Annotated in this window: 40 protein-coding genes and 1 tRNA gene; 32 read left to right on the top strand and 9 right to left on the bottom strand. The window is 50.1% G+C overall.

The features are described 5' to 3' along the window. Positions 1 to 88: 88 nt before the first annotated feature. Positions 89 to 1,873: a sensor histidine kinase gene (locus DWZ56_RS18510; RefSeq protein ID WP_118558095.1), complete on the bottom strand. Its 1,785-nt coding sequence runs from the start codon at positions 1,871 to 1,873 to the stop codon at positions 89 to 91. After that, positions 1,848 to 2,549: a response regulator transcription factor gene (locus DWZ56_RS18515; protein WP_118558096.1), complete on the bottom strand. Its 702-nt coding sequence runs from the start codon at positions 2,547 to 2,549 to the stop codon at positions 1,848 to 1,850. Before DWZ56_RS18515 ends, DWZ56_RS18510 begins: the two co-directional genes overlap by 26 nt. Positions 2,550 to 2,946: 397 nt before the next feature. Between DWZ56_RS18515 and DWZ56_RS18520 the strand changes: the two genes are divergently transcribed. Genes DWZ56_RS18520 through DWZ56_RS18530 form a run of 3 tightly spaced genes read left to right on the top strand, consistent with a single transcriptional unit; the run spans position 2,947 to position 4,767 of the window. Continuing rightward, positions 2,947 to 3,309: a GntR family transcriptional regulator gene (locus tag DWZ56_RS18520; protein ID WP_118558097.1), complete on the top strand. Its 363-nt coding sequence runs from the start codon at positions 2,947 to 2,949 to the stop codon at positions 3,307 to 3,309. A gap of 4 nt (positions 3,310 to 3,313) precedes the next feature. Beyond that, a complete protein-coding gene (locus tag DWZ56_RS18525) occupies positions 3,314 to 4,009 on the top strand; it encodes an ABC transporter ATP-binding protein (protein ID WP_118558098.1) in 696 nt (231 codons plus the stop codon). Beyond that, complete coding sequence (locus tag DWZ56_RS18530; protein ID WP_118558099.1) at positions 4,003 to 4,767, top strand: hypothetical protein; 765 nt, start codon at positions 4,003 to 4,005, stop codon at positions 4,765 to 4,767. The genes DWZ56_RS18525 and DWZ56_RS18530 overlap by 7 nt, the downstream gene beginning before the upstream one ends. 63 nt (positions 4,768 to 4,830) lie before the next feature. Here the strand turns inward: DWZ56_RS18530 and aroA are convergent, their stop codons facing one another. The 3 genes from aroA to aroF are packed head-to-tail and all read right to left on the bottom strand — an operon-like array spanning position 4,831 to position 8,262. After that, positions 4,831 to 6,108, bottom strand: a complete 1,278-nt coding sequence (aroA, locus tag DWZ56_RS18535; protein ID WP_118558100.1) for a 3-phosphoshikimate 1-carboxyvinyltransferase — start codon at positions 6,106 to 6,108, stop codon at positions 4,831 to 4,833. Positions 6,109 to 6,133: 25 nt separating this feature from the next. Further along, entirely contained in the window at positions 6,134 to 7,231 is a 1,098-nt protein-coding gene (locus DWZ56_RS18540; RefSeq protein ID WP_118558101.1) for a prephenate dehydrogenase, read from the bottom strand. Positions 7,232 to 7,248: 17 nt separating this feature from the next. Continuing rightward, the gene (gene aroF, locus DWZ56_RS18545) at positions 7,249 to 8,262 is read right to left on the bottom strand and encodes a 3-deoxy-7-phosphoheptulonate synthase (RefSeq protein ID WP_118558102.1); all 1,014 of its coding nucleotides are present in this window, start codon (positions 8,260 to 8,262) and stop codon (positions 7,249 to 7,251) included. A gap of 321 nt (positions 8,263 to 8,583) precedes the next feature. Between aroF and DWZ56_RS18550 the strand changes: the two genes are divergently transcribed. The 15 genes from DWZ56_RS18550 to DWZ56_RS18620 all read left to right on the top strand — a co-directional run bounded on the left by DWZ56_RS18550 (position 8,584) and on the right by DWZ56_RS18620 (position 26,764). Beyond that, complete coding sequence (locus tag DWZ56_RS18550; protein WP_118558103.1) at positions 8,584 to 10,668, top strand: elongation factor G; 2,085 nt, start codon at positions 8,584 to 8,586, stop codon at positions 10,666 to 10,668. Between the two features lie 111 nt (positions 10,669 to 10,779). Continuing rightward, entirely contained in the window at positions 10,780 to 11,163 is a 384-nt protein-coding gene (locus DWZ56_RS18555; RefSeq protein ID WP_118558104.1) for a hypothetical protein, read from the top strand. 30 nt (positions 11,164 to 11,193) lie between these two features. Next, complete coding sequence (locus DWZ56_RS18560) at positions 11,194 to 11,892, top strand: response regulator transcription factor (protein WP_442911451.1); 699 nt, start codon at positions 11,194 to 11,196, stop codon at positions 11,890 to 11,892. A gap of 4 nt (positions 11,893 to 11,896) precedes the next feature. Next, a complete protein-coding gene (locus tag DWZ56_RS18565) occupies positions 11,897 to 12,889 on the top strand; it encodes a sensor histidine kinase (RefSeq protein WP_118558106.1) in 993 nt (330 codons plus the stop codon). A gap of 106 nt (positions 12,890 to 12,995) precedes the next feature. Beyond that, the gene (locus DWZ56_RS18570) at positions 12,996 to 13,712 is read left to right on the top strand and encodes an ABC transporter ATP-binding protein (protein ID WP_118558107.1); all 717 of its coding nucleotides are present in this window, start codon (positions 12,996 to 12,998) and stop codon (positions 13,710 to 13,712) included. Between the two features lie 5 nt (positions 13,713 to 13,717). Next, on the top strand, positions 13,718 to 16,468 hold the full coding sequence (locus tag DWZ56_RS18575) for an FtsX-like permease family protein (RefSeq protein ID WP_147369452.1): 2,751 nt from the start codon (positions 13,718 to 13,720) through the stop codon (positions 16,466 to 16,468). A gap of 385 nt (positions 16,469 to 16,853) precedes the next feature. Next, positions 16,854 to 17,570, top strand: coding sequence for a GNAT family N-acetyltransferase (locus tag DWZ56_RS18580; protein ID WP_118558109.1), 717 nt, complete (start codon positions 16,854 to 16,856; stop codon positions 17,568 to 17,570). 58 nt (positions 17,571 to 17,628) lie between these two features. Then, a complete protein-coding gene (locus DWZ56_RS18585) occupies positions 17,629 to 18,540 on the top strand; it encodes a DUF1848 domain-containing protein (protein ID WP_118558110.1) in 912 nt (303 codons plus the stop codon). 127 nt (positions 18,541 to 18,667) lie between these two features. Then, positions 18,668 to 20,458, top strand: a complete 1,791-nt coding sequence (locus DWZ56_RS18590) for a serine hydrolase domain-containing protein (protein ID WP_158584656.1) — start codon at positions 18,668 to 18,670, stop codon at positions 20,456 to 20,458. 4 nt (positions 20,459 to 20,462) lie between these two features. Continuing rightward, positions 20,463 to 20,795, top strand: coding sequence for an anti-sigma factor family protein (locus DWZ56_RS18595; protein ID WP_118558112.1), 333 nt, complete (start codon positions 20,463 to 20,465; stop codon positions 20,793 to 20,795). A gap of 90 nt (positions 20,796 to 20,885) precedes the next feature. After that, positions 20,886 to 23,561: a DNA polymerase I gene (gene polA / locus DWZ56_RS18600; RefSeq protein WP_118558113.1), complete on the top strand. Its 2,676-nt coding sequence runs from the start codon at positions 20,886 to 20,888 to the stop codon at positions 23,559 to 23,561. A 19-nt stretch (positions 23,562 to 23,580) separates the two neighbouring features. Continuing rightward, on the top strand, positions 23,581 to 24,165 hold the full coding sequence (gene coaE / locus DWZ56_RS18605) for a dephospho-CoA kinase (protein ID WP_118558114.1): 585 nt from the start codon (positions 23,581 to 23,583) through the stop codon (positions 24,163 to 24,165). A gap of 103 nt (positions 24,166 to 24,268) precedes the next feature. Then, entirely contained in the window at positions 24,269 to 25,066 is a 798-nt protein-coding gene (locus DWZ56_RS18610) for an MBL fold metallo-hydrolase (RefSeq protein WP_118558115.1), read from the top strand. A 34-nt stretch (positions 25,067 to 25,100) separates the two neighbouring features. Next, positions 25,101 to 25,373 carry an ACT domain-containing protein gene (locus DWZ56_RS18615; RefSeq protein WP_118558116.1) on the top strand — a complete coding sequence of 91 codons (273 nt, stop codon included), beginning with the start codon at positions 25,101 to 25,103 and terminating at the stop codon, positions 25,371 to 25,373. A 26-nt stretch (positions 25,374 to 25,399) separates the two neighbouring features. Then, positions 25,400 to 26,764, top strand: a complete 1,365-nt coding sequence (locus DWZ56_RS18620; RefSeq protein ID WP_118558117.1) for a PFL family protein — start codon at positions 25,400 to 25,402, stop codon at positions 26,762 to 26,764. A gap of 31 nt (positions 26,765 to 26,795) precedes the next feature. On the opposite strand, the gene DWZ56_RS18625 is transcribed toward DWZ56_RS18620, so the two are convergent. Further along, positions 26,796 to 28,067 (bottom strand): nucleotidyltransferase, encoded by a 1,272-nt coding sequence (locus tag DWZ56_RS18625; RefSeq protein WP_158584657.1) that lies wholly within the window; start codon positions 28,065 to 28,067, stop codon positions 26,796 to 26,798. 618 nt (positions 28,068 to 28,685) lie between these two features. Between DWZ56_RS18625 and pta the strand changes: the two genes are divergently transcribed. From pta to DWZ56_RS18695, 14 genes are all read left to right on the top strand, one after another. Next, positions 28,686 to 29,681 (top strand): phosphate acetyltransferase, encoded by a 996-nt coding sequence (gene pta, locus DWZ56_RS18630; RefSeq protein WP_118558119.1) that lies wholly within the window; start codon positions 28,686 to 28,688, stop codon positions 29,679 to 29,681. Between the two features lie 96 nt (positions 29,682 to 29,777). After that, positions 29,778 to 30,305, top strand: coding sequence for a YceD family protein (locus tag DWZ56_RS18635; RefSeq protein ID WP_118558120.1), 528 nt, complete (start codon positions 29,778 to 29,780; stop codon positions 30,303 to 30,305). Positions 30,306 to 30,334: 29 nt separating this feature from the next. Continuing rightward, the gene (gene rpmF / locus DWZ56_RS18640; protein ID WP_118558121.1) at positions 30,335 to 30,517 is read left to right on the top strand and encodes a 50S ribosomal protein L32; all 183 of its coding nucleotides are present in this window, start codon (positions 30,335 to 30,337) and stop codon (positions 30,515 to 30,517) included. Between the two features lie 210 nt (positions 30,518 to 30,727). Further along, positions 30,728 to 31,264, top strand: a complete 537-nt coding sequence (locus DWZ56_RS18645; RefSeq protein WP_118558206.1) for a V4R domain-containing protein — start codon at positions 30,728 to 30,730, stop codon at positions 31,262 to 31,264. 12 nt (positions 31,265 to 31,276) lie between these two features. Next, positions 31,277 to 31,681, top strand: a complete 405-nt coding sequence (locus DWZ56_RS18650) for a hypothetical protein (RefSeq protein WP_118558122.1) — start codon at positions 31,277 to 31,279, stop codon at positions 31,679 to 31,681. 179 nt (positions 31,682 to 31,860) lie between these two features. Next, positions 31,861 to 32,880, top strand: a complete 1,020-nt coding sequence (plsX, locus tag DWZ56_RS18655) for a phosphate acyltransferase PlsX (RefSeq protein WP_118558123.1) — start codon at positions 31,861 to 31,863, stop codon at positions 32,878 to 32,880. Positions 32,881 to 32,894: 14 nt separating this feature from the next. Continuing rightward, entirely contained in the window at positions 32,895 to 33,119 is a 225-nt protein-coding gene (acpP, locus tag DWZ56_RS18660; protein ID WP_118558124.1) for an acyl carrier protein, read from the top strand. A gap of 200 nt (positions 33,120 to 33,319) precedes the next feature. Next, positions 33,320 to 34,018, top strand: a complete 699-nt coding sequence (gene rnc, locus DWZ56_RS18665; protein WP_118558125.1) for a ribonuclease III — start codon at positions 33,320 to 33,322, stop codon at positions 34,016 to 34,018. Position 34,019: 1 nt separating this feature from the next. Beyond that, entirely contained in the window at positions 34,020 to 37,586 is a 3,567-nt protein-coding gene (gene smc / locus DWZ56_RS18670) for a chromosome segregation protein SMC (RefSeq protein ID WP_118558126.1), read from the top strand. A gap of 19 nt (positions 37,587 to 37,605) precedes the next feature. Continuing rightward, a complete protein-coding gene (ftsY, locus tag DWZ56_RS18675) occupies positions 37,606 to 38,553 on the top strand; it encodes a signal recognition particle-docking protein FtsY (protein WP_118558127.1) in 948 nt (315 codons plus the stop codon). Between the two features lie 41 nt (positions 38,554 to 38,594). Further along, positions 38,595 to 39,824: a threonine ammonia-lyase gene (gene ilvA / locus DWZ56_RS18680; protein ID WP_118558207.1), complete on the top strand. Its 1,230-nt coding sequence runs from the start codon at positions 38,595 to 38,597 to the stop codon at positions 39,822 to 39,824. Between the two features lie 23 nt (positions 39,825 to 39,847). Further along, a complete protein-coding gene (locus tag DWZ56_RS18685; protein ID WP_118558128.1) occupies positions 39,848 to 40,813 on the top strand; it encodes a type I phosphomannose isomerase catalytic subunit in 966 nt (321 codons plus the stop codon). Beyond that, a complete protein-coding gene (locus DWZ56_RS18690; protein ID WP_118558129.1) occupies positions 40,804 to 42,537 on the top strand; it encodes an Rqc2 family fibronectin-binding protein in 1,734 nt (577 codons plus the stop codon). The genes DWZ56_RS18685 and DWZ56_RS18690 overlap by 10 nt, the downstream gene beginning before the upstream one ends. 234 nt (positions 42,538 to 42,771) lie before the next feature. Beyond that, positions 42,772 to 43,614, top strand: coding sequence for a DegV family protein (locus DWZ56_RS18695; protein WP_118558130.1), 843 nt, complete (start codon positions 42,772 to 42,774; stop codon positions 43,612 to 43,614). Between the two features lie 49 nt (positions 43,615 to 43,663). Here the strand turns inward: DWZ56_RS18695 and DWZ56_RS18700 are convergent, their stop codons facing one another. From DWZ56_RS18700 to DWZ56_RS18710, 3 genes are all read right to left on the bottom strand, one after another. Further along, positions 43,664 to 44,461 carry an ABC transporter permease gene (locus DWZ56_RS18700; RefSeq protein WP_118558131.1) on the bottom strand — a complete coding sequence of 266 codons (798 nt, stop codon included), beginning with the start codon at positions 44,459 to 44,461 and terminating at the stop codon, positions 43,664 to 43,666. Beyond that, entirely contained in the window at positions 44,406 to 45,200 is a 795-nt protein-coding gene (locus tag DWZ56_RS18705) for an ABC transporter ATP-binding protein (protein ID WP_118558208.1), read from the bottom strand. Before DWZ56_RS18705 ends, DWZ56_RS18700 begins: the two co-directional genes overlap by 56 nt. 216 nt (positions 45,201 to 45,416) lie before the next feature. Beyond that, positions 45,417 to 45,489, bottom strand: a tRNA-Thr gene (locus tag DWZ56_RS18710). Between the last annotated feature and the right edge of the window lie 270 nt (positions 45,490 to 45,759).

The following is a 45,759-nucleotide window of genomic DNA, read 5'->3' on the forward strand; positions in this document are numbered from 1 at the left end:
AAAGTGCGTAAGTTTGGTTACCGGTAACTTACACACTTTATTTTACACTCCCCGCTTTAAGTAACACGCGGGAGTTTTTGTATCGGTATCAGCCTTTTTCAATTCCGGTATCTGCGGCCTTTTGTGTATCCGCATTCTGTACCGGCTTGGATTTATGCTCGGGAAACTTGAGGATAGCTTTAAACAGGTCTCCGTCTATGATTACTTTAAAGCTGCCGCCGCAGTTTTCCGTAAAGCTTTTTGCGATAGCGAGCCCCAGGCCGTTTCCTTCGGTGGAGCGGTTTTCATCGCCTCTGGTAAAACGCTCAGTGATCACATCGGCCGAGAAGTTCATCTCATAACCGGCAGTATTTTTCAGCATTACATATACAATATGGTTTTCAATATAGAGATCCAAAAAGATCCGGGTGCCGCGCATGGAATACTTAAGCGCGTTTTCGATCAGATTCTGGATGACACGGTACATCTTTTTGCCGTCCGCATAAACCATCGCCGATTCTTCTGTCAGATTGACCTTAACCGGCATGCCGGAGGCCTGGATCTTATCATCCATATCCACCAGGGTCTGTTCCAGCAGCTTGCACATATCCAGCTCTTCCATTTCCAGAACTACATTGCCGCTGGTGGATTTGGCGAGATCAAATAAGTCCAGAACCATATCCCTAAGCCGGGATGCCTTCATCTTCAGGATATCCACATAGTCGGCGGCCTCGCCGGTCAGCGATTCATCCTTGCTAAGCAGATCAATATAGCTGATGATGGAGGTGAGCGGTGTCTTTAAGTCATGAGAAACATTGGTGATCAGATCCACCTTCATTTTTTCGCTCTTCATCTGTTTTTCCAAACTGATATTCAGACTGTTTCCGATATTCATCAGTTCCTGGCTGGCCGTATAGAAAGGAGAGGTCTCCGGTATCACGATCTGTGCGTTGATATTCACCGTTGAAATCTCGTGTATGCCCTCTAACAGGGTGTTAAGATCGATCCATACCTTGATCTCCCGGTAGGCCCAGGCGATCGCCATAATTTCCACCGCCATGGGGATGAAAAAGAAGGTAACGGCTCCGAAAAAGGACAGGCTGTAATAACTGGAGGATGCAATGGAAAAGGTGATCAGCGTGACCAGAAATACAGCCAGATATAGGCCAAGCACAACAAATTTTTTCTGCGCCAGCTTCTTTCCGAAAGGTGTTTCTTTCTGATAGACCACGGCCGCGCGTTTATAATCCTCCACCAGGCCGGGCCCCAGGCGTCTCCAGAGCCGGACAAAGAATCCGCCGAGAATATCCACAAAGAAATGGCGCAGGGCGCGGTAGATGCCGCCAATAACTCCGTGAGAGAATAATCTCCACAGCCATACAAAAGGGGCGAAGCTGATCCAGCGCCAGCGAAGCTGTCTGGACTTTAAATGCCGTATGCTGATCATATAAAAATAAAGAAAGAAACAGAAGATCGGCATCCAGATCAGCACATTCAGAAATGCCGGCAGCTCCGGGAAATCCCTGTTCATCAGGAAAGAGAAGTTATTGTAGTAAGGCTCTGCGATGATCATGAGGCAAAATGTGCCGGCGATGATGGCAAAGCACAGGATGATATCCGTATACCACCGGTCAAAGAGTTCAATTTTCATAATTCCCGGATGTTCCGCAGATTTCGCGGCGTTCGTGAGCACAATCACGCCCGCTCCGGCTAAGATCAAAAAGAGATAGGACAGCGTAATCATGATCATAGAAGCGCTGTCGGATGTTCCGCTTACATTATAAGCAAAGCCGCAGTAGTTTAAGCCGACATAGACGGACGCACTGATGCTGCTAAGCGGCAGAACAAATTTAGGGTCGAATAAAAACTTAGAGTTTTTCGATTTTGTATCCAATTCCCCACACCACCTTTAAATATTTGGGCATTTTCGGATTTATTTCTATTTTTTCACGTATCCGGCGGATATGCACCATAACCGTATTTTCCACCGCATATGCATCTTCATTCCAGACTCTGCTGTAGATTTCCTCAGAGGAGAATACGCGGCCGGGATTTCTCATCAACAGCTCCATGATTTTGTATTCTGTAGCAGTGAGCTTGACATTTTTTCCGTCCACAATAATTTCCTTGGAGTCTAAATCCAGAGTCAGCCCTCCGACAGTAATGGAGTTGGACTGAACATTGGCCGCAGCCGCTCCCAGTGTCAGATAGCGCCGCAGCTGCGATTTTACCCTCGCGATCAGCTCTGCCGTATTGAAGGGTTTGGCGATGTAATCGTCGGCTCCCATCGAGAGCCCTAAAACCATGTCGCTTTCTTCTGTTTTGGCGGACAGAATGATGATCGGTATATTTTTGCTTTCACGTATTTTCATCATGGTGGAAAGCCCGTTTAGCTTGGGCATCATGACGTCTAAAAGGATCAGGTGGATCTGGTTGCCCACCAGCAGATCCAGTGCCTCCAGTCCGTCATATGCCTTTAACACCTTGTAGCCTTCCATTTCCAGTAACTTCGCAATTGCGCGCACAATTTCCTTGTCATCGTCAACGACTAATATGGTTTGCTGTTCCATGAGTTCTCTCCATCTCTTTTATAGTTTTGGGCTCCCGGGCGACTCTTCACTATATCAGGCTTAGAATGGATTTGAATCAACCATGTGACAGTTTTGTCACGGTCTGCTGCCAGTATACAGAAAGAATCCTACGAGATATTTGATTAAAGTCTTTCGAAAATCTTACAAACTTGTAAGGCGGCGCATGATTTCCTGTGGAAACTGTCTGCTTTGCAGACGGAAATCAGCGCAGGTATAATGTCTGCCGACATTATACCATAGATACTGCGGTTGTGACAATTGATGCGGATATTTTCCTGTTGACAATGTAAAGAGATTGATGTATTATTGTACTAGATCATTAATACAATAGAACAATAATACAGGACGGAAGAGAACCGGAGAAAGGAGAGTGTATATGCCCTGGGAATTGAATAATGACAGACCCATCTATCTGCAGCTGATGGAACAGATCAAGCTGCGGATTATCACAGGCGAATACGGGCCGGGGGATAAACTGCCGGCGGTGCGGGAGCTGGCAATGGAAGCCGCTGTCAATCCCAACACGATGCAGAAAGCGCTCGCAGAGCTGGAACGGGAAGGGCTGGTCGCGGCACAGCGGACCAGCGGCAGACTGATCACGGATGATATCGAACGGATCCGTAAAATGAAACGGGAGATGGCGTCAGGCGAGCTGGAAACCTTTTTCCGCAGAATGTCGCGGTTAGGCTTCACAAAGGACGATATCATTGATATGATAGAGAAACAGGGAAAGGAGTGACACAATGTCCATACTTGAATGTCAAAATGTAACAAAGCTGTACGGCAGCAAGCCCGCGCTGAAAAATTTCAGCCTGACTTTGGAACGGGGGAGGATCGTAGGGCTTTTAGGACCGAACGGAAGCGGCAAGACTACGCTGATCAAGCTGATAGCCGGTCTGTTAACGCCCAATCAGGGAACTGTCACCTTATCGGGGATGCCCGTGGGGGTGGAGACGAAAAGCATCGTATCCTATCTGCCGGAGGTTACTTATCTGAATCCTTCCATGAAGATTAAGGATACAGTGAAGTTTTTCACGGAGTTCTATGAGGATTTCGATCAGGAGCGGGCCTACTCCATGCTGGAGCATTTAAGGATCAATCCTGCCGATACCATGAAGGTGCTTTCCAAGGGGACTAAGGAAAAGGTTCAGCTGATACTGGTGATGAGCCGCAGAGCACAGCTGTATGTGCTGGATGAGCCCATCGGCGGGGTGGATCCTGCCGCACGGGATTATATACTGAATACGATTATTTCGAATTACGATGAAAATGCGACAATTCTGATATCCACGCATCTCATCTATGATATTGAAAAAGTCCTGGATGAAGTGGTGTTTATCAAATATGGGGAACTGATGCTGCATTCCACGGTGGATAAGATCCGCAACCAGATGGGAAAATCGGTGGACGGTCTGTTCAGGGAGGTGTTCAGATGCTAAAGAAACTGTTGAAGTATGACATGAAAGCAAATCTTTTTCCTCTGGGGCTGACCTACATTATACTGCTGGGCTATGGGGTATTCAACCGCCTGCTGGCGGTCCTGGTCAAGTCGGATTACAGGGCGGCGTTTTCATTTGTGTTCAGCTCGGTGGGCTTCTTTTTCGCTGTTCTGGCCGCAGTGGTCATCACCATAATATTTATCATTCTGCGCTTTTATCGGAATATGATGGGCAATGAAGGGTATTTAAGCCATACCCTGCCGGTTACACCGTTTCAGCATATGATGTCAAAAACCATAAGCGGAGTGCTGTGGCTGTTTATCATGTCGGCGGTGATTTATCTGTCCGTCTGGATCTGGGGCGGCAGCATACCTTCGAAAATTGGCTTTTATTTTGACTTCACAGGTCTTATAAGAAGCATTATTGCAGGCATGGAACCGGTTCGTGCTGTGACAGAGGCGGTAAACCTGCTGGTATCCCCCCTATTGCTGGTGGTAACTTTTTACTTCAGTATCTGTCTGGGACATCTGGTTCCTAAGATGCGCGTGTTCGGAGCGATTTTGTTCTATATTGCCATCGCCCTGGTGAAGGCTGCACTCACCACAACGCTGGGCATTATGCTGATCATGATGAAGCTTGATTACAGTACGATGACCGATGTTACGCTGATAATGAATCTGGTTGTCAATGTCGGATGTCTGATCGGCTTCTTCTGGGGTTCCTGCCTGATTATGAAACACAGACTGAATCTGGAATAGTGATGGAAAAAAAGGTGCCGCAAATCCTGTTGAATGAACGGGATTTAAGGCACCTTTTTCGTTTTATATAGATAATCTTTCCAGATCGCTGAAAAATCCGGGATAGGAGATGGATACGCAGGAGCTGTCCTTAAGTTCTGTCGTCCCATCGGCGCACAGAGCGGCCACGGCAAAGCTCATGGCGATGCGGTGGTCCAGATGGGTGTTAATCCGCGCGCCGTGCAGAGGCTTTCCTCCGCGGATAATCAGGCCGTCTTCTGTTTCTTCCACGTCAGCGCCCATGGCGGTCAGATTTTCTGCCACAGCGGCGATGCGGTTGGATTCCTTGATTTTGAGCTCTTCGGCATCCCGGATGACGGTTGTACCGTCCGCGAAGCAGGCGATGACTGCAATGACCGGAAGTTCATCGATGAGGGTGGGGATCAGCTCTCCTCCAATGACCGTGCCGTGTAACGGGCTGGAACGCACCAGCAGATCGGCAGACGGTTCCGCTCCGGCATCCTTTCGCGGATACACCGTGATATCTGCGCCCATGGTGCGGCATACATTTAAGATACCGTCACGTGTGGGATTGATTCCTACATTTCGGATCATAATTTCAGAGTGCGGCACCAAAAGCCCGGCAGCGATAAAATAGGCGGCCGAAGAGATGTCCCCCGGAATTGTCAGCGCCCTGCCGTAAAGCTCGTCTGCGGGTTTTATGATGGCAGTGGTATCCTCCGTCTGCACTGAGGCGCCGAATTCACGGAGCATGAGCTCCGTGTGGTTGCGGGAGTGCGCAGGTTCCGTCACACGGGTTTCTCCGTCGGCATACAGGCCGGCCAGCAGAATGGCGGACTTAACCTGTGCAGAAGGTACCGGGGTATGGTAATGAATGCCGTGCAGCGATCCCCCTTCAATTTTCAGAGGCGCGCAGCCATTATTGTTCAGGCTCGTGATCCGGGCCCCCATCAAAGAGAGCGGGGTGATGATGCGCCCCATAGGCCGCTTCCGTATGGAGGCGTCACCGGTTAAGGTGCTGGTGAATGGCTGGGCGCTTAGGATGCCGGAGATCAGGCGGGTGGTGGTGCCGCTGTTGCCGCAGTCCAAGAGGCCGGAAGGCGCCATGAGCCTGCGCATGCCCCGGCTGTGAATGACCACCTCACTTTTATTCTGCTTAATATCGACTCCCATGCTGCGAAAGCAGCTGATGGTGGAGAGGCAGTCCGCTCCCTCAAGGAAGCCATGTATATGTGTAGTGCCTTTGGCAATAGAGCCGAACATGACACTGCGGTGAGATATGGATTTGTCTCCCGGCACCGTTAACTCGCCGGATAGCCTGTTTACTTTCTGAAGCTTCATGTAAGGTCCCCTTCCTGATCCGATTTCAGCGTTTATGAACGGTGTACTGGTACTGGGTCAGCAGCCCGGCCGCTTCCTGGGCGGCCGGTTCCTCATAAAACTCAATCTTTAGCACACCTTCTTCAAATTCACGGTTGTGTATGATGCCGATGTTGCGGATGCTGATCTGATGGGTGGCCAGTATGGTAGCGATCGTTGCGATGGCGCCGGCCTGGTCAATGATGTCGCAGTAAACGGAATATTCCTTTTTTAACGGCCCCATGGATGTATCCGGTATGGAATTGCGGTAGTCCCTGGAGGTCTCAAAAAGACGGTAGACGGCTGTTTCATCCCTGTTTTCCACTTCTTCGAGAATCTGCTCCATGGATTTGATGTAATCCTTTAAAATGCGCGCAATATTGCCGCTGTTTGTCATACAGATCTGCTGCCACATGACGGGGGAGGAGGAGGCGATTCTGGTGATATCTTTAAAACCGCCTGCGGCTACCTGCCGCATGGTGCCCTGCGGATTGTCGCTGTCTCTGATCAGATTGACGAGCCCGGATGCGATCAGATGCGGCAGATGGCTGATTGCCGCCACAATATAGTCATGCTCCTCACAGTCAAGGACCAGAGGCAGAGCGCCCAGTTCCTCCACGAGGCTGCGCAGGGCTTTGAGCTTATCGGGAGCAGTCTTTTTTGTCGGAGTCAGCACATACCAGGCATTTTCTACCAGATGGTCCGTGGAATTTGTAAATCCCGTTTTCTCCGAACCGGCCATCGGATGGCCGCCTATGAAATTCTCTTCCATATGTAAATCGGCTACGGCCCGGTGGATATCGCCCTTTGTGCTGCCCACATCGGTGATCAGGCAGTCATTTCCGCAGATTTCCTTCAGCTCTTTTAAGTATTCGATATTATAGGAAACCGGCGCACACAAAAAGATGAGATCGCATCCGGAAAACGCCTCGTTCAGACAGGGCACCGCTTCGTCGATCACACCGGCGCATAAAGCTTCCTCCAGGGTGGCGCTGGTGTGGGAGGTGGCGATCATGCGGTATTCAGGATGGATCTTTCGCAGCCCCCTGGCGATGGATCCGCCGATCAGGCCCAATCCGATAAATCCTATGGCAGTTATCTTCATACAAGCCTCCCTGTTCTTTAAAATGTTCTGCCGGCGAGAGCCGCGTAGGGGCGCAGCTCGTCGGTGAGCTTTTCAAAACCGTCAAAAGTGAGGGACTGCGGTCCGTCGGAGAGCGCGTGCTCAGGGCAGGGGTGCACTTCGATCATGAGACCGTCGGCCCCGGCGGCTACCGCGCATTTGGCCAGGGGCATGACATAATCCCGAACTCCGGTGGCGTGGCTGGGATCCACGATGATTGGAAGGTGGCTCTTGGCTTTGATGACCGGAACCGCACTGATATCCAGCGTGTTTCTGGTGGCTTTTTCGAAGGTGCGGATACCTCTCTCGCAGAGCACGATGTTTTCATTGCCTTCGGACATGACGTACTCCGCGGCATTGAGCCATTCTTCAATCGTGGCGGCCAGACCGCGCTTTAAGAGCACCGGTACGCCCGACTTGCCCGCCTCTTTTAACAGCTCAAAGTTCTGCATATTCCTGGCGCCGATCTGGAGCATATCCACATATTGGGAGGCCGCTTCGATGGCGCGGGCGCTGGTCACTTCACAGATCACGTTTAATCCGGTTTCTTCTTTTGCATGTTTCATGAATTTCAGCCCTTCCTCTTCCAGACCCTGGAAAGAATAGGGGCTGGTCCGCGGCTTATATGCCCCTCCGCGCAGGAATGTGGCGCCGGCCGCCTTCACCGCCCTGGCTGTGGTTAGAAGCTGCTCCTCATTTTCAATCGCGCAGGGACCGGCCATGATCGTCAGTGTGCCGGGGCCTATGACGGTGCTGCCCACACGGATCAGGCTGTCTGAAGGATGAAATTTTTTGTTGCTGAGTTTGTAAGATTCGGTAACCTGTACCACTTTATCCACTTCAGGGGCGATTTCTATATTGGAAGAGGACAGACGGCTCTTATCGCCGACGACCCCGATGATAGTTACTTCGTCGCCTTCAGAGAGATGAGCGCGAAGGCCTTTCTCTTCAATCATGTGGATTACATTTTGTATGGAAGATGTCTTGGCCTGTGGTTTCATTATAATGATCATGGGAGGGTTCTCCTTTTTTATTGGCCGCATGGCTGCGGCAGTGTTCTATCAGCTTATTTTAAAGCCTGGTGCCTGGTTTGTCAATGCTTTATTGCGTTAAACTTTGACGCTTTAACGCAATGAGTTGCCGCTTGCGCCTGCCATAAATTTCTTACAGAATAGTATACCGCGGGCGCCTGTGCAGGAGAAAAATGGGAGAAGACAAAGGGCTGGGGCACCTCTGAACATATGCTCGAGCAATATGTATATTTACCTTGCGTAATTGGAATAAATTTAGTACAATATACATAACTGAAATTATCATGCTAGGAGGAATGGTTTATGAACGTTTATGAAACGAATCAGGTTCGCAATATTGTGTTACTGGGACATGGCGGAGCAGGAAAGACTACGTTGGTTGAGAGCATGGCCTTTGTAAGCGGAGTCATCAGCCGCATGGGAAAGGTACCGGATGGCAACACCATCAGCGATTTCGATAAAGAAGAAATCAAACGGCATTTTTCTATTGGAACCAGCATTGTTCCGATTGAATGGGAAGGCGTTAAGGTGAACTTCCTGGATACACCCGGCTATTTTGACTTTGTCGGTGAGGTGGAGGAGGCTGCGAGTGCTGCCGATGCCGCTATTATTGTGATTAACGGAAAGGCCGGCATTGAAGTTGGCACCGAAAAAGCCTGGGAACTCTGCGAAAAATTGAATCTGCCCAGAATGTTCTTTGTAACCGGCATGGATGATGATAATGCGAGCTTTCGTACCGTAACACTTGCGCTGAATGAGAGATTCGGACGTAAAGTGGCACCATTCCACGTTCCTATGAGAGAAAATGAAAAGTTTGTAGGTTTCGTTAATGTAGTGAAGATGAAGGGCCGCCGGTTTGTTGGCAGCACCAGCCAGTACGAGGAATGCGATATCCCGGATTATCTGGAGCACCATCTGGCGGTCAGCCGCGAATCTTTGATGGAAGCTGTGGCGGAGACCAGCGAAGAATTCATGGAGAGATATTTCGACGGGGATGAGTTTACATATGAAGAGGTATCCAATGCTCTGCGCACGCATGTCATGGACGGAAGCATCGTTCCCGTGCTCATGGGTTCCGGCATTAACGCACAGGGTGCCAAGATGCTGCTGGATGCAATCCTTAAGTATTTCCCTTCACCGGAAGGGCGTACCGTGCTTGGCAAGGATATGAGCAACGGCGAGATCGTTCCTGTGGTGTATGACAGCAGCAAGTATATGAGTGCCAAGGTGTTTAAAACGCTGGTGGATCCGTTTATCGGTAAATATTCCTTCGTAAAGGTATGCACAGGTTCCCTGAAGGCCGACAGCATGATCTACAATGTCAATAAAGAAAGGGAAGAGAAGCTTTCCCGCGTGTATGTGCTGCGCGGCAAGGAAGCGATCGAAGTGCCGGAACTGAAGGCCGGAGACATCGGCGCGGTTGCCAAGATAAGCAGCCTGTCCACCGGTGATACCATCGCGCTTAAGGGCGCGCAGGTAATCTATGATAAACCAGAGGTATCAGTTCCCTATACATACATGTGCTATAAGGCAGTTAATAAAGGCGATGAAGATAAGATCGCGTCCGCTCTCGCGAAGATCATGGATGAAGACCTTACAGTCCGCTCTGTCAATGACAGCGAGAACCGCCAGACACTTTTATACGGTATCGGCGAGCAGCAGCTGGAAGTGGTGGTGAGCAAGCTGGCGGAAAGATACAAGGTAAACGTAGTGTTAAGCAAGCCGAAATTCGCATTCCGTGAAACCATCCGCAAGAAAGCTACGGTAACGGGCACTCATAAAAAACAGTCCGGAGGCCATGGACAGTATGGCGTGGTTGTGATGGAATTTGAGCCGTCCGGAGATCTGGAGAAGCCCTATGTGTTTGAAGAACGCGTTGTGGGCGGAGCTGTTCCGAAAAATTATTTCCCGGCTGTGGATAAGGGAATGCAGGAATCCGTGGTGAAGGGGCCGTTGGCAGGATATCCGGTTGTGGGTGTGAAGGGCACGCTGATCGACGGCAAATACCATCCGGTGGATTCTTCGGAAATGGCCTTTAAGACAGCCACCTGTTTAGCGTTTAAACAGGGCTTTATGGAGGCAGGACCGGTGCTTTTAGAGCCGATTGCCACCGTAAATGTTACGGTTCCCAATAAATTTGCAGGCGATGTGATGGGCGACATGAATAAGCGCCGCGGCAGAGTGCTGGGCATGGATCATATTGCCGGAGGCAAACAGGTGATCACCGCGGAGGTTCCCATGTCCGAGATGTTCGGATACGGTACGGATTTGCGCTCCATGACCGGAGGCATCGGCGATTTTTCCTATGAATTCACCCGTTATGAGCAGGCTCCGGTGGATGTACAGCAGAAGGAAGTGGCCGCAAGAGCCGAGGAGAAGGAGTCCTGAACCGCTTAAAATGCAGATTATTTAGAAAAAATTAAGACAATAGCTCTTAAAATACAGTATAATGTGTTTTAAGAGCTATTGTTTTATTATTGGAAAATGAGGCAACTACATATGACGAACTGGACAAGAGAATACAGTGGAATCGATATATCCTATGAGGATCGTATTGTGCGGGTCCGGGTGGATGGGAGTCTGACCGGATATCTGCATGAGAACCGCAGGCAGGCCTGTGTCAGACTGTCAGAGTATATACGCGGCCGATATAGGGAATTATTTCAAAAGGAACTGGAAATCACTCTGCACTCCCTGTCTGTGGAGATCCTGATCCATGTGCTGGCATACCGCGTATCCAAATTCCTGCATTGGAAAAAAATGATGGTGCATACTCAGGTGATTGACTGCGGGGAACGGGCGGTGGACAATAACAGGTTTGTGTTCGACTTTCTGGAGAAGTGCCATGGATTGGTATACCGCCTTGGAGGCCTATTTCTGTGAGAGTGGGATATTTTCCGAACGGTAACTATAATGAATGGAAAAGGGGGACAAGGTTTGAAACTGCTGGTTGTGGAAGATGATCAGGGGATTTTAGCCGGTCTTGAGTATTCTTTGACAGAAGAAGGATATGAAGCAGCGCTTTGCGGGACCAAAGCAGAGGCACTGGAAGCTCTTATGAAAGAACGTTTCGATCTGTGTCTTTTGGATTTGGGGCTGCCGGACGGCAGCGGCTACGATATATGCCGGGAAGCGAAAAAGCATTCGGATATTCCGGTCATATTCTTAACGGCCTGTGACGATGAGGTCAATGTGGTCATGGGGCTGGACATGGGAGCGGATGATTACATCACAAAGCCGTTTAGAATCCGTGAGCTGCTGTCGCGGATTCGGACGGTGCTTAGAAGATACGGCAATACATCTCGGGAGAAGCAGCTGTACCGGTATGGAGATCTCACGCTGTCATCCGCGGATGCAAAGGTATATAAAAAAGGCGATGAGGTCTTTCTGACGGCGCTGGAATACCGCCTTCTGCTGGTGCTGATGAACCATGAGGGCCAGGTCTTGACCAGGGAACAGCTGCTGATGGGTATCTGGGATATTGCGGGCAGCTATGTAAATGATAACACGCTGACCGTTTATATCAAGAGGCTGCGGGAAAAGCTGGAGGATGATCCGGCGAATCCGGCGATCATTAAGACGGTCCGCGGGATCGGTTATAAGGTGGGGTGAGAGAATGGTTCGCAATCGTGAGTTACGTTTTACCGCAGTCGCCGCAGCATGTATTACCGCAGCATGTTCTGCGGCGGCATTTCGGATTTCAGAGCAAGCAGGGTGGATCACCTTGACGGCGGCCGGGCTTTTAATCTTGCTATATGCCATATATACTCTGTGGAGATACCGTGAGATCAGCCGGTTATCCGATTATCTGAAGCGCATCGATAACGGAGACTATTCCCTGGATATCCGGGACAACCGGGAAGGGGAGCTAAGCATACTGAAAAATGAAATCTACAAAGTGACCAGCCGTCTGGCGGAACAGGCGGAGGCCTTAAATGCCGATAAGAAATATCTGGCGGATTCTTTGTCTGATATTTCACATCAGCTGAAGACTCCGCTGACCTCGATGTTCATGCTGGCGGATCTCCTAAGGCAGGACAATCTGCCGCAGGAAAAAAGAGAGGAGTTTACAGGAACCATCTGTTCCCAGCTGGATCGCATAGAATGGCTGGTGAGTTCGCTGCTGAAGATGTCAAAGCTGGACGCGGGAACGGTGGAGCTGAAAAAGGACAGGGTTTTTGTTATGGAAGTCATGGAAAAGGCATCGGAGCACCTCATGATTCCCATGGATATCAAAAATCAGCACTTTGTGCTGGACGGTGACGGGGATGCTTCCTATCGGGGAGATTTTTCCTGGAGCAGCGAGGCCTTTGCTAATATCCTGAAAAACTGTATGGAGCACACGCCGGCGGGCGGCACCATCACGGTCAGTTTTGAGGAGAACAATCTTTATACAATGATCCAAATACGGGATAACGGGGGCGGAATTGACAAAGAGGATCTGCCGCACATCTTTGAGCGTTTCTATAAAGGGAAAAACGCTTCCAGGGACAGCGTGGGAATCGGCCTTGCTATGGCAAAAAACATACTTATGCGGCAGGGCGGCATCATAGATGTGGAAAGTGAGCCCGGACAGGGAACGGCATTTATCATAAAGATGTACAAATGACTGCCGTGACAGCTTCTGTGACTATTTTGTCACCAAAGCTGTCACGGCATAGTCATTTAAGAGGGCTATACTAGAGTAAGACAAACAGACACAGGAGGGCTTTAAAGTGGAATTGTTAAAGGTGGATGGGATATCCAAAATTTACGGTGAGGGCGAAGCGGCAACCAAAGCGCTTGACGACGTTTCCTTTACCGTGGAAAAAGGTGAATTTGTGGCGATTATCGGACCATCGGGCTCCGGCAAATCCACGCTGCTGCATATCATCGGCGGAGTGGACCGTCCAAGCAAAGGGCGGGTGACCATAGACGGCACCAGCATTTATAATCTGAATGAAAATAAGCTGGCGATTTTCCGCAGGAGACAGATCGGGCTGGTTTACCAATTTTATAACCTGATACCGGTGTTGGATGTGGAAGAAAACATCACGCTTCCCCTGCTGTTAGACGGCCGCAAAGTGGATAAGGACTATCTGGAAGACGTAATCCGGACTTTAAAGCTGAAGGACCGGCTGCATCATCTGCCCAATCAGCTTTCCGGCGGGCAGCAGCAGAGGGTGTCTATCGGCAGGGCGCTGATCAATCACCCGGCGCTTCTTCTCGCGGATGAGCCCACCGGCAATCTGGACAGCAAAAACAGCGCCGAAATAGTGGAGTTATTAAAGCTGTCCAACAAGAAATACGGGCAGACGCTGATCGTGATTACGCATGATGAGAGAATCGCCCTGCAGGCGGACCGCATGATCACGCTGACCGACGGCCATATACTGAAGGATGAGCGGATACGAAAGAGCGGACACGTCGGCTTTGCGGAAGATGGGCGGTGAGCAAAATGAATATAATGCAGAAACTCACCTGGAACCAGATGAAAAAAAATAAGCGGCGGACGCTTGTCACAATCATCGGGGTGATTATGTCCGTGGCTCTGCTCACCGCGGTCACCACCACCGTCAATTCCTTCCTGGATGTGATGAGGCGGCATGCAGCGGCCAGGTCGGGCAGCTGGCATCTATGCTATTATGACGTTCCGGCGGAGAACCGCCATGTGATAGAGGACGATGCGGATACCAAAGAAGTGATCTACAGCACGGATGTGGGTTATGCGGTGCTTGAGGGAGGGAAGAACGCTTATAAGCCCTACCTGTTTATTAAGAGCTATGACGGCAGGGCGATGGAATACTTTCCTATTCAGATCCTGGAGGGCCGGTATCCGGAAAATTCATCCGAAATTATGGTGCCGGAACATGTGGAAACCAATGGCGGGGTAAAGATAAACATAGGGGATGTTCTCACCCTGGAAACAGGAAAACGCATGTCGGACGGGCAGGAGCTCACACAGAGTTACAGCTATCTGGACGGCAGCGATGGAAAGGCGGAACATCTGGAGCCGGAAACGGTTAGAACCTATACGGTGACGGGCATCATAGCGCGGCCAGACTTTGAAAACCGCTCTGCGCCTGGCTATACCTGCATCACCTACCTGGATGAGGTGCTGATGGCTGAGAGAAGTTCTGTGAATATGTCCGTTGTGTTAAAAGATCCCGGTTCCGGACTTTACGCCCACTCCAGAGACCTTGCCGAAAAGGCGGGCATGCAGCAGCTCTCGGACGATCCGTACGCCCCCAGGTATGATATAAGCTATAATTCGGATCTGCTGGAGTATTACGGCCTGCTTCCGGGCAGAGATGGCCTGATGCAGGTGATTTATATGACCATGGTGGTGATCATGATCATTTTGATGGTGGGTTCCGTTTCCCTGATCTACAATGCGTTTGCCATTTCCCTGTCGGAACGCAGCAGATATCTGGGCATGCTGGCCGGCGTCGGAGCTACCAGATGGCAGAAACGTTCTTCCGTCTACTTTGAAGCCTTTGTGGTGGGGATCATCAGCATTCCGGCCGGTGTGCTTTTGGGAACTGTGGGGATCGGCATCACACTGCATTTAGTACAGCCGCTCTTTCAGTCCATCACCGGATACGAGGAACCTTTCCGTATGGCGGTATCAGGATGGGCGGTTTTCCTCACTGTGATTTTTGCAGCAGCCACCCTGTTTTTAAGCGCATGGATTCCTGCGGGCAGGGCATCCAGGATCATGCCGATCGATGCAATCCGGCAGACCGGGGACGTGAAGCTGACCAGACGGAAGGTCCGGACGATGAAGCTGACCAGATGGCTGTTTGGAGTAGAAGCGGACATAGCGCTGAAAAACATGAAGCGGAATAAGGGACGGTACCGCACCACCTGCTTTGCCCTGGTCATAAGCATACTGCTGTTTTTGAGCGTATCCGCATATACGAGCTATATGAACGCCGCTTACGGCCTGACTTCCCGCAGCGAAGAAGGCACCTTTGATATCCAGGTAAAAGCCGACGGCGGCCTCACCAGCGATCAGGCGGTTAAGTTTCAAATGGCGGGCAAAGAGGTGGAGAGGCTCTATGGCGATGAGATACAGTCGGTGATCTACTCGCGTTCAATGTATATCAACGCAGTGATTCCATATGGGGAACTCACTAAAAAGCAGCAGGAAAAACAGGATGTTCTGCTGTATATGGATGAATACGGAAGCATGAATTACCTTTCGGAGCGCGAAGGGGAAATCGCCAGAGAGGATGAAGTGGTTTTCAGCACCTGTCTGGTATCCTATGATGAAAATTATCTGCGCGAATTTGCAAAACAGGCCGGAGTATCCTATGAGGAGATGACAGATCCTGACAACCCGGGTGTAATCGTGATGAGCACCAGCCGTTTCACGGATAACGGAAAATACGCGCTGATACCTGCCTTTGAGCGAAAGAAGGGTGAAGCCCTGGGGTTGACGGATGTGGAGTATTTCTCCACGGGAATGGAGGATTCGGCAGAGGAATACCGGAATGAACTTCAGTATCCTGTGCTGGCAATGGTGGAAGAACCGCCGGTGGGCTTCGGATTCACCCAGGATTCAACCCGGATTGTGGTGGTGATGTCCGAAGATACGATGCTTAAATTCTGCCGGCAGAGAGAGGCCGATATGCAGAAGAAGGGCTGGGAGAGCTATATGTCCGATATTATGATGATCGATACCCAGTCCGAGACTTTATCCGAAAGAATCAGGACCCAGTTCGACAAATATATGGAGGACAACAACTACTGGATTCAGGATGCGCTGGCGAGCAGGCGGGAGACTATGAATATGAATAATTTCATTTCCGTATTCCTGTACAGCTTTGTGATCCTGGTCACCGCAATCTGTGTGGCCAATATGTTCAATACCATCTCAACCAGCATATCCTTAAGGCGCAGGGAATTCGCCATGCTACGGTCCATGGGGATGACACCGCAGGGTTTCCGCAAGATGATGCTGTATGAAAGCCTGTTTTACGGTATGAAAGCGCTGATCTACGGGCTGCCGTTAAGCTTTGGGGTTATGATACTGCTTTTGGCCATATTTTCCGGAAGTTTTGCCATCAGAGTCTATTTTCCCTGGAAAAGTATTCTGCTCTGCATTGCCGGAGTATTCCTTCTGGTTTCAGTCATCATGCTTTATTCCAGTTCGAAAATGAAAAAGATGAATATCATTGACGGGCTGAAGGAAGAAAATTTATAGGAACGTAACAGAGGGCGGAACCGGTCAGGCTCCGCCTTTGTGTTACAGTTCACAGTTACCGAAAAATTCCCGCGTATGAGAGGGCAGGGTATGGTCCTCATTGGGACGCGCTCTCGCTCCGTGAAGCGCGCAGATCGTCACCAACCGCCAGGTTGATGACCTGCGCGCACATCAGTGCGCTTCCTTGTGCGGGCTTTGCGGGATCCCTATGAGGACCATACCCTGCCCTCTCATACGCTGCTTTATTGGCAACGTGTGAACAGTAACGCCTTTGTAATTACTTAGAATAGTCACTTGCATATTTGTATCGCTGTTAGTATTATGGATAGTATAAAATCTGTAATCCTTATCACTGTAGGAAGGTCGATGGAAGAAGGAGTTAGCAATGCGAAAAGAAGAGATTGACGAGTTCTGGTACAGGGAGTATTTTGGCTGTTCACTGACCGAATTTGAAGATGCGTCTGACAAGGTTTATCCTCATCATTATCTGCGGGGCTATAACGGATTGTTCATACTGAAGGTGAATGATAAGTACATAATCTCTGCGCCGGAAAACCAGATGCTGCTATGCGAGAAACTTATAAATCGCGGATATGATTTACTTGATGAAAGACTGTTAAGCGAACTGTTGAGTAACCGGTTTGAAAGAATAATCGGTCCGTCCTGGATTGGATATCCTTTTTGGCATACGGCCGCCCTTTCTGCTGAAAATATCCGTATATATAACCGCAGCTGCCCGGAACGAGAGATGCTTTTTAGCAAACTGCGGAATGCGTGCAGCAGCGGGGAGTGGTCGGATTGCGGAATTAACAGCAGTTCAGAGAATGTGGCGGCACTGATTGCTGACGGGGAAATTGTTTCTGCTGCATCCTATGAACTTTGGGGAGAACACATTGCGCATATCGGTATCATTACACATCCTCTTTTCAGAGGCAGAGGATATGCCGGTAAGGTGCTAAGTTATCTCACAAATTTTATATTCGACCAGGGCCTTATACCGCAGTACAGGACGCTTTGCTTGAATAAGCCGGCAATCAGCGTTGCCAGACAGTGCGGATACGGCCAGTATGCCGCTCATATATCAGTTCGGCTGAAAAGATAAGAATACTGAAGTGTGCGAAGGTCATCAACCTGCGGTTGATGACATAGGAGGTATCAAAATGATCATCAGCGCGAGCAGAAGGACAGATATCCCGTCCTATTATGCGGAATGGTTTTTCAACAGGCTTAAGGCCGGATATGCACTGACCAGAAATCCGATGAACCGCCGTCAGGTCAGCCGGATTTCCCTGGCCCGGGCGGATGTGGATGCATTTGTGTTCTGGACCAAAAATCCAAAGCCGATGTTACCGTATCTGGACAGGCTTAAGGGATATGCTTACTATTTTCAGTTTACGCTCAACGCCTATGACGGTGATGTGGAGCGCGGCCTGCCCGCTCTGAAAGAACGGGTGGATACCTTCCGTATGCTGGCGTCCGTGATTGGAAAAGAGCGGGTGCTGTGGCGCTATGACCCCATTCTTATAAACAGCAGATATACGCCAGAGTGGCATTGTGAGACGTTTGGGAGGCTGGCAGATCTGCTTGACGGTTCCACCGAGCGCTGTACGATAAGTTTTCTGGACTTTTACCGAAAGATAGAAAAGACAATGAACAGTCTGGGCGCATATGATCCTTCAGAAGAGGTGAAATATGCGCTGGCTGCCGCGTTTGCAAAGGATGCAGCCGCTCATGGAATGCAGCTTTGCACCTGTGCGGAAACTCTGGATCTGAAAACACTTGGTATAGCGCATGGCAGCTGCATTGACAGCGAACTGATCTCAAAACTGTCCCACACCGCCTTTATTGGAAAAAAAGACCGGAATCAGCGTCCGGAATGCGGCTGTGCGGCCAGCGTGGATATCGGGTGCTATAACACCTGCCGCAACGGCTGCGCATATTGTTATGCAAATTTCAGCCCGGGCGTTATTCATAAAAATGTGAGCAGCTACTGTGCGGACAGCGAATTGCTTTGTTCATCCCCGGAAGCAGGCGATATTGTCAAGGAGAGAAATATAGTCTATAATATATGAAGTGTTACTGTTCACGGTTGCCAATACAGCAGCGCATGGCGGACCATACTCTGTCCCACCATGCGCGGGAAGTTTACGACAGCTGTGAAGAATAACTATATGAAGGCAATGAGAGAGGATGTGTCATATGGATCTGAAGGTACAGCTTAAGACACTGGATTTGATTGTTAAGATAATAAACGGCAGCATGGACAGGATCAATCTGGTGGAGTACGCTCCACAGAAGGTCGTATTTGACCGGGAGTCCCCTTATGAGCAGGCTTTTTTAAGGGCAACACCGGAAAGCGTGGGAATTTCTTCCCGCTATCTGTCCCGGTTTTTAAAGGATGTATCCAAAGATCCGCTGATCAATATGCACGGGATCATGATTCTTAAGGACGGCCGTGTGATATCCGAAGCGGCTTTTGCCCCATTTCAGAAGGATTTGTGGCATATCACACATTCTATGTGCAAAAGTATCACCGGTCTGGCGGTAGGGCTGGCTGTGGAGGAAGGCTTTCTCTCTCTGGATGAAAAGCTGGTGGATATCTTCCGAAAGAAGACGAATGTGATATCCATGGTGCGCCTGAAAAATTTAACGGTAGAGCACCTGCTCAAGATGTCCAGCGGCATTATTTTTAATGAGACCGGCGCAGTGACGGAAAACGACTGGATCAAGGCATATATGGAGTCCGGAATTTCCTTTGAACCCGGAGCGGAGTTCGCCTATAACAGCATGAACACGTTCATGCTATCTGCCATCATCAAAGAAAAAACAGGAATGGGGCTCATGGACTATTTAAAGCCAAGGCTGTGGGAGCCTCTCGGCATCCGCAGGGTATATTGGGAACTCAATCCCAGGGGAATCGAAAAGGGCGGATGGGGCCTAAGCCTCTGCCTGGAGGATATGGCAAAGATCGGTCAGCTGTATCTGCAGAAGGGAATGTGGAACGGAGTGCAGCTGATTCCTGCCTGGTGGATCGAAGAGTCCGTTACGAAAAAAATGGATATGCCGGAAAATATGGGCAACGGTTACGGTTATCAGATCTGGATGGGCAAGCGTCCAGGTTCCTTCCAGTGTAACGGTATGCTGGGGCAGAATATTATCGTATATCCGGACCTGAATATGGTGATAGTAAATACGGCGGGCAATAACGAGCTTTTCCAGACCAGCCGGATGATGGATGTGATCGGCAGCTATTTTGAAACAGAAAAATTTCATCCTGATAAGGCGCTGGCGGAAGATGCCGGCGCATACAGGGAGCTGCAGTATGTGCAGGAGCATCTGAAGTGTTCCGTGCCTTATGAGGGAGCGCTGAATCAGCACGGCTATCTCGGCGGGTGGCCGGGAAAGAAAGAAAAAGTGAAGCGCCGCAGAACCAGGCCGGATAAAGCGGCCAGGCCGGAAGCGGATGCAATCCGACAGCTGGCCGGAAGGAAATATGTGTTGGAAAAAAACGCGGCCGGCATACTGCCGATTTTTCTGCAATGCTTCCACAATAATTATGCTAAAGGACTTGTATCCCTGGAATTTGCGAAGGAGCAGGACGGGCTCTTGATCCGTATGCGGGAAGGCGACAGCGATTTTACAGTGCCAATTGGATTTGGCAGCCCCGCTTATGGACGCTTCAATATAAACGGAGAGCCATATGAAATAGGGACTGTCGGTGAGTATACGGCGGATGAAGACGGCACTGCGGTATTAAAAACTGAGCTCTCTTTTATTGAAACATCCAATACCAGGACGATTAAATTCTTTTTCACAGAGGATGGAGTGCGGATGGTTCTGGATGAGATACCGGGCCTGAACCTGATCGTAGAGGGAGTCTCTTCCGTGATCGGCAAAGTGGGGGCGGCTATCGTGGATGTGGATTACTCCCAGTATAAAGTGAAGAAAGCGCTGGTGCCAGAAATAAAGGGTGTGATGGAAAGGCGGTGATCCCTTGGATTGCAGAGAGGCCTGTGCGAAAGTTCAGGATTATATACAAAACAGGCTGTCGCCGGATGAGCTGAAGCCGTTTCTGGAACATATAAAGTGCTGCGGTGAATGCAGGGAAGAACTGGAGATCTATTATATCCTGCAGATGGGCCTTAGACAGATGGATGAGGATAACGACCATTATGATCTGGCGGCTGCGCTGGAGAGGAAACTGCAGATATCGGAGCACAGAGTCAGGCGACGCCATGCGTTTCTGGTCTTTAAATATGCGGCGGGCACACTGGCTTTCTGGAGTGTGGCTTTTGTGCTGTTTATGTTTGTGCAGATGGAACTGTGAGCGCATATGTTTTCCACGCTGTTGTGAAACTGCACAGCATGGAGGAAATTAAATCAATAATAAAATGAAATATAGATTTGGAGAAACCAGATGAGTGAAAAAATAGTTTTAATGGACGGACACAGCATCTTAAACCGGGCTTTTTACGGGGTTCCGGAGCTGACGAACTCCGAAGGATGGCATACCAATGCGGTATACGGCTTCCTGAATATCCTGTTTAAAATACTGGAGGAAGAGAAGCCCGAGTATCTGACCGTGGCTTTTGATGTGAAGGAGCCGACCTTCCGCCATGAGATGTATGCGGACTATAAAGGGACCAGAAAGCCGATGCCTGCGGAACTGCACGAGCAGGTGCCGATCATGAAGGACGTCTTAAAAGCGATGGGAGTGGCCGTGGTAGAGCGTCCCGGTTATGAGGCGGATGACATTCTGGGCACCATCGCCAAAAGGAGCGAGGCGCAGGGGTTGGAGGTATCACTGGTGTCCGGTGACCGCGACCTGCTCCAGATCGCCAGCGATCATATCTGTGTCAGGATTCCCAAGACCAAAAAAGGAACCACCACCATTGAAAACTATTATGCGGCGGATGTAAAAGCTCTTTACCAGGTGACCCCGGAGGAATTTATAGACGTTAAGGCGCTGATGGGGGATTCTTCCGACAATATTCCCGGCGTGCCGAGCATCGGGGAAAAGACGGCGACCCTCATCATATCCCAGTATAAGAGCATAGAAAACGCTTATGCCCATGTGGATGAAATCAAGCCGCCCAGGGCGCAGAATGCCCTGCGGGAGCATTATGATATGGCTCAGATGAGCAAGGCGCTTGCCACGATAAAGACGGACTGCGAACTCCCCTGTGAACTAAAAGATGCGCGCATAGGCAATCTCTTTACCAAAGAAGCCTTTGAAATGATGAAACGGCTGGAGTTTAAGTCGCTCCTGGCCAAGTTTGACACGGTGGAAACCGGCGTGAACGAACGCCAGGAGACAGAGCGTTTTCAGCTCATTGAAGGCCTGGCGGAAGCGGAGGAACTTTTTGAACAGATCCGGACACTCTGCGGTGGAAACGAAGCAAAGACGGAGACGGTGCTCGGATTTAAGCTGATTGTCGAAGGCGATGAGCTGCTGGGAGTATCTCTGGCGGCAGGAAATAAGCATTGCGCGCTGATTAAGTGCGGAGGTTTTCTCACAGAGGAGTACCTGCTGGACGCCGTGCGCTCACTGATGCGGCTGCCGGCTGCAAAAGCGACCGTCGGTTTGAAGGAGCAGCTCTTTTTCCTTGGAGACATGGAGGGCGCGGCGGATATATGGGATGCCGGCATAGCCGCCTATCTGTTAAACCCGCTTAAGGACACCTATGATTATGACGATATCGCCAAGGATTATATGGGACTTTTGGTTCCGGCACGGACGGATTTACTGGAGAAGTTTTCTCTTGCCCGGGCAGCGGAGGAAAAAGAAGAGGAGTTTTTGAAATACTGCTGTTATTTCGCATTTGTGGCTGCCGGCAGCATGGATGTGCTGATGGCAAAACTAAGGGAAAGCGGCATGGATAAACTGTATCTGACCGTTGAGATGCCCTTGGTATACAGCCTCTATCATATGGAGAGAGAAGGCATCCGGCTGGACCGCGAAGCTTTAAAGGAGTATGGGGATAAGCTGGCGGTGCGCATAGAGCAGCTGGAAAAGGAAATTTATGAGTCGGCCGGAGGCGTCTTTAACATCAATTCCCCGAAACAGTTAGGGGAGGTGCTGTTTGACCGTCTGAAACTGCCCCATGCCAAAAAGACGAAGACAGGATATTCCACGGCCGCGGATGTGCTTGAAAAGCTGAAACCGGAACATCCGGTCATCGATATGATCCTGGAGTATAGGCAGCTGACTAAACTGAAGTCCACCTATGCGGACGGATTGGATAATTATATCGGTGGGGACGGACGCATTCACGGCAAATTCCACCAGACGATCACCGCCACCGGGCGTATCAGCAGCACGGAACCGAATCTGCAGAATATACCGGTCCGCATGGAACTGGGCAGAGCGATCCGCAAGGTTTTCGTGCCGGCAGACGGTCATGTCTTTCTGGATGCGGATTATTCGCAGATTGAACTTCGCGTGCTGGCGCATATGTCTGGGGATGAACGGCTGATTGAGGCCTATAAGCAGGCCCAGGATATACATGCGATCACCGCGTCACAGGTGTTTCATATCCCTCTTGATGAGGTGACACCTCTTCAGAGAAGGAATGCAAAAGCAGTGAATTTCGGCATCGTTTACGGCATCAGTGCATTTGGCTTGAGCGAAGGTTTAAGCATCAGCCGTAAGGAGGCCACCGAATATATCGAGCAGTATTTTAAAACTTATCCCAAGGTAAAGGAATTTCTGGATTCACTGGTGGCGGAGGGCAAAGAAAAGGGGTACGTGACCACCATGTTTGGAAGAATCCGTCCGATCCCCGAACTAAAATCCAGCAATTTCATGCAGAGGCAGTTCGGAGAGCGGGTGGCGATGAATTCTCCGATTCAGGGAACGGCCGCCGATATCATCAAGATCGCGATGAACCGCGTGGATGCCAGACTGGAAAGGGAAAAACTGGAATCCAGGATCGTGCTGCAGGTGCATGATGAGCTATTGATCGAAGTTAAGGCAGAGGAGCTTGCGCAGGTGAAGGCCATACTGTCGGAAGAGATGAGAGGGGCGGCGGATCTGGCGGTTCCGCTGGAGATCGGCATGGAGACCGGAGACAATTGGTTTGCGACGAAATAACAAGAAGGGAACGCATTGTATGAAACGAATTATCGGAGTAACCGGAGGGCTGGGAGCGGGCAAGTCCACCGTGCTTTCCATATTAAAAGAGGAGTACGGCGCCCGGGTAATCCTTGCGGATGAAGTCGGCAGAAGCCTGATGGAGCCCGGGCAGAGCTGCTATGAGGAGATCATAAGGACCTTTGGCGAAGACATGAGAAATGAGGATGGCAGCCTGAACCGTGAAAAGCTAGGCAGCGAAGTCTTTCAGAATGCGAAAGAGCTGTCTGCATTAAACAGGATCATTCACCCCGCCGTGAAACAAAAAATCCGGGAAGAAATCTTAAAACTAGACGAGGGGCTGATTGTAATAGAGGCGGCTCTTCTCGTGGAGGATCACTATGATGAAATCTGCGACGAGCTCTGGTATGTGTATGCGCCCACGCAGGAAAGGGTGAAACGGCTGTATGAAAACCGGGGCTATTCGGAAGTGAAATCCTACAGCATCATCCACAATCAGCTAAGCGTGACAGAATTCAAAAAAGCCTGCGATTATCTGATCGATAACGGAGGAAGTCTGGAGCACGTCAGAGAGCAGATTGCGGCCAGGCTTCATGCCGTCTAAAAAAAGGGTTGATGCATGGCGGGAATTTGTGATATAATTGGGAAACTGTGCGGATTGATGCAAAATCAGGTAGCATAGAGTTTGTAACCGGAGGATATGAGATATGCAGATGATGAGCATCGCCAGCGGAAGCAGCGGCAATTGCATTTACATAGGCAGCGAAGAGACACATATACTGATTGACGCGGGCATAGCGGCGAAGCGGATCGAGTCAGGGCTCAATGACATAGGGCTGAAGCTCGAGGATATCCATGCATTGTTTGTTACCCATGAGCATTCCGATCATATCGCGGGGCTTGGGGTGCTTTCACGCCGGCATGGGATTCCTGTTTATACGGCGCGTGAGACTATCACAGAGCTTAAAAAGATGAAAACGCTGGGCGCCGTACCGCCGGAGGTCTACCATGATGTTCAGGCCGATGAGGAGGTTCAGGTGGGAGATCTGACCGTTCATCCTTTTGCCATATCCCACGATGCGGCCAGACCGCTGGCATACCGGGTTTCCTGTGGGGAAAAATCCGTGGGTGTCGTAACGGACCTCGGCTATTACAGCGATTATATTGTGGAAAACATGAAAGGAATGCAGGCAGTCCTTCTGGAATCCAATCATGATATCAACATGCTGCAGACAGGCCCCTATCCCTATTATTTGAAACGCAGGATTATGGGAGATCACGGGCATCTGTCCAATGAAAGCGCGGGCCGGCTTTTGTGTGAAGTGCTGCATGATCAGATGAAATATATCATGCTGGGGCATTTGAGCAAGGAAAATAATTACGATGAGCTCGCTTATGAGACGGTGCGCCTTGAGATTACCATGGGGGATACCCCTTATCAGGGCAGCGATTTCCCGATTGCGGTAGCGAGAAGAGATACGCCTTCCGCATTGCTCACCATATAAAAAATGTGCAGATACGCAGGAAAAGAGGAGAATCATGAAAAAGACAATTATTACGGTGGTCGGCAAAGACTGTGTCGGCATCATTGCAAAGGTATGCACTTATCTGGCAAATAACCGGGTCAATATTCTGGATATCAGCCAGACCATTGTCCAGGAATACTTCAACATGATGATGATAGTGGATGCCAATGAGGCGCTGAAGTCATTTGATGTGCTGGTTACGGAGCTGGAGCAGATCGGCGATGAGATCGGCGTGAAGATCAGATGCCAGCATGAGGATATTTTCAATAAAATGCACCGTATTTAAAGCGCAGAGGGGAAAGTGAAAGTCCAATGATAAATATATTCGAAGTCAATGAGACGAACAAAATGATTGAGCAGGAGAAGCTGGATGTGCGCACGATCACGCTCGGCATCAGCCTGCTGGATTGCTGTGATTCCGATCTGGATGTCATGAACAGGAAAATATATGACAAGATCACAACGATGGCAAAGGACCTTGTGTCCACCGGCAACGATATAGAGAAACTCTACGGCATACCGATTGTGAATAAGAGGATATCCGTAACCCCGATCGCGCTGGTGGGAGGCCAGGCCTGCAAATGTCCGGAGGACTTTGTGACCATCGCCAAAACGCTGGATGAGGCGGCTAAGGCCTCCCATGTCAATTTTATCGGCGGCTATTCCGCTCTCGTATCCAAAGGTATGACCAGAGCGGATGAAAACCTGATCCGGTCCATACCGACTGCGCTTGCATGCACAGAGAGAGTATGCAGTTCCGTCAATGTGGGTTCCACCAAGACCGGCATCGATATGGATGCGGTGAAGCTGATGGGAGAGATCGTGAAGGCCACTGCCGAGGCCACCAAGGAGAAGGATTCCCTCGGATGTGCCAAGCTGGTGGTGTTCTGCAACGCGCCGGACGACAATCCGTTTATGGCGGGCGCTTTCCATGGCGTGACGGAAGGTGATGCGGTGATCAACGTAGGCGTCAGCGGTCCCGGCGTTGTGAAGACTGCGCTGGAAGCGGTGCGCGGCAAGAGCTTTGAGGAGCTCTGTGAGACTGTGAAGAAGACTGCCTTTAAGGTGACCCGTGTGGGCCAGCTGGTGGCGAAAGAGGCATCCAGCCGCCTGAATATCCCCTTTGGAATTGTGGATTTGTCCCTGGCGCCCACCCCGGCCGTAGGAGACAGCGTGGCTGAGATACTCGAAGAGATGGGACTTGAAAGTGTGGGTGCGCCCGGCACCACTGCGGCTCTTGCGCTGTTAAACGACCAGGTGAAAAAGGGCGGTGTCATGGCCAGCTCCTATGTCGGAGGATTAAGCGGAGCCTTCATCCCTGTCAGCGAAGATCAGGGCATGATCGATGCGGTAAACCGCGGCGCGCTGACTCTGGAAAAACTGGAAGCCATGACCTGTGTCTGCTCAGTGGGCCTGGATATGATCGCGATTCCCGGTGACACGCCTGCAACCACGATTGCCGGCATCATCGCGGATGAGGCCGCCATCGGCATGATCAACCAGAAGACCACAGCTGTCCGCCTGATCCCCGTGATCGGAAAAGGTGTGGGAGAGACCGTGGAATTCGGCGGCCTGTTGGGTTATGCGCCGATCCAGACCGTCAATCCCTTTGGCTGCGAAGACTTTGTAAACCGTGGAGGCAGAATCCCTGCCCCGATCCACAGCTTTAAAAATTAATTTTCGCTTTAAAAAAAGAGAAGGCCGCATGTCAGCGGATCACCACTCCAGAGGTGTATTCGTTTAACATGCGGCCTTCGTGTGGGTATTTTCCCTTAATTGCGGCATAATACAGGCTGCCGGCAAAAATCTCCTTCTGAAGCAGGGACTGCGCAGCTGCCGGCAGTTTATCCAGCGCATCCCCCAATTTGGAAAAAAGGGGGGCGGAAGCGTTCTTTTTCATGGCGGTGAGTAACGGCACCGCCTGCCGTGAAAAACCGAGAATCCGCAGATACGGGCAGTATCCCTCTTCTTTCCATTCCGAAACCTGTTCGGTCCGAATATCCAGCAGGATATGCAGGAGCGCCCGGTTGATTCTGGTGCGGGTATACTGACGGGTTTTCAAATGTCCGGCAAAGCTGTCGATATCCTGAAACCATGTCAGTTCATTGCGTATCCGATCCGCCAGTTCCCTGGATACATCCATGTAATCCGTAAGATCCTCATTGCAGGAAAACAGCTTATAGCAGAGCATGGAGGAAAAATCGTTGGGGACCATAGGCAGGATCTGATGCCATGCCGCGCCGACCAGGGCCAGAGCCTCGGGCGGCATGTGGCCCATTAGCAGTTCCGTCACCTTTTCCAGATTCTGATCCGGCAGATAATCCACTTTTTCCATTACCCGCCGGATTGCGGATGCGGAGCTTAAAGCATGTTCCAGGGAAAGATCGTGATAACCGCTGTCTTTGCGCCGCACAGTAACCGGCGCGATCTCACTTTTGGTTTTTAACAGCGCCTTGCAGTACTCCAGCCCCAGAATATTATTCGGCGAGCTTAGCAGCGCTTCCAGCGCCTCCGGTTCCATATCCGTCACAAGTCCCGACAGCGCGCGGCTTCGTGCGAGCGGCCATGAAACCCCGTTTTTCAGTTCCTGCTTCAGCGCCTTTTTATAGGGAGCAGGCTCCTTTACCAAAACAGAAGCAGCCTGTGTGAGCAGCCCTGTATCCCCGCACTCGCTTCCAAAGCACACCGCATCCACCACGCCGGTCTGATTGAGGACCGATATACCGGCCATAGCAAAGTCCTCCGCGCTTGCCGTCGCAAAAGGAACCGGCAGCTCCAGCACCACATCCGCACCGCCCATAAGGGCCATGCGGGTGCGCAGAAATTTATCCATCACAGCAGGCGCGCCCCGCTGCACAAAATTGCCGCTCATCACCGCCACCACATAATCCGCGCCGGTAAGTTTCCGAGTTTCTTCTATATGATAGGAATGTCCGTTATGAAACGGATTATATTCCGCAATAATTCCCGCTACTTTCACGCATTCACCTCCACACCAAACACAAGCATCCTTCTTTTTCATCCTTTTAATCATATACTCGTCCCCCCACCTTGTCAAGAAAGCACGCCCACATGCCGCCACATCCAACATTCCCGCATTACAATACACAGTACCACACTCTCTCCAGACATGTACTGCTTTATCAGCAACCATAAACAGTAATATTCCTACTTATTAAATCACACATAAACTTCATCGATTTACAAACCAGCACTGCGACACACATGAAGCGCGGTTAATTAAGTCCAACGGGAGGTGCCGTTCCTAGCTGCATCGATAAAGCAGCGGATGAGGGGGCTGGGTATGGTCCTCATCGGGATCCCTTGAAGCCCGTCGGTTCTTTCGCTGCGTAGTTTGCAGCGTTAGAACCGTTACGCGCTTCACGGAGCGAGAGCGCGTCCCGATGAGGACCATACCCAGCCCCCTCATCCGCGGAAACTATCCAACAACAAGTAACAGCGCCTCCCCCCCATGTATTTGAAAAAGCACAAATTTAAAGCTTGTCTGGGTGAGCGTGACGCGTTATAATAGCAGCAGAGTGCGGCGTGATACCGCAGCTATTGTTTGGAACAAAGGGAAAGAAAGGAGTCAAAAATCATGGGATTTATTGACAGTGTTAAAGAAAGAGCAAAAGCAGATAAGAAAACGATCGTATTGCCGGAGTCCATGGACAGAAGAACCTGGGAAGCGGTAGAGAAGGTTCTGGCAGAGGATATCGCGGACCTGATTGTGATCGGAACGCCGGCTGAAGTGGAAGCAAACAGCCAGGGACTGAACATATCCGGTGCAAAAGTGATCGATCCGAACACTTCTGACAAGCTTCAGGAGTATATAGATGCTCTTGTGGAATTAAGAAAAGCAAAGGGAATGACGCCGGAACAGGCTAAGACCCTTTTGACAACCGATTATATGTATTATGCATGTATGATGGTGAAGATGGGGGATGCGGACGGTGTTGTTTCCGGCGCCTGCCATTCCACAGCCAACACTTTAAGGCCGTCCCTGCAGATTCTGAAGACAAAACCGGGCGTTAAGCTGGTTTCCGCGTTTTTTGTAATGGTGGTGCCTAACTGCGATATGGGAAGCAACGGAACCTTTATCTTCGGCGATGCCGGCCTGGAGCAGAATCCGGATCCGGAGAAGCTGGCGGCCATCGCGATTTCTTCCGCCGAGTCCTTCAGCCTGCTGGTTCAGGATGAGCCGATTGTTGCGATGCTTTCTCATTCCACGAAGGGAAGTGCAAAACATGCGGATGTGGATAAGGTTGTGGAGGCTACCAGGATCGCCAAAGAGCTGCGTCCTGACCTGAAGCTGGACGGTGAACTGCAGGCGGATGCCGCCATGGTACCCAGCGTGGGCAGCTCTAAGGCTCCCGGCAGCGAAGTGGCCGGCAGGGCCAACGTGCTGGTATTCCCCGATCTGGATGCGGGAAATATCGGATATAAGCTGGTGCAGAGACTCGCGAAGGCAGAGGCATACGGCCCGGTTACCCAGGGCATCGCTAAGCCTGTAAACGATCTGTCCAGAGGCTGCAGCGCCGATGATATCGTGGGCGTGGTAGCAATCACAGCAGTTCAGGCGCAGGCACAGTAAAGATGCGCCGTCTGTGCTGCTACAAATTTCAGAAAACAATTGACATTTCATGGACACATATGTATAATGTTTAAAGTGCGTATTAGGAGATAGTGTATGTGGATTCATTTATCCGAGGTTTTATCGGCAGAAGGCAAAGAGAAAACTTATACCTGCGAGATCGGCTTTAATGCCTTTCAGACGGGAAACGGGAGTTATCCGGTAACAGAGAAGTCCCCGGTTTCTTTGAAGATCGTGAATCTGGGTGAGAAGCGCCTGCTGTTAAGCGGCAGATGTTCGCTGACCTTATCGATTCCGTGTGACCGCTGCCTGGAAGAGGTTCCGCAGAAGTTTGATATACCATTCGAAAGAGAAATCGATATGAATCAGACGGAAGAGGAGCGGATAGAGGATCTGGATGAACAGCCCTATATTGTGGGATTTCAGCTTGATGTGGATCGATTTGTGGAAACAGAGCTGTTCCTGCACATGCCGATGAAAGTTCTATGCAGTGATGACTGCAAGGGAATCTGTGATCGGTGTGGTGCCAATCTTAATCGCGAAACATGCGGCTGCAGCCAGGAGCCTAAGGATCCGAGGATGGCTGCCATATTGGATATTTTTCATTCGGCCGCTGATCAATAGGCAGTCATGAAACTTAAGGAGGTGTAACCATGTCCATCTGTCCCAAGAATAAATCTTCTAAAGCTAGAAGAGACAGCCGTAGAGCAAACTGGAAAATGAGCGCTCCCAATCTGGTGAAGTGCAGCAAGTGCGGCGCATTAACAATGCCCCACAGAGTTTGCAAGGCTTGTGGTTCTTATAACAAGAGAGAAATTGTTAAAGTTGAAGATTGATTTCGTAATTTGAATGAATCAGTGAAGCCGAGGGCTGCCATACTGTATGAGTGTGGCAGCCCTTATTTCCGCTTTGGAATATAAGATTACGGCTGCTATTTAAACATTTTTTACAAACCGGTAGAAAAAGCTGTAAAATAGGTTTACAATGGTAATGAGAATCACCCGATGATATATAATGCGGGATGCACAATGATACGGAGGCAGAAGATGGGTAAGAATGTATTTCTCGATGATATGAAAAAACCGGAATTATCGGATTATATAGGATACAACGAAAACGGCCGCGGCAATCTGGGCGATGAACTGCCGGTCATGGTATACCGGCTGATGGAATATTCGCTGCGCGAGCAGCTGACAGAAGAGTTTGGCAGTCAGGAGCAGATACGCATTTTCAGAAAAGCCGGATATCGGGCCGGCGTATATTTTGCGGAAAAACTGTTGGATCTGTCGCTGGAGCTGAATCCGTTCATCGCATCACTGCAGGCCCGCCTGGAGGAATTCAAGATAGGAGTGCTAAGAATCGAATCCTTCGATGAGGCCACGGGCAGGATTGTGCTCACCGTATCGGAGGATGCGGACTGCTCCGGCCTGCCGCTGCTCGGAGAAACAGTCTGCAATTATGATGAAGGCTTTATATCCGGTATTCTCTCCACCTATATGGGAAAAGCATATCTGGCTGTAGAGATCGACTGCTGGGCAACCGGTGACCGGGTGTGCAGATTCCGTGCAGAACCGGTGCAGTGAGAGGAAACGGACATGGAAAAAGACAATTGTGGGATGCTGTTTGAATATCTGAAAAGCATACTGTATGATACACCGATCAACAGACCGGATTTAGAGGATCTGGATGAACCTTACCGGAGGCTGGGGGAAGGGCTTAGCTATCTTCAGCAGGCGGTGGAGGAGATGCTGGCGTATACGGCGGATCTGTCCAAAGGAAATCTGTCCGGGCCGGTTCCCTCCAGGGAAAATTTCCTCTGTGTCAATCTGAAAAATCTGCACGCCAGCTTAAATCATCTCACCTGGCAGGCCAAACAGGTGGCCAGCGGTGATTATTCACAGCATGTATCCTATCAGCTATGGGGTGGTGGAAATCGAAGGCAGCGCCAACGGACGGACGCTGGATCAGACGGTGGAACTGGCGGATGCCGCCATGTATGAATGCAAAAGAAAAAATAAAAAAGAATATCCGAGGATATGATGCGCCGTCCGGACGGTTGATCCGTCATAAAGAATTTAAAAATACGGTTGATTTATAGAATAAACTTTAGTATATTTAAATGTGAAAATTGGCGGGCCATAAAAATACCGCCGGATTAAAGGAGATACGAAAAGAGCAGATGCAGAACGAAACTGTGGTTGCGGTAGACGCAATGGGCGGCGATAACGCGCCGGGAGAAATTGTGAAAGGTGCTGTGGATGCGGTAAACCAGTGCGGCAATGTGAAAGTGATGCTGGTTGGGCAGGAAAAAGTGGTAAATGAAGCGCTGGCGCAATATAAATACAACAAGGATCAGATATCTGTTGTAAATGCACAGGAGATCATCACCACGGAGGAAACACCTGTCACGGCAATCCGCAGGAAAAAGGATTCTTCCATTGTGGTTGGCCAGAAACTTGTAAAAGATAAAAAAGCAGATGCGTTTGTATCTGCCGGCAGTACGGGCGCAGTGCTGGTGGGCGGCACGCTGGTGGTTGGAAGAATCAAGGGAATCGAGAGAACTCCTCTGGGAACTCTGATTCCGACTACGGACGGCGTAGCGCTTCTGGTTGACAGCGGCGCCAATGTGGATACCAGGCCATCCCACCTGGTACAGTTTGCCAGAATGGGCTCCATCTATATGGAGAATGTTGTAGGGATCAAAAACCCAAGAGTGGCCATCGTTAACGTGGGAGTGGAAGAGGAGAAGGGAAATACCCTCGTAAAGGAAACATTCCCGCTGCTTAAGGAATGCGCCGGGCTGAATTTTACAGGCAGCATTGAGGCCAGAGAAATTCCCCATGGCGGTGCAGATGTAATTGTCTGCGATGGTTTTGTGGGCAATGTGATTCTAAAACTTTATGAAGGAGTAGGAGGTGCATTAATCAGCAAAGTAAAGCAGAGCCTTCTGACCAACCTGAAGACGAAGATCGGTGCGGTTTTAATCAAGCCTGCTTTAAAAGCTACGTTAAAAAGCTTTGATGCCAGCCAATACGGCGGAGCTCCGATGCTGGGACTGAACGGTCTGGTGGTAAAGACACACGGGAGCGCTAAGGCAAATGAAGTGTGTAATTCCATCATTCAATGTGTGACCTTTAAGGCGCAGAATATCAATGAAAAAATAAAAGAAAGCTTATCCACGGCGAAAACAGTGGAATAGAAAGGATGGTTATTATGGAATTTGAAAAATTACAAAGCATTATTGCGGAAGTATTAAGCGTTGATCCCGAGGATATTACAATGGATACTACATTTGTAGATGATCTGGGCGCAGATTCTCTGGATATTTTTCAAATTATTATGGCTATTGAAGAGGAATTTGAGATTGAGATTCCCAACGACGCGGCTGAGAACATCGTAACGGTAGGCGATGCGGTTGAACAGATTAAGAACGCGTGACTGACCTCCTTTTTGTGGGAAAAATTACTGGATTTTTTGGCATTGAAAACGGATTATATATATGTCAGGCGATACAACAATTCAGTGATTGGCAGCGGCCGTCACTGAATTGTTGTTTATGGCATACCATGAGAACGAGGAAGTACACGCAAGTGTGCGCAGGTCATCAATCTTCGGTTGGTGACAGTAAGGAGGATGAGATGGCGGAACAATATACTCTGTCAGTCCTGGAAGGTAAGATCGGCTACCGTTTTAAGGACAGGCATCTGCTGAAACAGGCGCTGACGCACAGCTCCTATACTAATGAGAAGAGGCTGACCAAGCTGGACTGCAATGAGAGGCTGGAGTTTTTAGGAGACGCGGTGCTTGAGACTGTCAGCAGCGAATTTTTGTATCTGACCTATCCGAGGCTGTCGGAAGGGGAAATGACCAAGCTTAGAGCCAGCATCGTCTGTGAACCTACACTGGCCTTCTGCACCAGAGAGATCGGACTGGGATCTTTCCTGCTGTTGGGCAAAGGGGAGGATGCCACCGGCGGCCGTTTTCGGGATTCTATTGTATCGGATGCCCTGGAGGCTTTGATCGGAGCTGTTTTTTTGGATGGTGGTTTTACTAATGCAAAAGAGTTTATCCTCAGGTTTGTGCTGGATGACATTGAGCATAAGAAGCTCTTTTTTGATAGCAAGACCATCCTTCAGGAAATGGTGCAGGGATACTATAAAGAACCGGTGACCTACGAGCTGACAGGCAGCGAGGGCCCGGACCATGCCAAGACCTTTCGGGTCAGAGTGCTGGTGGGGGACAAGCAGCTGGGCGACGGCGAGGGACGCACGAAAAAGCAGGCGGAACAGCATGCGGCCTATCGCGCAATCTTAAGATTGAAGAAGGAAACAGAATAATATGTATTTAAAGGCGATAGAGGTGCAGGGCTTCAAATCCTTCGCACATAAGATTGTATTTCAGTTTCAGAGCGGCATCACCGGCATTGTGGGTCCCAATGGCAGCGGTAAAAGCAATGTGGCGGATGCGGTGCGCTGGGTGCTTGGTGAGCAGAGTGCAAAACAGCTTAGAAGCTCCAACATGCAGGATGTTATTTTCTCCGGAACGGAAAACCGAAAACCTCAGGGGTTTGCGCATGTGGCTATCACCTTCGATAATTCCGATCATACGCTGCAGATTGAATATGATGAGGTGACCGTATCCAGACGGGTATACCGTTCCGGCGAGAGCGAGTACAGGATTAACAGCAGTATCTGCCGTTTGAAGGACATTCAGGAGCTGTTTTACGATACCGGTATCGGAAAGGAAGGCTATTCCATCATCGGGCAGGGCCAGATCGACAAGATCTTAAACGGTAAGCCGGAGGAGCGCAGGGAGCTGTTTGATGAAGCCGCCGGCATCGTCAAATTTAAAAAGCGCAAGGCCATTGCGGTTAAGAAGCTGGAAAGTGAAAAACAGAATCTGCTGCGTGTGAACGATATTTTAAATGAGCTGGAGAAGCAGGTGGGGCCTCTTGAAAAGCAGGCAGAAAAGGCCAGACAGTATCTGAAATATAAAGAACAGCTGAAGGTGCTGGATGTGAATATGTTTCTGCTGGACGGAGCATCCTTGAAGGAAAAGCTCACGAAGGTGGAGGAAGACACGTTTATTGTGGAAGGGGATCTGCTCGCTGCCAGGCAGGATGCAACGCGGATGAAAGAGCGCTATGACGCGCTGACAGAAAAAACGGAGGAGCTGGACCGGGAGATCGGAGAAAAGCGCCTGCTCTATAATGAACTGTCCGTGGCAAAAGAGAATCAGGAGGGCCGGATCGGCATACTCAAAGAACAGATCAATACGGACAGGATGAATGACGAGCACATCAAAAGACGGATCGCCGCGATAGAGGAAGAGACGAAGGGACGCGAGGCGGAAGCAGAAGAATATGCCGGTAAACGGGCAGAGCTTAAGGATAAGCTGGATGAGCTGATGCTAAACAGGGAAAGAACCCGGCAGGAAGCGAGCCAGGCGGAGGAAATGATCCGCGACCTGGAGCAGACAATTGCGGCCGGTAAGGAGCAGATGATCCGTGTCCTCAATGACAAAGCGTCTTTGGCTGCCGGCAAGCAGCGCTATGCCACAATGCTGGAGCAGAGCATGACCCGTAAAAGCGAAATCTCTGCGAGGCTGCTTCGGACCAAGACCGAGGAAGAATCACAGGCAGGCATATTAAACTCCTACAGACAGGAGAAGCAGGAGATTAAGGACAGCATCCGAAAGCTGGAAGAGGAGCAGAAGGAGGCGGCCGCTGCCTGTGAACAGGCAGGCGGTAAGGTCCGTGAGCTCACCCGGCTGTTAAATGAAAAGCAGCAGGAATACCATACGCTTCACACAAAGCTGGAATCCCTTAGAAATCTGGCGGAGCGTTATGAAGGCTACGGCAACAGCATCCGCCGGGTGATGGAGGCAAAGAAAAGCATGCCGGGAATCATCGGCGTGGTGGCGGATCTGATCCATGTGGAAAAAACATATGAGACAGCCATAGAAACAGCTCTCGGCGCTTCCATACAGAATGTGGTCACGGATTCCGAACAGACAGCGAAGCACTGCATCGAGTTTCTGAAGAAAAACAAATTCGGGCGGGCGACCTTTCTGCCGCTGTCCGCGGTCAAAAACAGGGGAGAGTTCGGCTGGAAACAGGTTTTAAAGGAGCCCGGTGTCCTGGGGCTTGCAAGTGAACTGGTGACTGCGGATGTTGAGTATGACGGGCTGATTAAGTATCTGCTGGGCCGCATTGTGGTGGCGGATACCATCGATCATGCCATGGTACTGGCCAGAAAGAACGGATATGCCTTCCGCATCGTAACTCTGGAGGGTGAGCTGTTTAATACAGGCGGTTCCATGACCGGAGGAGCATATAAAAACTCCAGCAATCTCCTGGGCAGAAAGCGTGAGCTGGAAGAGCTGGAAGCATCGATGAAAAAAGCACTGGCCCAGTATGAGCGGATGCAGGAAAACCTGAAAAATGAGGAGCATGCGCTAGCCTCTGCCCGCAGCCATCAGGAATCGCTTACGGGCGCTAAGCAGGAGGCCAGGCTGAAACTGCAGGCTGCATCGATGAATGAAGGCCAGGCTGCTGATAAGCTGTCCGAGATACGGGAAGGAAGCCGGGATCTTCTGCTGGAAAACAAACAGCTGGAAGAACAGATCGGGCAGATTCGGGAGAGCCAGGAAAAGCTGAATGAGGAAGAGAAGAGCTTAAAGCGGCGCAATCAGGGCTATGAGGATGAGATCGCCGAAAGCAGCGGCCTTCTTGCAGAGCAGAAGGCCGTGCAGGATCGGATTGCAGAGAGCCTGTCAAAGATTCAGATAGAGCTGTCCGGCCTGTCACAGCAGGACAGCTTCCTGCAGGAAAACATTCTGCGTATACAGAAAGAAGTGCTGAAGCTGGCGGCGGAAAAGAATGACCTCAAGCAGGGAATCCTCAATACGGGGACAAACATTGAGCAGAAAGAAAGCGAGATTGCCCAGATCCGGGCGCAGATAGAGGAAAACGCCGGACGGATGGGCGTGTTGGAGGAAGAAATCCGTGTGCGGATTGCGGGCAAGGAAGGATACCAGGCCGAACAGAAGGAATTTTTTGATAAGCGGGAAGAACTGACGAGGAGAACTGCGGATTTGGACAAGGAGTCCTTCCGCCTTTCCCAGCAGAAAGAAAAGATAGAGGATCAGATGGAACGCTATGTGGAATATCTGTGGACCGAATATGAACTCACTCCATCTGAAGCTGCGTCCATGAGAGATGAAAGCTGCCAGAGCATCCCGGAACTGAAAAAATCGGTCAATGAGCAGAAGATCCTGATCAAAAACCTTGGGAATGTCAATGTCAATGCCATAGAGGATTACAAGGAAATTTCCGAACGGTATGAATTCATGCGTACACAGCATGAGGATCTGGTGGAGGCTGCGGATAATTTAAGCCAGATCATAGAGGAGCTGGATGAGGGAATGCGCCGTCAGTTTGAGGAGAAATTCCGGGAGATCAAACAGGAATTTGACCGGGTGTTCAAGGAACTCTTCGGAGGCGGGCGCGCGGCGCTGGAACTGGTGGAGGAAGAGGAGAAGGATATACTGGAAGCGGGCATTGCGATTATCGCACAGCCTCCGGGCAAGAAACTGCAGAATATGATGCAGCTCTCCGGCGGGGAGAAAGCGCTGACAGCGATCAGCCTGCTCTTTGCGATACAGAACTTAAAGCCGTCCCCGTTCTGTCTGCTGGATGAGATTGAGGCAGCGCTGGATGATTCCAACGTGGGGCGTTTTGCAAATTATCTTAACAAGCTGAAATCCAATACGCAGTTCATCGTGATCACCCACAGGAGGGGCACGATGCTGATCGCGGATCAGCTCTACGGCATCACCATGCAGGAGAAGGGCGTATCCAGCCTGGTTTCTGTGGATTTAACCGACGAAGCGAAGGCGGTTTGATGGGATAGGAGGAGACAGGATGGCATCAGAGAAGAAAGGGCTGTTCCGCAAGCTGTTCGCGGGACTGGAAAAGACAAGAAACAGCATCATGTCGGGCATCGATTCTATATTCAGCGGTTTTTCGGCGATTGATGACGATTTCTATGAAGAGATAGAAGAGACGCTGATCATGGCGGATCTGGGGCTTAACACCACGATGAAGATTGTGGAGGAGCTGCGCGCACAGGTAAAAGAGCAGAAGATCAGAGATCCGCTGGCATGCAGGGAGCTGCTGATTAACAGCATCCGCCAGCAGATGGATGTGGGAGAAAACGCGTATGAGTTTGAAAACCGCAAATCCGTAGTTCTGGTGATCGGTGTAAACGGCGTGGGAAAGACCACATCGGTGGGCAAGATGGCAGGTATACTTAAGTCCCAGGGGAAACGCGTGATTGTGGCAGCGGCGGATACCTTCCGCGCGGCGGCCATAGAACAGCTGACAGAGTGGGCCAACCGGGCCGGAGTGGAAATCATCGCCCAAAGTGAAGGTTCCGATCCGGCGGCCGTCGTTTTTGACGCCATATCTGCGGCTAAGGCCAGACATGCGGATGTGCTGATCTGTGACACGGCAGGAAGGCTGCACAACAAGAAAAATCTGATGGAAGAGCTGAAAAAGATCAACCGCATCATTGACAAAGAATATCCGGACTGCTACCGGGAGACCCTGGTGGTGCTGGACGGAACCACCGGACAGAACGCGCTGGCTCAGGCCAGGCAGTTTATGGAAGTTGCCGATATCACCGGCATCATCCTCACAAAGCTGGACGGAACGGCCAAGGGCGGCATCGCTGTAGCGATCCAGTCTGAGCTTGGCATACCGGTAAAATACATCGGCATCGGCGAGCAGATCGACGATCTCCAGAAATTTGATGCGGATGAGTTTGTAAATGCACTTTTTCAGAAAAATACAGAGGATCAGGAACAGTAGTGCTGGACGTATTTAGCGAATAAAGGATCGAGGGAATGAAAATGAAAGAACTGACATTGGAGAAATTTGAGGAAGCGGCGGAGATCGTAAAAAATGTTACACTGGAAACAAAGCTGGTATACAGTGAGTACTTCAGTGGACAGTCCGGGAACAAAGTCTATATAAAACCGGAGAATATGCAGTATACGGGCGCGTACAAGGTCAGAGGCGCCTACTATAAGATCAGCACTCTGACCGAGGAAGAGCGCAGCAAGGGACTGATTACGGCTTCTGCCGGGAACCATGCCCAGGGTGTCGCCTATGCTGCGAAGCTTTACGGCGTCAAAGCTACGATTGTGATGCCCGTTTCCACCCCTCTGATGAAGGTGAACCGCACAAAGAGCTATGGGGCGGAGGTGGTGCTCTACGGCAATGTCTATGATGAGGCCTGTGCCTATGCCTATCAGCTGGCGGAGGAAAAAGGATATACCTTTATCCATCCGTTCAATGATCTGACGGTGGCGGCCGGACAGGGCAGCATCGCAATGGAGATCGTAAAGGAGCTGCCTACGGTGGATTACATACTGGTGCCCATCGGCGGCGGCGGGCTGTGCACCGGCGTGTCCACGCTTGCAAAGCTGCTCAATCCGAGCATCAAGGTGATCGGTGTGGAGCCTGCGGGAGCCGCCTGCATGAAGGAATCGCTGTTTCAGGGCAAGGTGGTGACTCTTCCGGGAGTCAATACCATCGCGGACGGCACCGCTGTAAAGACGCCGGGAGATCTGCTGTTCCCGTATATTCAGAAAAATGTGGATGAAATCATCACCGTGGAGGATGAAGAGCTGATCGTTGCCTTCCTGGATCTTATTGAGAATCATAAGATGGTGGCCGAGAATTCGGGGCTTTTGACCATCGCAGCCTTAAAGCATCTGAACGTGACCGGCAAGAAGGTGGTGCCGATCATCAGCGGCGGCAATATGGATGTGATCACCATGTCTTCCGTGGTACAGCACGGGCTGATCCAGAGAGACCGTATCTTCACCGTATCCGTGCTGCTGCCGGATACGCCCGGACAGCTGGTACACGTGGCTTCTGTGATCGCGGAGGCCAACGGCAATGTCATCAAGCTGGAGCACAACCAGTTCGTGAGCATCAACCGCAATGCCGCTGTGGAACTTAGGATCACCATAGAAGCATTCGGCACGGAGCATAAGGATGAAATCGTGCAGAAGCTGGCCGATGAAGGCTTCCGTCCGAAGGTAGTGCGTCAGAAGGGCATTATGATGAATTAAACTTATAAGAAGGAGATCCGCTCATGAGAGAGATCCTATTTTTAGAGCCGGTATTTAAAGAGATGATCTGGGGCGGCCGGCGCCTCAAGGATGTGTATGGCTATGATATTCCCGGAGACGACACGGGAGAATGCTGGGCGATCAGCGCTCATCCGTCCGGCGACTGCACGGTCAGGGAAGGGCGCTTTCAGGGCATGAGCTTAAGCGGTCTGTGGAACAGCCGAAGGGAGCTGTTCGGAGGCCTTTCGGGGGAAGTGTTTCCTCTTCTTATCAAGATCATCGATGCGAGGGATGACCTTAGCATTCAGGTGCATCCGGATGATACCTACGCCGGCCTTCATGAAAACGGCGCCCTTGGAAAGACGGAATGCTGGTACATTCTGGATGCCCCTTTGGGCGGAGAAATTGTGATCGGGCATCATGCAAAGGATCACGAACAGGTGGAAGAGATGATCCGCGGCAAAAAGTGGGATTCTTTTATCCGGAAGGTTCCGGTTAAAAAAGGCGATTTCTTCCAGATCAATCCGGGCTGTGTCCACGCGATCAAGGGCGGTACGCTGATACTGGAAACACAGCAGAACAGCGATATCACATACCGGGTTTACGATTATGACAGGCTTAGCGGCGGCAGTCCCAGACAGCTTCATGTTGAGCAGAGCATTGACGTGATTAAAGCGCCGTTTGTGCCAGCCGCCAATGATTTCTGTACAGATGAGGGGGACGGCTGGAATATCACGAGGCTGGTCAGCTGCCCGTATTATTCGGTGTATAAGCTTCATCTGGAGCAGTCATACGAATTTGAACAGGTTCATCCCTTTATAAATGTCAGTGTGATTGATGGGGAGGGAACGGTGGACGCCCATCCGGTTAGGAAGGGATGCCATTTCATCCTGCCTGCAGACTACGGCATCTGCCGTTTTGAAGGCAGCATGACGCTCATCTGTTCCATACCCGGTTTAGAAACGGCGGAGGATACTGCATGGCTTTAGATGGTATTGTAATAGCGAATCTGGTGCGGGATATGCAGCAGAAGCTGGTAAACGGGAGAATTTCCAAAATAGCCCAGCCGGAGAGCGATGAGCTTTTGGTTACAGTCAAGAGCGGCAGAGAACAGCTAAGACTTCTGATATCAGTCAATGCCAGTCTGCCGTTACTGTATTTTGCCGACAGCACGAAGCAGAGCCCGATGACCGCCCCCAATTTCTGCATGCTGCTTCGCAAGCATATCGGCAGCGCGCGGATTGTTTCCGTAACACAGCCGGGGCTGGAACGCATCGTAGATCTGGAGCTTGAGCATCTGGATGAGCTGGGAGATGTCTGCAGAAAACATCTGATCGTCGAACTGATGGGAAAACACAGCAATATTATATTCTGCAATGATGAGCATGTGATCATTGACAGTATTAAACATGTCAGCGCGCAGGTGAGTTCTGTGCGCGAGGTGCTGCCGGGACGTCCTTATTTTATACCGGAGACGGTGAAAAAATATGATCCGTTATCCGTCACGGACTCTGCATTTATGGAAGTTCTGTCCCGCCCGCTCGCGCTGTCAAAAGCGCTCTATACGGGCCTCACCGGCATCAGCCCGATCATAGCGGAAGAACTCTGTTTTCTGGCCAGCCTGGACGCGGATGTGCCTGCGGAAAATCTGGATGAAAACGGGCGCCTGCATCTGCTGCGCACATTCCGATATCTGATGGAAGATGTCCAGGAAGGAAGATTCTGCCCCAATATCCGTTACAGAGCCAAAGAACCGGTGGAATTTGCATCCGTGCCTCTGACCTGCCTCGGAAGTCTGGAAGAGAAGCGTTTTGAGAGCATCAGTGAGGTGCTGAAGGAATTTTATGCTGCGAAGGAAACCTATACCAGGATCCGTCAGAAATCTGCGGATTTACGTAAGATCGTACAGAACGCGCTGGAGCGCGGTATGAAGAAATACGATCTGCAGGCAAAACAGCTTAAAGATACACAGAAGCGCGAAAAATACAGAATATACGGTGAGCTGCTCAATACCTACGGCTATTCTCTGGAGGAAAACGCGGATCAGCTGACCTGCATGAATTATTATACAAACGAGGAGATCACCTTTCCGCTGGATCCTAACCTCACGGCGAAAGAGAACGCCAGAAAGTATTTTGACAGATACGCGAAGCTGAAGCGCACCTACGAGGCGCTAAGCGGTCATATACGGGAAACACAAGCGCAGATCGCTCATCTGGAGTCCATTTCCGCATCGCTGGATATGGCTGTTCTGGAAGAGGATCTGATGCAGATCAAACTGGAACTGCAGGAATACGGCTACATTAAAAAGCATGCTCAGGGCAGGAAACGGGAGAAAATAGTCAGCCGTCCCTACCATTATCTGTCCTCAGACGGGTTTCATATGTATGTGGGCAAGAACAATTATCAGAATGAGGAGCTCACATTTCAGACGGCCACGGGAAATGACTGGTGGTTTCACGCCAAAGGGATTCCCGGAAGCCACGTCATCGTGAAATCGGAAGGAAAAGAGCTGCCGGACCGCGTCTTTGAAGAGGCTGCCGCCCTGGCCGCCTACTATTCCAAGGGGCGGGATGCCAGCAAGGTGGAAATCGATTATATTGAGAAAAAGCATGTGAAGAAAACACCCGGAGGTGCGCCGGGCTTTGTAATCTATCATACCAATTATTCCATGATGGTCGAGCCTTCTGTGGAACATCTCAAACAGCTTTGAGTAAAAACTTCTGAAATAGATTATAAATATTTCAGAAGTTTTTTGTTTTATCATAAAATATGGTATTTACTAGATTAGCAGCCTATGCTATTATATGTAGTAATGAATACTATATAAGGCGGCGTTTTGAATTATACATGAAAAAAGTGTAAACCGGGCATAACTGTATTAATAACGGTATTGTTTTATAAGGCCTGATATGCCATAAAAACGGGCGCGGAAATGAGGATGAATATGAAGTATAAAATCATTGTGGACAGTTGCTGTGACTTGACAGAAGAATTGAAAATGGATCAACATTTTCAGGTGATTCCGCTCACTCTGCAGGTGGGTGATACTTATATGGTGGATGATGAGACCTTCGATCAGGCAAGGTTCCTCAAACTGGTGGATGAAAGTGCAGAATGTCCGAAATCGGCATGCCCCTCTCCTGAGAGTTTTAAGCTGGCTTATGAGGCGGCGGATGCGGAAGGGATTTTTGTGGTGACGCTTTCCCAGCATTTAAGCGGTACTTACAACAGCGCACAGCTTGCGAAAAACCTCTATGAAGAGGAACATGGCAAGGACAAGAAGATAGCGGTGTTCAGTTCGGATTCCGCGGCTTCCGGCGAGAGCCTGATCGCATTAAAGATTCAGGAACTCTGTGAAGCTGGTCTCTCCTTTGAGGAGGTGGTGGAGCAGATCTCCGGTTTCCGCGATCACATGCTCACTTATTTCGTGCTGGAAAATCTGGATACTCTCCGCAAAAACGGCAGGCTGTCCGGACTTCAGGCACTGTTTGCGACAGCACTGAACATTAAGCCGGTGATGGCGGGAGATCACGGTGTGATTGTTAAACTGGATCAGGCGAGGGGGATCAATAAAGCGCTGAATAAGATGATTGATCTGGCTGTAAAGAGTGCGGTGAATACTGAAAAGAAGATTTTGGGAATCACTCACTGCAACTGTCTGGAGAGGGCGCTTTACGTGAAAGATGAGATCTGCAGAAGGCTGAAGTTTAAAGACATCTATATTGTGGACGCAGCCGGAGTCAGCAGCATGTATGCCAACGAAGGCGGCATTGTGATGTGTCTGTAAAACGGTCAGACTATGTATGGGCGGCAGCTGATTGCCGCCTTTTTTCTGTTTAAAATTTCTTCTTTACCTTCTTCTCAAGCATCGTGATGAAGTAATACAGGATTGCGGAAAGAACACATAAAACGATGATGCTTAGCATTACCAGATCCATTTTAAACACCTGGCTGCCATAGATGATCAGATATCCCAGCCCTTTATTGGCGGCCAGGAATTCGCCGATGATGATGCCGACCAGGCAAAGCCCGATATTCACTTTCATCGTACTGATGATGATGGGGATGGAACTGGGAACCAGGACCTTGCTTAACACATCTTTTTTCTTTCCGCCAAGCGTATATATGAGCTTGATTTTATCCTGGTCCACGCCCAAAAACCCGGTAGTCAGCGTGATGATGGAACCGAAAACAGCAATGATGATGCCGACCACAATGATAGTTTTCAGGTTATTGCCCAGCCATACGATTAAAACCGGCGCCAGCGCCGATTTTGGCAGGCTGTTGAGTACCACGAGATACGGCTCCAGAGTCTCGGAAATCCCTTTATTGCTCCAGAGCAGGATGGCAAGCAGAAGGCCCAGCACGGTTACCAGAAGAAAGCTCGCCACCGTTTCCATCAGGGTGACACCGATATGATAGAATATGCTCCCGTCCTTGGCCATGGTAAGAAACAGACTTCCGATGCGGGAGGGACTGCTGAAGATAAAGTCGTTGATCAGGCCGCCTCTTGCGGCGGCTTCCCATACTGCGATGAACAGGATCAGGATCAGGATTCTAAGGAAAAATACCTTTTGTTTATGACGTTTCTCTTTCAGCAGAAACTTTGCTTGTGCTGCCGACAGCTTCTCCATCTCCTTTTAGCTCCTTCCATATTTGATTAAAATAGCTGTGAAACTCTTTGGTATTTCTGCGCTGCATAGGGGACAGGCCCTTTTCTTCAAAGGTGATGGGCATGATTTTTTTGATGGTGCCGGGACGATGGGAGAGGATGATGACGCGGTCTCCCATGCTGACCGCCTCCGAGAGGTCATGGGTGACGAGTATGGCTGTTTTTCCGGCATTTCGGATGATGCTGCCGATATCGTCGCCCACCTCCAGCCTTGTCTGATAGTCAAGGGCGGAAAACGGTTCATCTAATAAAAGAATATCCGGCTCTAAGGCCAGGGTGCGGATCAGTGCCGCGCGCTGCCTCATACCTCCGGATAATTCAGAAGGGGCGCTCCGTTTAAAATGCTCCAGGCCATAGGTCTTTAGCATTTTTAAAACTTTTTCTTTATTTTCCGGTGTCAGTTTATGCTGAATTTCCAAGCCTAAGGTTACGTTGTCATATACTGTACGCCATTCCAGAAGATGATCCTTCTGCAGCATATAGCCAACGGAGGCGCCATCTACCCGGATTGTTCCGCTTTCCGGCTCGATCAGCCCGCAGATCAGCGACAGCAGTGTGGACTTTCCGCATCCGGACGGCCCTACGATCGCTACGAATTCCCCTTTCATGACCTGAAAATTGATGTTTTCCAAAGCGGCAGTTTCCCCGTCCAGGGAATGGTAGGAGAAACTGATCTGGTCTAAAGTTAATATTGGGTTCATGTACGGTCCTCCAAAACATCTATATTGTATTGTATGGAAAAATCCGCCGGTGGTGATGAAAAAATACTGCCGAATCAGAGGCTTTCGGCAGCGCAGTACAATCCGATGCTGAACCGCCTGTGAAATGAAAAAGAATCCCGCGAACAGGATGCTCTTTAATTCACAGTACTTACTTTCACACGAAAAAAAGCCCTGAAATCTCAAGGCTTTTTCAAAAGCTCCCTGCCGGATTCGAACCGGCGACCTACGCATTACGAATGCGTCGCTCTACCAGCTGAGCCAAGGAAGCTTGCTGACTCACAGCAAATATAATTATACTAAAAAAATAAAAATATGCAAGCACTTTTTTCGGAAATTTGTTTTAATAATTTGTAACAGTTCAGACGGCGGGAAAAATAGTGCAAAAGCAGGCGTTGAGCTTGCTCATAAGACTGTTTTTGTGCTATTTGTCACATCGGATGGACATCCGATGCTTCTTGACCGGTTTTTTCGGTCAAGAAGATGAGCCGTCTGAACTGTTACAATAATTTTGATAGAGTTTTTTAAGAAAGAAAGCGGA

It is taken from the genome of Lachnotalea sp. AF33-28 (genome assembly GCF_003477885.1).
Classification (GTDB): domain Bacteria; phylum Bacillota; class Clostridia; order Lachnospirales; family Lachnospiraceae; genus AF33-28.

Bases quoted from the DNA above. Each gene is read 5' to 3' on its own strand.
- rnc (WP_118558125.1), top strand. From the start codon at position 33,320: ATGGCGGAACAATATACTCTGTCAGTCCTGGAAGGTAAGATCGGCTAC.
- plsX (WP_118558123.1), top strand. From the start codon at position 31,861: ATGCAGAACGAAACTGTGGTTGCGGTAGACGCAATGGGCGGCGATAAC.
- DWZ56_RS18575 (WP_147369452.1), top strand. From the start codon at position 13,718: ATGAATATAATGCAGAAACTCACCTGGAACCAGATGAAAAAAAATAAG.
- DWZ56_RS18560 (WP_442911451.1), top strand. From the start codon at position 11,194: ATGAATGGAAAAGGGGGACAAGGTTTGAAACTGCTGGTTGTGGAAGAT.
- DWZ56_RS18615 (WP_118558116.1), top strand. From the start codon at position 25,101: ATGAAAAAGACAATTATTACGGTGGTCGGCAAAGACTGTGTCGGCATC.
- pta (WP_118558119.1), top strand. From the start codon at position 28,686: ATGGGATTTATTGACAGTGTTAAAGAAAGAGCAAAAGCAGATAAGAAA.
- ftsY (WP_118558127.1), top strand. From the start codon at position 37,606: ATGGCATCAGAGAAGAAAGGGCTGTTCCGCAAGCTGTTCGCGGGACTG.
- DWZ56_RS18650 (WP_118558122.1), top strand. From the start codon at position 31,277: ATGGAAAAAGACAATTGTGGGATGCTGTTTGAATATCTGAAAAGCATA.
- rpmF (WP_118558121.1), top strand. From the start codon at position 30,335: ATGTCCATCTGTCCCAAGAATAAATCTTCTAAAGCTAGAAGAGACAGC.
- DWZ56_RS18705 (WP_118558208.1), bottom strand. From the start codon at position 45,200: ATGAACCCAATATTAACTTTAGACCAGATCAGTTTCTCCTACCATTCC.
- DWZ56_RS18620 (WP_118558117.1), top strand. From the start codon at position 25,400: ATGATAAATATATTCGAAGTCAATGAGACGAACAAAATGATTGAGCAG.
- DWZ56_RS18520 (WP_118558097.1), top strand. From the start codon at position 2,947: ATGCCCTGGGAATTGAATAATGACAGACCCATCTATCTGCAGCTGATG.
- DWZ56_RS18685 (WP_118558128.1), top strand. From the start codon at position 39,848: ATGAGAGAGATCCTATTTTTAGAGCCGGTATTTAAAGAGATGATCTGG.
- aroF (WP_118558102.1), bottom strand. From the start codon at position 8,262: ATGATCATTATAATGAAACCACAGGCCAAGACATCTTCCATACAAAAT.
- DWZ56_RS18690 (WP_118558129.1), top strand. From the start codon at position 40,804: ATGGCTTTAGATGGTATTGTAATAGCGAATCTGGTGCGGGATATGCAG.
- DWZ56_RS18610 (WP_118558115.1), top strand. From the start codon at position 24,269: ATGCAGATGATGAGCATCGCCAGCGGAAGCAGCGGCAATTGCATTTAC.
- DWZ56_RS18590 (WP_158584656.1), top strand. From the start codon at position 18,668: ATGGATCTGAAGGTACAGCTTAAGACACTGGATTTGATTGTTAAGATA.
- DWZ56_RS18525 (WP_118558098.1), top strand. From the start codon at position 3,314: ATGTCCATACTTGAATGTCAAAATGTAACAAAGCTGTACGGCAGCAAG.
- DWZ56_RS18580 (WP_118558109.1), top strand. From the start codon at position 16,854: ATGCGAAAAGAAGAGATTGACGAGTTCTGGTACAGGGAGTATTTTGGC.
- DWZ56_RS18550 (WP_118558103.1), top strand. From the start codon at position 8,584: ATGAACGTTTATGAAACGAATCAGGTTCGCAATATTGTGTTACTGGGA.
- polA (WP_118558113.1), top strand. From the start codon at position 20,886: ATGAGTGAAAAAATAGTTTTAATGGACGGACACAGCATCTTAAACCGG.
- DWZ56_RS18635 (WP_118558120.1), top strand. From the start codon at position 29,778: ATGTGGATTCATTTATCCGAGGTTTTATCGGCAGAAGGCAAAGAGAAA.
- aroA (WP_118558100.1), bottom strand. From the start codon at position 6,108: ATGAAGCTTCAGAAAGTAAACAGGCTATCCGGCGAGTTAACGGTGCCG.
- DWZ56_RS18700 (WP_118558131.1), bottom strand. From the start codon at position 44,461: ATGGAGAAGCTGTCGGCAGCACAAGCAAAGTTTCTGCTGAAAGAGAAA.
- acpP (WP_118558124.1), top strand. From the start codon at position 32,895: ATGGAATTTGAAAAATTACAAAGCATTATTGCGGAAGTATTAAGCGTT.
- DWZ56_RS18540 (WP_118558101.1), bottom strand. From the start codon at position 7,231: ATGAAGATAACTGCCATAGGATTTATCGGATTGGGCCTGATCGGCGGA.
- DWZ56_RS18555 (WP_118558104.1), top strand. From the start codon at position 10,780: ATGACGAACTGGACAAGAGAATACAGTGGAATCGATATATCCTATGAG.
- coaE (WP_118558114.1), top strand. From the start codon at position 23,581: ATGAAACGAATTATCGGAGTAACCGGAGGGCTGGGAGCGGGCAAGTCC.
- ilvA (WP_118558207.1), top strand. From the start codon at position 38,595: ATGAAAGAACTGACATTGGAGAAATTTGAGGAAGCGGCGGAGATCGTA.
- DWZ56_RS18515 (WP_118558096.1), bottom strand. From the start codon at position 2,549: ATGGAACAGCAAACCATATTAGTCGTTGACGATGACAAGGAAATTGTG.
- smc (WP_118558126.1), top strand. From the start codon at position 34,020: ATGTATTTAAAGGCGATAGAGGTGCAGGGCTTCAAATCCTTCGCACAT.
- DWZ56_RS18695 (WP_118558130.1), top strand. From the start codon at position 42,772: ATGAAGTATAAAATCATTGTGGACAGTTGCTGTGACTTGACAGAAGAA.
- DWZ56_RS18530 (WP_118558099.1), top strand. From the start codon at position 4,003: ATGCTAAAGAAACTGTTGAAGTATGACATGAAAGCAAATCTTTTTCCT.
- DWZ56_RS18565 (WP_118558106.1), top strand. From the start codon at position 11,897: ATGGTTCGCAATCGTGAGTTACGTTTTACCGCAGTCGCCGCAGCATGT.
- DWZ56_RS18645 (WP_118558206.1), top strand. From the start codon at position 30,728: ATGGGTAAGAATGTATTTCTCGATGATATGAAAAAACCGGAATTATCG.
- DWZ56_RS18585 (WP_118558110.1), top strand. From the start codon at position 17,629: ATGATCATCAGCGCGAGCAGAAGGACAGATATCCCGTCCTATTATGCG.